53 protein-coding genes and 2 tRNA genes (2 of these 55 only partly in view) are annotated in these 56,007 nt (G+C 71.4%); 24 read left to right on the forward strand and 31 right to left on the reverse strand.

Annotated elements, in window-relative coordinates:
* Positions 1-209 carry the beginning of a peroxiredoxin gene (locus ACFWE1_RS11620; RefSeq protein ID WP_376933597.1) on the reverse strand. Its footprint begins 250 nt before the window's first position, so the window shows 209 of its 459 coding nt (coding positions 1-209); its start codon is at positions 207-209; its stop codon lies beyond the left edge, outside the window.
* Between the two features lie 159 nt (positions 210-368).
* Between ACFWE1_RS11620 and aceE the strand changes: the two genes are divergently transcribed.
* The 6 genes from aceE to ACFWE1_RS11650 all read left to right on the forward strand — a co-directional run bounded on the left by aceE (position 369) and on the right by ACFWE1_RS11650 (position 8,033).
* The gene (gene aceE / locus ACFWE1_RS11625; protein WP_376933598.1) at positions 369-3,095 is read left to right on the forward strand and encodes a pyruvate dehydrogenase (acetyl-transferring), homodimeric type; all 2,727 of its coding nucleotides are present in this window, start codon (positions 369-371) and stop codon (positions 3,093-3,095) included.
* Positions 3,096-3,108: 13 nt separating this feature from the next.
* Complete coding sequence (locus ACFWE1_RS11630; protein WP_376933599.1) at positions 3,109-4,326, forward strand: PucR family transcriptional regulator; 1,218 nt, start codon at positions 3,109-3,111, stop codon at positions 4,324-4,326.
* Positions 4,327-4,435: 109 nt separating this feature from the next.
* Positions 4,436-5,359, forward strand: coding sequence for an ACP S-malonyltransferase (locus ACFWE1_RS11635; protein WP_376933600.1), 924 nt, complete (start codon positions 4,436-4,438; stop codon positions 5,357-5,359).
* A gap of 41 nt (positions 5,360-5,400) precedes the next feature.
* On the forward strand, positions 5,401-6,405 hold the full coding sequence (locus ACFWE1_RS11640; protein ID WP_376933601.1) for a beta-ketoacyl-ACP synthase III: 1,005 nt from the start codon (positions 5,401-5,403) through the stop codon (positions 6,403-6,405).
* A 67-nt stretch (positions 6,406-6,472) separates the two neighbouring features.
* The gene (locus ACFWE1_RS11645) at positions 6,473-6,721 is read left to right on the forward strand and encodes an acyl carrier protein (protein ID WP_189086421.1); all 249 of its coding nucleotides are present in this window, start codon (positions 6,473-6,475) and stop codon (positions 6,719-6,721) included.
* A 76-nt stretch (positions 6,722-6,797) separates the two neighbouring features.
* Complete coding sequence (locus ACFWE1_RS11650) at positions 6,798-8,033, forward strand: beta-ketoacyl-[acyl-carrier-protein] synthase family protein (protein WP_376933602.1); 1,236 nt, start codon at positions 6,798-6,800, stop codon at positions 8,031-8,033.
* 148 nt (positions 8,034-8,181) lie between these two features.
* On the opposite strand, the gene ACFWE1_RS11655 is transcribed toward ACFWE1_RS11650, so the two are convergent.
* Positions 8,182-8,703: a DUF3145 domain-containing protein gene (locus ACFWE1_RS11655; RefSeq protein WP_376933603.1), complete on the reverse strand. Its 522-nt coding sequence runs from the start codon at positions 8,701-8,703 to the stop codon at positions 8,182-8,184.
* Between the two features lie 219 nt (positions 8,704-8,922).
* Between ACFWE1_RS11655 and ACFWE1_RS11660 the strand changes: the two genes are divergently transcribed.
* A complete protein-coding gene (locus tag ACFWE1_RS11660) occupies positions 8,923-9,540 on the forward strand; it encodes a PadR family transcriptional regulator (RefSeq protein ID WP_376933604.1) in 618 nt (205 codons plus the stop codon).
* Here the strand turns inward: ACFWE1_RS11660 and ACFWE1_RS11665 are convergent.
* A complete protein-coding gene (locus ACFWE1_RS11665; RefSeq protein ID WP_376933605.1) occupies positions 9,519-11,321 on the reverse strand; it encodes a bifunctional 3'-5' exonuclease/DNA polymerase in 1,803 nt (600 codons plus the stop codon). The genes ACFWE1_RS11660 and ACFWE1_RS11665 overlap by 22 nt on opposite strands.
* Positions 11,322-11,358: 37 nt before the next feature.
* Here ACFWE1_RS11665 and ACFWE1_RS11670 point away from each other — a divergent pair, with 37 nt between their 5' ends.
* The 3 genes from ACFWE1_RS11670 to ACFWE1_RS11680 all read left to right on the forward strand — a co-directional run bounded on the left by ACFWE1_RS11670 (position 11,359) and on the right by ACFWE1_RS11680 (position 14,260).
* Complete coding sequence (locus ACFWE1_RS11670; RefSeq protein WP_376933606.1) at positions 11,359-12,111, forward strand: hypothetical protein; 753 nt, start codon at positions 11,359-11,361, stop codon at positions 12,109-12,111.
* Positions 12,112-12,241: 130 nt separating this feature from the next.
* Complete coding sequence (locus ACFWE1_RS11675) at positions 12,242-12,712, forward strand: NfeD family protein (RefSeq protein ID WP_376933607.1); 471 nt, start codon at positions 12,242-12,244, stop codon at positions 12,710-12,712.
* An 84-nt stretch (positions 12,713-12,796) separates the two neighbouring features.
* The gene (locus ACFWE1_RS11680; RefSeq protein WP_376933608.1) at positions 12,797-14,260 is read left to right on the forward strand and encodes a flotillin family protein; all 1,464 of its coding nucleotides are present in this window, start codon (positions 12,797-12,799) and stop codon (positions 14,258-14,260) included.
* 81 nt (positions 14,261-14,341) lie between these two features.
* Here ACFWE1_RS11680 and ACFWE1_RS11685 read toward each other — a convergent pair whose 3' ends face one another.
* Positions 14,342-14,692 (reverse strand): metallopeptidase family protein, encoded by a 351-nt coding sequence (locus ACFWE1_RS11685; protein ID WP_376933609.1) that lies wholly within the window; start codon positions 14,690-14,692, stop codon positions 14,342-14,344.
* A 385-nt stretch (positions 14,693-15,077) separates the two neighbouring features.
* On the opposite strand from ACFWE1_RS11685, the gene ACFWE1_RS11690 reads away from it, so the two are divergent.
* The 4 genes from ACFWE1_RS11690 to ACFWE1_RS11705 all read left to right on the forward strand — a co-directional run bounded on the left by ACFWE1_RS11690 (position 15,078) and on the right by ACFWE1_RS11705 (position 18,498).
* Entirely contained in the window at positions 15,078-15,665 is a 588-nt protein-coding gene (locus ACFWE1_RS11690) for a hypothetical protein (protein ID WP_376933610.1), read from the forward strand.
* A gap of 37 nt (positions 15,666-15,702) precedes the next feature.
* Complete coding sequence (locus ACFWE1_RS11695; protein WP_376933611.1) at positions 15,703-16,464, forward strand: hypothetical protein; 762 nt, start codon at positions 15,703-15,705, stop codon at positions 16,462-16,464.
* Positions 16,465-16,877: 413 nt separating this feature from the next.
* A complete protein-coding gene (locus ACFWE1_RS11700) occupies positions 16,878-17,063 on the forward strand; it encodes a hypothetical protein (protein ID WP_376933612.1) in 186 nt (61 codons plus the stop codon).
* Between the two features lie 178 nt (positions 17,064-17,241).
* Positions 17,242-18,498: a tyrosine-type recombinase/integrase gene (locus ACFWE1_RS11705; RefSeq protein WP_376933613.1), complete on the forward strand. Its 1,257-nt coding sequence runs from the start codon at positions 17,242-17,244 to the stop codon at positions 18,496-18,498.
* Between the two features lie 89 nt (positions 18,499-18,587).
* Here ACFWE1_RS11705 and ACFWE1_RS11710 read toward each other — a convergent pair.
* From ACFWE1_RS11710 to ACFWE1_RS11720, 3 genes are all read right to left on the reverse strand, one after another.
* Positions 18,588-18,661 (reverse strand) — tRNA-Ile (locus tag ACFWE1_RS11710).
* Positions 18,662-18,670: 9 nt separating this feature from the next.
* On the reverse strand, positions 18,671-19,921 hold the full coding sequence (locus tag ACFWE1_RS11715) for a glycosyltransferase (protein WP_376933614.1): 1,251 nt from the start codon (positions 19,919-19,921) through the stop codon (positions 18,671-18,673).
* 159 nt (positions 19,922-20,080) lie between these two features.
* Positions 20,081-20,998, reverse strand: a complete 918-nt coding sequence (locus ACFWE1_RS11720) for a DMT family transporter (RefSeq protein ID WP_376933615.1) — start codon at positions 20,996-20,998, stop codon at positions 20,081-20,083.
* A 41-nt stretch (positions 20,999-21,039) separates the two neighbouring features.
* On the opposite strand from ACFWE1_RS11720, the gene def reads away from it, so the two are divergent.
* On the forward strand, positions 21,040-21,606 hold the full coding sequence (gene def / locus ACFWE1_RS11725) for a peptide deformylase (protein WP_285463742.1): 567 nt from the start codon (positions 21,040-21,042) through the stop codon (positions 21,604-21,606).
* Between the two features lie 3 nt (positions 21,607-21,609).
* Here the strand turns inward: def and ACFWE1_RS11730 are convergent, their stop codons facing one another.
* From ACFWE1_RS11730 to ACFWE1_RS11790, 13 genes are all read right to left on the reverse strand, one after another.
* Positions 21,610-21,915: an AzlD domain-containing protein gene (locus ACFWE1_RS11730; protein WP_376933616.1), complete on the reverse strand. Its 306-nt coding sequence runs from the start codon at positions 21,913-21,915 to the stop codon at positions 21,610-21,612.
* Positions 21,912-22,658 (reverse strand): AzlC family ABC transporter permease, encoded by a 747-nt coding sequence (locus ACFWE1_RS11735; RefSeq protein WP_376933617.1) that lies wholly within the window; start codon positions 22,656-22,658, stop codon positions 21,912-21,914. Before ACFWE1_RS11735 ends, ACFWE1_RS11730 begins: the two co-directional genes overlap by 4 nt.
* Positions 22,659-22,734: 76 nt before the next feature.
* Positions 22,735-23,616, reverse strand: a complete 882-nt coding sequence (locus tag ACFWE1_RS11740) for a DUF1684 domain-containing protein (protein WP_376933618.1) — start codon at positions 23,614-23,616, stop codon at positions 22,735-22,737.
* 61 nt (positions 23,617-23,677) lie between these two features.
* Positions 23,678-25,009 (reverse strand): acyl-CoA thioester hydrolase/BAAT C-terminal domain-containing protein, encoded by a 1,332-nt coding sequence (locus ACFWE1_RS11745; protein WP_376933619.1) that lies wholly within the window; start codon positions 25,007-25,009, stop codon positions 23,678-23,680.
* Positions 25,006-25,989: an Ldh family oxidoreductase gene (locus ACFWE1_RS11750; RefSeq protein ID WP_376933620.1), complete on the reverse strand. Its 984-nt coding sequence runs from the start codon at positions 25,987-25,989 to the stop codon at positions 25,006-25,008. The genes ACFWE1_RS11745 and ACFWE1_RS11750 overlap by 4 nt, the downstream gene beginning before the upstream one ends.
* A gap of 11 nt (positions 25,990-26,000) precedes the next feature.
* Entirely contained in the window at positions 26,001-26,879 is an 879-nt protein-coding gene (locus tag ACFWE1_RS11755) for an ABC transporter permease (RefSeq protein WP_376933621.1), read from the reverse strand.
* Entirely contained in the window at positions 26,876-27,646 is a 771-nt protein-coding gene (locus tag ACFWE1_RS11760) for an ABC transporter ATP-binding protein (RefSeq protein ID WP_376933622.1), read from the reverse strand. Before ACFWE1_RS11760 ends, ACFWE1_RS11755 begins: the two co-directional genes overlap by 4 nt.
* The gene (locus tag ACFWE1_RS11765; RefSeq protein ID WP_376933623.1) at positions 27,643-28,689 is read right to left on the reverse strand and encodes an ABC transporter substrate-binding protein; all 1,047 of its coding nucleotides are present in this window, start codon (positions 28,687-28,689) and stop codon (positions 27,643-27,645) included. The genes ACFWE1_RS11760 and ACFWE1_RS11765 overlap by 4 nt, the downstream gene beginning before the upstream one ends.
* Before the next feature lie 194 nt (positions 28,690-28,883).
* Complete coding sequence (locus tag ACFWE1_RS11770) at positions 28,884-29,432, reverse strand: hypothetical protein (RefSeq protein ID WP_376933624.1); 549 nt, start codon at positions 29,430-29,432, stop codon at positions 28,884-28,886.
* Positions 29,433-29,553: 121 nt separating this feature from the next.
* Complete coding sequence (locus ACFWE1_RS11775; RefSeq protein WP_376933625.1) at positions 29,554-30,318, reverse strand: amino acid ABC transporter ATP-binding protein; 765 nt, start codon at positions 30,316-30,318, stop codon at positions 29,554-29,556.
* Entirely contained in the window at positions 30,315-31,319 is a 1,005-nt protein-coding gene (locus ACFWE1_RS11780; protein ID WP_376933626.1) for an amino acid ABC transporter permease, read from the reverse strand. The genes ACFWE1_RS11775 and ACFWE1_RS11780 overlap by 4 nt, the downstream gene beginning before the upstream one ends.
* 5 nt (positions 31,320-31,324) lie before the next feature.
* The gene (locus tag ACFWE1_RS11785; RefSeq protein ID WP_376933627.1) at positions 31,325-32,239 is read right to left on the reverse strand and encodes an ABC transporter substrate-binding protein; all 915 of its coding nucleotides are present in this window, start codon (positions 32,237-32,239) and stop codon (positions 31,325-31,327) included.
* 58 nt (positions 32,240-32,297) lie between these two features.
* Positions 32,298-33,971 carry an amidohydrolase gene (locus tag ACFWE1_RS11790; protein WP_376933628.1) on the reverse strand — a complete coding sequence of 558 codons (1,674 nt, stop codon included), beginning with the start codon at positions 33,969-33,971 and terminating at the stop codon, positions 32,298-32,300.
* A gap of 157 nt (positions 33,972-34,128) precedes the next feature.
* On the opposite strand from ACFWE1_RS11790, the gene ACFWE1_RS11795 reads away from it, so the two are divergent.
* Complete coding sequence (locus ACFWE1_RS11795; protein WP_376933629.1) at positions 34,129-35,118, forward strand: LacI family DNA-binding transcriptional regulator; 990 nt, start codon at positions 34,129-34,131, stop codon at positions 35,116-35,118.
* A gap of 28 nt (positions 35,119-35,146) precedes the next feature.
* Here the strand turns inward: ACFWE1_RS11795 and ACFWE1_RS11800 are convergent, their stop codons facing one another.
* On the reverse strand, positions 35,147-35,875 hold the full coding sequence (locus tag ACFWE1_RS11800; protein WP_376933630.1) for a FadR/GntR family transcriptional regulator: 729 nt from the start codon (positions 35,873-35,875) through the stop codon (positions 35,147-35,149).
* Positions 35,876-36,039: 164 nt separating this feature from the next.
* On the opposite strand from ACFWE1_RS11800, the gene ACFWE1_RS11805 reads away from it, so the two are divergent.
* The 6 genes from ACFWE1_RS11805 (at position 36,040) to ACFWE1_RS11830 (ending at position 42,400) form a co-directional block, all read left to right on the forward strand.
* Positions 36,040-37,131: an ABC transporter ATP-binding protein gene (locus tag ACFWE1_RS11805; RefSeq protein WP_376933631.1), complete on the forward strand. Its 1,092-nt coding sequence runs from the start codon at positions 36,040-36,042 to the stop codon at positions 37,129-37,131.
* 20 nt (positions 37,132-37,151) lie between these two features.
* Positions 37,152-38,303, forward strand: coding sequence for a spermidine/putrescine ABC transporter substrate-binding protein (locus ACFWE1_RS11810; RefSeq protein WP_376933632.1), 1,152 nt, complete (start codon positions 37,152-37,154; stop codon positions 38,301-38,303).
* 5 nt (positions 38,304-38,308) lie between these two features.
* Positions 38,309-39,265 (forward strand): ABC transporter permease, encoded by a 957-nt coding sequence (locus ACFWE1_RS11815; RefSeq protein ID WP_376933633.1) that lies wholly within the window; start codon positions 38,309-38,311, stop codon positions 39,263-39,265.
* Entirely contained in the window at positions 39,262-40,113 is an 852-nt protein-coding gene (locus ACFWE1_RS11820; RefSeq protein WP_376933634.1) for an ABC transporter permease, read from the forward strand. Before ACFWE1_RS11815 ends, ACFWE1_RS11820 begins: the two co-directional genes overlap by 4 nt.
* Before the next feature lie 22 nt (positions 40,114-40,135).
* Positions 40,136-41,776 (forward strand): amidohydrolase, encoded by a 1,641-nt coding sequence (locus ACFWE1_RS11825; protein WP_376933635.1) that lies wholly within the window; start codon positions 40,136-40,138, stop codon positions 41,774-41,776.
* 138 nt (positions 41,777-41,914) lie between these two features.
* Complete coding sequence (locus ACFWE1_RS11830) at positions 41,915-42,400, forward strand: gluconokinase (RefSeq protein WP_376933636.1); 486 nt, start codon at positions 41,915-41,917, stop codon at positions 42,398-42,400.
* A gap of 171 nt (positions 42,401-42,571) precedes the next feature.
* On the opposite strand, the gene ACFWE1_RS11835 is transcribed toward ACFWE1_RS11830, so the two are convergent.
* The 10 genes from ACFWE1_RS11835 to dusB form a co-directional block, all read right to left on the reverse strand.
* Positions 42,572-42,644 (reverse strand) — tRNA-Asn (locus ACFWE1_RS11835).
* Between the two features lie 69 nt (positions 42,645-42,713).
* Complete coding sequence (locus tag ACFWE1_RS11840) at positions 42,714-43,733, reverse strand: NAD(P)-dependent oxidoreductase (RefSeq protein ID WP_376933637.1); 1,020 nt, start codon at positions 43,731-43,733, stop codon at positions 42,714-42,716.
* Positions 43,730-44,584 (reverse strand): ATP-binding cassette domain-containing protein, encoded by an 855-nt coding sequence (locus tag ACFWE1_RS11845; RefSeq protein ID WP_376933638.1) that lies wholly within the window; start codon positions 44,582-44,584, stop codon positions 43,730-43,732. Before ACFWE1_RS11845 ends, ACFWE1_RS11840 begins: the two co-directional genes overlap by 4 nt.
* A 2-nt stretch (positions 44,585-44,586) precedes the next feature.
* Positions 44,587-46,275 (reverse strand): ABC transporter ATP-binding protein, encoded by a 1,689-nt coding sequence (locus tag ACFWE1_RS11850; RefSeq protein ID WP_376933639.1) that lies wholly within the window; start codon positions 46,273-46,275, stop codon positions 44,587-44,589.
* On the reverse strand, positions 46,272-47,360 hold the full coding sequence (locus ACFWE1_RS11855; RefSeq protein WP_376933640.1) for an ABC transporter permease: 1,089 nt from the start codon (positions 47,358-47,360) through the stop codon (positions 46,272-46,274). The genes ACFWE1_RS11850 and ACFWE1_RS11855 overlap by 4 nt, the downstream gene beginning before the upstream one ends.
* A gap of 1 nt (position 47,361) precedes the next feature.
* Positions 47,362-48,453 (reverse strand): ABC transporter permease, encoded by a 1,092-nt coding sequence (locus ACFWE1_RS11860; RefSeq protein ID WP_376933641.1) that lies wholly within the window; start codon positions 48,451-48,453, stop codon positions 47,362-47,364.
* Between the two features lie 96 nt (positions 48,454-48,549).
* A complete protein-coding gene (locus ACFWE1_RS11865; RefSeq protein WP_376933642.1) occupies positions 48,550-50,181 on the reverse strand; it encodes an ABC transporter substrate-binding protein in 1,632 nt (543 codons plus the stop codon).
* A gap of 201 nt (positions 50,182-50,382) precedes the next feature.
* On the reverse strand, positions 50,383-52,272 hold the full coding sequence (gene dnaG / locus ACFWE1_RS11870; protein WP_376933643.1) for a DNA primase: 1,890 nt from the start codon (positions 52,270-52,272) through the stop codon (positions 50,383-50,385).
* Positions 52,273-52,334: 62 nt separating this feature from the next.
* The gene (locus tag ACFWE1_RS11875; RefSeq protein WP_285465314.1) at positions 52,335-53,597 is read right to left on the reverse strand and encodes a deoxyguanosinetriphosphate triphosphohydrolase; all 1,263 of its coding nucleotides are present in this window, start codon (positions 53,595-53,597) and stop codon (positions 52,335-52,337) included.
* Positions 53,598-53,644: 47 nt separating this feature from the next.
* Positions 53,645-54,814, reverse strand: a complete 1,170-nt coding sequence (gene dusB, locus ACFWE1_RS11880; RefSeq protein WP_376933644.1) for a tRNA dihydrouridine synthase DusB — start codon at positions 54,812-54,814, stop codon at positions 53,645-53,647.
* A 91-nt stretch (positions 54,815-54,905) separates the two neighbouring features.
* Here dusB and ACFWE1_RS11885 point away from each other — a divergent pair, with 91 nt between their 5' ends.
* On the forward strand, positions 54,906-55,388 hold the full coding sequence (locus tag ACFWE1_RS11885; RefSeq protein WP_376933645.1) for an aminoacyl-tRNA deacylase: 483 nt from the start codon (positions 54,906-54,908) through the stop codon (positions 55,386-55,388).
* A 50-nt stretch (positions 55,389-55,438) separates the two neighbouring features.
* A protein-coding gene (locus tag ACFWE1_RS11890) for a DsbA family protein (RefSeq protein WP_376933646.1) crosses the window boundary here: on the forward strand, positions 55,439-56,007 show its 5' portion. The gene runs 97 nt beyond the window's last position; 569 of the gene's 666 nt are visible here — the first part of the coding sequence; the start codon lies at positions 55,439-55,441; the stop codon falls past the right edge of the window.

The following is a 56,007-nucleotide window of genomic DNA, read 5'->3' on the forward strand; positions in this document are numbered from 1 at the left end:
ACGCCGACGAGCTGCACGGCGGCGTCCTGGAAGAGCGGCAGATGGTCGCGAAGTTCGCACAGCTCGCCGTGGCAGATGCCCGAGAACGCGAGCGGGAAGAAGACCAACGCGAGCGGCGAGCGAGCGGTGAGGGCGGCCAGGGAGGTCGGCGCGCCGTGCTGATCGGGGAGGGTGAAGTCGGGCGCGTGGGCCCCTGACGGCAGGATCATTGATAGCGTCGCTTTCGGTGATGGCGCCCGAGCCATGGCCGGTCGGACCGGTGGGCTGCGGGCATAGAATCACTAGGATGGCGTGGTGCCGCTCGGGCGAGGAGTCCGCTCGGCGCGCACACGCACGAACCGCTTCGAGACTACTGAAAGAGGTCGAGTGTGACTGTCAACGACCAGGACCCTTACTCGGTCGACGCCATGGACTCCGATCCCGACGAAACGGGTGAATGGGCCGAATCCCTCGACGCTCTCGTCGCGGAGAAGGGCCACCAGCGGGCCCGCGAGATCATGCTGAGCCTGCTCAAGCGCTCCAAGGAGCTGCACCTCGGCGTGCCGATGGTGCCCACCACCGACTACCTCAACACGATCGCCCCCGAGAACGAGCCCGAGTTCCCGGGCGACGAGGAGATCGAGCGCCGCTACCGCGCCTGGATCCGCTGGAACGCCGCCGTGCTCGTGCACCGCGCCCAGCGCCCGGACATCGCCGTCGGCGGCCACATCTCGACCTACGCGTCGAGCGCCGCCCTGTACGAGGTCGGCTTCAACCACTTCTTCCGCGGCCAGGACCACCCCGGCGGCGGCGACCAGGTCTTCTACCAGGGCCACGCCTCCCCCGGCATGTACGCCCGCGCGTTCCTCGAGGGCCGGCTCAGCGCCGACCAGCTCGACGGCTTCCGCCAGGAGAAGTCGCACGCCCCGAACGGCCTCTCCAGCTACCCGCACCCGCGGCTCATGCCCGAGTTCTGGCAGTTCCCGACCGTGTCGATGGGCCTCGGTCCGATCAACGCGATCTACCAGGCGCAGCTCAACAAGTACCTCACCAACCGCGGCATCAAGGACGCCTCCGACCAGCACGTCTGGGCCTTCCTCGGCGACGGCGAGATGGACGAGGTCGAGAGCCGCGGGCAGCTCCAGGTCGCCGCGAACGAGGGGCTCGACAACCTCACCTTCGTGATCAACTGCAACCTGCAGCGCCTGGACGGCCCGGTGCGCGGCAACGGCAAGATCATCCAGGAGCTCGAGAGCTTCTTCCGCGGCGCCGGCTGGAACGTCATCAAGGTCATCTGGGGCCGCGAGTGGGACGAGCTGCTCGCCCGCGACCACGAGGGCGCCCTGCGCAACCTCATGAACGTCACCCCCGACGGCGACTACCAGACCTACAAGGCCGAGTCGGGCGCCTACGTGCGCGAGAACTTCTTCGGCCGCGACCCGCGCGCCCTCGACCTCGTCACGCACCTGAGCGACGACGAGATCTGGGGCCTGAAGCGCGGCGGCCACGACTATCGCAAGGTCTACGCGGCGTTCAAGGCTGCGACCGAGCACAAGGGCCAGCCGACCGTCATCCTCGCGAAGACGATCAAGGGCTACGGACTCGGGCCGGCGTTCGAGGGCCGCAACGCGACCCACCAGATGAAGAAGATGACCCTCGACAACCTGAAGACCTTCAGGGACTCGATGCGCATCCCGATCAGCGACGCCCAGCTCGAAGAGAACCCCTACCTCCCGCCGTACTACCACCCGGGCGGCGAGGACCAGGCCATCCAGTACCTGCACGAGCGCCGGCGCGCGCTCGGCGGCTACACCCCCGAGCGGCGCACCTCGCACACCGCGATCTCGCTGCCGGACGACTCCGCCTACGCGATCGCCAAGAAGGGCTCCGGCACGCAGGAGATCGCCACGACCATGGCGTTCGTGCGGCTCCTGAAGGACCTCATGCGCTCGAAGGACTTCGGCCACCGCATCGTGCCGATCATCCCCGACGAGGCGCGCACCTTCGGCATGGACGCGTTCTTCCCGAACGCGAAGATCTACAACCCGAACGGCCAGCACTACACTTCGGTCGACCGCGAGCTGCTCCTCGCCTACAAGGAGAGCCCGCAGGGCCAGATCATCCACGTCGGCATCAACGAGGCCGGCGCGCTCGCCGCGTTCACCAACGTCGGCACCTCGTACTCGACGCAGGGCGAGCCGCTGATCCCGATCTACGTGTTCTACTCGATGTTCGGGTTCCAGCGCACGGGCGACGCGATCTGGGCGGCCGGCGACCAGATGGCGCGCGGCTTCATGATCGGCGCGACCGCGGGCCGCACCACGCTCACCGGCGAGGGCCTGCAGCACGCCGACGGCCACTCGCTGCTGCTCGCGTCGACGAACCCGGCGGTCGTCTCCTACGACCCGGCGTACGGCTACGAGATCGGGCACATCGTGCGCTCCGGCCTCGAGCGCATGTACGGCGGCGCGCACCCCGACCCGAACGTCATGTACTACCTCACGGTGTACAACGAGCCGATCGTCCAGCCGGCCGAGCCGGAGGGCGTCGACGTCGACGGCATCGTCCGAGGCATCCACCGCATCTCGCAGTCGCCGGTGCAGGGGCCCAAGGCGCAGCTGCTCGCGTCCGGCGTCGCCGTGCCGTGGATCCTCGAGGCGCAGCAGCTCCTCGCCGAGGACTGGGGCGTCTCGGCCGACGTGTGGAGCGTCACCAGCTGGTCGGAGCTCAACCGCGACGGTCTCGCCGCCGACGAGCACAACTTCCTGAACCCCGACGCCGAGCGCCGCGTGCCGTACCTCACGCAGAAGCTGTCCGGCGCGGCCGGTCCGTTCGTGGCGGTCTCCGACTTCATGCACGGCGTGCAGGAGCAGATCCGCCCCTACGTGCCGGGTCAGTACGCCACGCTCGGCGCCGACGGCTTCGGCTTCTCGGACACGCGCCCGGCGGCCCGTCGCTTCTTCAAGATCGACGGCCCCTCGGTCGTGGTCCGCACGCTCGAGCTCCTCGCGGAGCGCGGCGAGGTCGACCGCTCGCTCGCCGGCCAGGCGATCGCCAAGTACCGTCTGCACGACGTCAACGCCGGCACCACGGGGTCGGCCGGCGGCGAGAGCTGACGGGCGACCGGCATTGGCGACGAGGCCCCGGACGAAAGCGGAAACGCTCGCGTGGTTGCGCACCATCTCGGGCGAGCTGTCCACTCAGACGCTGAAGCGGCTGGAGGACACGCTCCCCTGGTACGGTGACATGCCGCCGAGCCGACGCTCGGCCGTGGGCCTCGTCGCGCAGGCGGGCATCACCTCCTTCATCTCCTGGTTCGACGACCCGCGCTCCACGCCGTGGATCGCCGCCGACGTGTTCGGCGCGGCGCCCCGGGAGCTGCTGCGCTCGGTGAGCCTGCAGCAGACACTGCAGCTCATCCGGGTCGTCGTCGAGGTCGTCGAGGAGCGGGTGAAGGACGGCGGCGAGCCGCTGCGCGAGGCGATCCTGCTCTACTCGCGGGAGATCGCCTTCGCCGCGGCCGACGTCTACGCGCGCGCCGCCGAGGCGCGCGGCCTCTGGGACGCGCGGCTCGAAGCGCTCGTCGTCGACTCGATCCTCTCCGGCGAGTACGACGACGAGCTGCCGAGCCGCATCGCGGCACTCGGCTGGCACGGCCACGGCGAGGTCGCGGTGCTCGTCGGCACGGCGCCGAAGCAGTTCGACGTCGACCAGGTGCGCCGCGCCGCGCGGCACATGCACGCCGACGTGCTCATCGGCGTGCAGGGCAACCGGCTCGTCGTCGTCATCGGGCGCGCCGACCCGCAGGCGCGCGAAGGCGGCGAGGAGACGATCGGCACCGCCCCGGCGCTCAGCTTCCTCGAGATCGCGACCCAGCTCGAACCGCACTTCGGCGCGGGGCATCTCGTGCTCGGACACGAGGTGCCGAACCTGGTGGATGCCTCGAAGAGCGCGAAGGCCGCCCTCGCGGGCTTCGCCGTCGCGAGATCCTGGCGGCACGCCCCGCGGCCGGTGCACGCCGACGACCTGCTGCCGGAGCGGGCGCTCGCGGGCGACCCGCTCGCTCGAGCGACGCTCGTGCACCGCATCTACCGGCCGCTCCAGGCGCACTCCACCGAGCTGCTGACCACCCTGTGGAGCTACCTCGACAACGGCCGCTCGCTCGAGGCCACGGCGCGGGAGCTCTTCGTGCACCCGAACACGGTGCGCTACCGGCTGAAGCGGGTCTCCGATGTGATCGGGTATGACGCGACGGGGGCGCGCGAGGCGCTGATCCTGCAGTCGGCGCTGATCGTCGGGTCGATGAGCGATCACGAGGCGCAGCCCCGTCGTCGCAGCGCGAGCTGACGGTCGCGCGCCGACCGCCGCGGCTTCTGTGCCCCGCGCACAAGGGATCTTTCCAGACCTTGTGGCGTGTGCACACCCACGACCGTCCGGGCGTTGGCAGACTAGTCGGGTGATCGTCGTCGTCTGCCCTGGACAGGGCTCGCAGACCCCCGGATTCCTCACCCCGTGGCTGGAGGACCCGGCGCGCGCCGCGCGCCTGGCCGAACTCTCCGCCGCGGCCGAGCTCGACCTCGCCGAGCACGGCACCGTGAGCGACGCGGAGACCATCCGCGACACCAAGGTGGCGCAGCCGCTGATCGTCGCGGCCGGCATCCTGACGCTGGAGGCGCTCTTCGCGGACGGCCGGGCCGCCGGGGTCGGCGGCATCGCCGGACACTCCGTCGGCGAGATCACCGCGGCGGCCGGCAGCGGCGTGCTCGACGCGAACGAGGCGATGCGCTTCGTCGCGGCCCGCGGTCGGGCGATGGCGGATGCCGCGGCCGAGGTCGCGACCGGCATGAGCGCCGTCCTCGGCGGCGACGAGCAGGAGCTCCTCGCCCGCCTCGCCGAGCTGGGCCTCGAGCCCGCCAACTACAACGGCGGCGGCCAGATCGTCGTCGCCGGGGCCCTCGACGCCCTCGAGCAGCTGAAGGCCGAGCCGCCCGCCGGCACCCGGGTCGTCCCGCTGCAGGTCGCCGGCGCCTTCCACACCCGCTACATGCGGCCGGCCGTGGACCGGCTCGCCGAGGTCGCCGCGACGCTCTCCCCCGCCGACCCCGCGCTCCCGCTCTGGACGAACCGCGACGGCAGCCGGGTGGAGTCGGGCGCGGCGTTCGTCGAGCTCCTCGTCGGCCAGGTCTCCTCGCCCGTGCGCTGGGACCTCGACATGGCCGCCTTCGCCGAGGCCGGCGTCACCGGCATCATCGAGCTCGCGCCGGCCGGTGCGCTCGTCGGGCTCGCCAAGCGCGGCCTCAAGGGCGTGCCGACCGTCGCCGTGAAGACGCCCGACGACCTGGCGGCCGCCGCCGAACTGATCGCCACCCAGGCCGCCTGAGCCCGCTCCCCCCGAGAAGAAGCAGAGAAGAGTCGAAGCGCATGACCAAGCCGACCCTGCAGCAGTCGCACGGCCCCGCCTACACGCGGATCTACGCGATGGGCGCCGCCCGCGGCGAGCACGCAGTGCCGAACGAGGAGCTGATCGGGCCGATCGACTCCTCCGACGAGTGGATCCAGCAGCGCACCGGCATCGTCACCCGCACCCGCGCGAGCGCCGCCGTGAGCGCGCTCGACCTCGCGACGGAGGCGTCGCAGGAGGCGATCGCGAAGTCCGGGATCTCCCCCGAGCTCATCGACCTCGTCATCGTGGCCACGATCTCGAACGTGCAGCAGACGCCGTCGATGGCCGCCGTGCTGGCCGACCGCGTGGGCGCGAACCCCGCGGCCGCCTACGACGCCAACGCCGCCTGCGCGGGCTACGCCTACGCGGTCGCCCAGGCCGACGCACTCATCCGCACCGGCGTCGCGCACTACGCGCTCGTCGTCGGCGCCGAGAAACTCTCCGACGTCGTGGACCCGACCGACCGCAGCATCTCCTTCCTGCTCGGCGACGGCGCGGGCGCCGCGGTGATCGGGCCGAGCGACTTCCCCGGCATCGCCCGCACCGTCTGGGGCTCCGACGGCTCGAAGGCCGGCGCCGTCGGAATGAACCGCACGCTCGTCGAGTACCGCGACGGCGAGGGCGAGTGGCCGACCCTCCGCCAGGAGGGCCAGACCGTCTTCCGCTGGGCCGTGTGGGACATGGCGAAGGTCGCGAAGCAGGCCCTCGACGCCGCGGGCATCACGAGCGCCGACCTCGCGGCGTTCATCCCGCACCAGGCGAACATGCGCATCATCGACGAATTCGCCAAGCAGCTGAAGCTGCCCGAGTCGGTCGTGATCGCCCGCGACATCGCGACGACGGGCAACACCTCGGCCGCCTCCATTCCGCTCGCCACGCACCGCCTGCTCGAGGAGCACCCCGAGCTCTCCGGCGGCCTCGCGCTGCAGATCGGCTTCGGCGCCGGACTCGTGTTCGGCGCCCAAGTGGTGGTTCTTCCCTGAACCATCGGTCCCCGTCCCCCTAGACTGTGTCTCGGTCAAACGAGACACCCCTGCAAGGAGAAGAACCATGGCATTGTCCAACGAAGAAGTGCTGGCCGGCCTGGCCGAGCTCATCAACGACGAGACCGGCATCGCGACCGACACGGTTGAGCTGGACAAGTCGTTCACCGATGACCTCGACATCGACTCGATCTCGATGATGACGATCGTCGTCAACGCCGAGGAGAAGTTCGATGTCAAGATCCCCGACGAAGAGGTGAAGAACCTCAAGACCGTCGGCGACGCCGTCAGCTTCATCGTCAAGGCCCAGGCCTAGGCATCGCGACGAGCGGGCCGCCCAGGCGGCCCGCTCGTACGGTCCTCGTCCCGTTTCCTCCCGGAGTGTTTTCGTCATGACCAAGAACATCGTCGTCACCGGCATCGGTGCGAGTTCGCCGCTCGGTGGAACCGCCCCCGAGAGCTGGGACGCCCTGCGCGCCGGCGTGTCCGGCGCCCGCACCCTCGAGCACGACTGGGTCGAGAAGTACGAGCTTCCCGTCACCTTCGCGGCCGAGGCCATCGTGCGCCCCGAGGCCGTCCTCGAGCGCCCCGTCGCCAAGCGTCTCGACCCCGCCTCCCAGTTCGCGCTCATCGCCGCGAAGGAGGCCTGGGCCGACGCCGGCGCCCCCGAGGTCGACCCCGAGCGTCTCGGCGTCGACTTCGCCACCGGCATCGGCGGCGTCTGGACGCTGCTCGACGCCTGGGACACGCTTCGCGAGCGCGGCCCCCGCCGTGTGCTGCCCATGACCGTGCCGATGCTCATGCCGAACGCGGCCGCGGGCAACCTCTCGCTGCACTTCGGCGCCCGCGCCTATGCGAGCACCTACGCGAGCGCCTGCGCCTCGAGCACCGAGTCGCTCGTGAACGCCGTCAAGCACCTGCAGGACGGCCTCGCCGACATCGTCATCGCGGGCGGCACGGAGTCGGCCATCCACCCCATCACGATCGCGTCCTTCGCCTCGATGCAGGCGCTCTCGCGGCGCAACGACGACCCGGCGCACGCCTCGCGTCCGACGAGCATCGACCGTGACGGCTTCGTCATGGGCGAGGGCGCCGGCGCGCTCATCCTCGAGACCGAGGAGCACGCCAAGGCCCGCGGCGCCAAGATCTACGCCTACGTGGTCGGTGGCGGCGTCACGGCCGACTCGTACCACATCACCGCCAACGACCCCGAGGGCCGCGGCGCGTCCCGCGCGGTCGAGCTCGCGCTCGCCCAGGCCGGCGCCTCGGCCGACGAGGTGACGCACATCAACGCGCACGCGACGTCGACGCCGGTGGGCGACCCGAACGAGTACCAGGCGCTGAAGACGGTGTTCGGCAGCCGCATCGACGACATCCCGGTGTCGGCGACCAAGGCGTCGACGGGCCATCTGCTCGGTGGCACCGGCGCGCTGGAGGCGATCTTCACGATCTTCGCGATCCGCGACCGCCAGGCACCTCCGACGATCAACCTCACCGAGCAGGACCCCGAGGTCCCGTTCCGCGTCTCCGGCGAGTCGCAGGACCTGGGCTCCGGTGACCAGCTGGCGATCTCGAACTCCTTCGGCTTCGGCGGCCACAACGCGGTCATCGCGTTCCGCTCCGCATGATCCGACGCCGTTCGCACGGCGCATGACGACGGCCCCGGTGGGATTCCTACCGGGGCCGTCGTCATCGGGCCGCCCGCTTCGCTCGTACGGTCGCCGGGATTCCTCGTCCGACCTCCGCGTCGCGCCGCAGGCGACCCGCGGCATCCGCTCAGCCCACCTGGTGCAACCAGACGACTGGAGCGAAGTCGCTCGCCTGACGGAAGGGTTCGAGTTCGTCGTCCCACGCCTGGCCGAGCGCGAGGCGCAGCTCGCGGTGCAGCTCGACCGGGTCGTGCCCGGCGAGTTCGAGGGCGTAGCGCACGCGGTCCTCCGGGATCACCGCGTTCCCGGCGCTGTCGGTCTGCGCGAAGTGGATGCCGAGGTCCGGCGTGTGCATCCAGCGTGCGCCGTCGCTGCCGGCTCCGGGGTCCTCGCTCACCTCGAAGCGCACGTGGTCCCAGCCGCGCAGCGCTGAGGCCAGCCGGGCGCCGTCGCCCTGCGCACCCTCCCAGTAGTACTCCGCGCGCATGCTGCCGCGGAGCACCGGCTGCTCCTGCCAGTCGAAATTCACGGGCACGCCGAGCGTGCGTCCCGCCGCCCACTCGAGGTGGGGGCAGATCGCTCGTGGCGAGGAGTGCACGAACAGCACTCCTCGCGCGGCGCGCGTGGCCCGCGTGAGCTGCTCCGCCATCTCTACTCCGTTCTCTGAGGTGCGTCTTCCCCTACGACCTCGGAACGAACGGGCGGATATTCGATTGCCGACGGCACAGCCGTCACCCGCGATTATGCCTCGCATCAGGCGGAATGACAAGAATTCCCGGCGCGTCGCGGCCGATGACGGCATGGCGCGCGACTCCCCGGCAATACTATGCTCGGTGAGGAGTTCTTAGCTCAGGATCGGAGACGCACCGTGGCCGTTCGCGAAGCCCTGCTCACCCTGCTCGGCATGGGCCCGGCCTACGGCTTCGCCCTGCACGGCGGCCTCGCCGAACGCACGGGCGGCCGGCGGGCGGTCAACGTGGGTCAGAGCTACGCCACGCTCGAACGGGCGACCAAGGCGGGGCTCATCGCGCCGGCGGGCGCGACCGAGGACGGGCTGCCGCTGCACGGGCTCACCGACAACGGCGAGACGGTGGTCGCGGGCTGGCTCTCGGGCGCGGATGCCCCGGGCGCCGACCCGTGGGACGAGAGCCTCGACCGCGTGCTCATCGCCGCCTCGCTGCCCGCTGTGCCGCTCTCCCCCGTGCTCGCGGCGGAACGCGAACGCTGGCTCGCGCGCCTCACCGCTGCGAACGAGCTGGCCGCGAGCGAGAGCGCCGCCGCCGAACCGGCGGAGCCGGATGCCTCGCCGGGCGCCCGCCTCCGCCGTCTGGCGGCTGCCGCCGACGCCGCGCGCGCCCGCGCCGCCCTGACCTGGCTCGACGAGGTCGAGGCGGCGCAGGCGTCCGCCGAGCTCGCGTTCGCCCCCTCGGACGTGCGCCCGAAGCGCGGTCGACGCCGCTCGGCTCAGCCCTCGGCCAGCGCGTAACTGTCGACGACGGCGAGGTCGAGCGGGAAATCGAGGGGGAAGTCACCGAAGAGCAGGCGCCCGGCCTCGGCCGCGCACTCGGCGACGGCCGCCGCGGCCTCGTCGGCGCGCTCGGCCGGGGTGTGCACGATGATCTCGTCGTGGAGGTAGTACACGAGGTGCGGCACCGCCTCGAACACCGGGCCCGACGCCGCCGCTCGGCTGTGCGACGGCTCCATCGCGGCCAGGCGCGAGCGGAGCGCCGCCATCCAGCAGAGCGACCACTCGGCCGCGCTGCCCTGCACGACGAAATTACGCGTGAAGCGGCCCCAGTCGCGAGCCGAGCTGCGCGCCCGGCGTTCGTCGCTCGGACTCGCGTCCGGCTCGCTCGCGCGCTGCTGCACCTCGCGCCAGCTCGCCGGCGGCAGGGGCGAGGATCGGCCCAGGTTGGTGGTCACGCTGCCGCCGCGCTCACCCTGTGCGGCGGCTCGGTCGACCAAGGCCATCGCGCGCGGGAACGCCCGCGCCAGCCGCGGCACGAGCCGGCCGCTGTCGCCCGTCGTCGCACCGTACATGGCGCCGAGCACCGCGATCTTCGCCTGGTCGCGCTCCTCGACGACGCCGGCCTCGACGATGCCGCGGTACACGTCGCGCCCGCGGGCCGCGTCGGCCATCGCCTCGTCGCGGGCGAGCGCGGCGAGCACGCGCGGCTCGAGCTGCGCCGCGTCGGCCACCACGAGCCGCCAGCCGGGATCGGCGACCACCGCGCTGCGCACGAGCTTCGGCAGCTGCAGCGCGCCGCCACCGGAGGTCGCCCAACGCCCGGTCGCGGTGCCGCCGGGGACGTAGTCGGGGCGGAACCGGCCGTCGACGATCCACTCGTCGAGCCAGGCCCAGCCGTTCGCGTTCGCGAGCCTGGCGAGCTTCTTGTACGAGATCAACGGTTCGATGGCGGGATGCTCGTGCTCGCGCAGCTCCCAGCGACTCGTGGACTCGACCGGGATGCCCGCAGCGCGGAGCGCGCGCAGCACCTCGAGCTGCGAATCGAGGTTCAGCCCCGGCGCCTCGAGCTCACGACGCACCGCAGCGGCGAACCGCTCCATGTGCTCGGGCTTCGCGCCGGGGCGCGGCCTCGGGCCGAGCGTCGTCTCGAGCACCCGCTCGTGCACCTCGCGGCTCCACGGGAGTCCCGCGGCGTGCAGCTCGGCGCCGATCAGCGCCCCCGCGGACTCGGCGGCGAGCAGCAACCGCATGGCCCGCGGCCGGGCACTGCCGGCGGTGAGCGCCCGCTGGCGGGCGTCTTCGGCGAGCACCTCGTCGAGACTCGGCCCGCCGGCGCCGGCGCCGCGATCGCCGCCGTCGAAGTCGTCGAAGTCGAACAGCGCGGTGCCGGCCGCAGCGGGCGTCGGGGCGAGTTGCCCGGCGCGGAGCGTGGCGATCCACGTCGGCGCCGCAGCGGCACCGCGTTCGCGCGCCGCCGCGGTGTCGGTGGAGTGGTCGAGGATCGCGGCGGCGAGCAGCAGGTCGTCGCACCGCTCGACGCGCACCCCAGCGGCGAGCAGCTTCGGGTACCACTGCCGGGTGTCGCTCCAGACCCAACGAGGGGACTCCTCGCGCTCGAAGCGGGCGATCGTCGCCGCGAGCTCGGCGGCGGGGACCGCGGCGAGCGGCTGCGCGGGCGCCTCGGGGTCGACGAGGGCGATCAGGCCGTCGTCGCGGGGACCGATCGCGATGCGCACGCTCCCAGTGTGGCCCACCCCGGTGACATCGCCGGCGCGCGTGTCGGTGGTGCCCGCCAGCATGGCGGCATGACGACGACTGCGAATCCGGCGGCCCGGCATGGCTGAGGTGAGCTTCCGCTGCGGACACGGCGGCGACCCGGAGCGGGGCGCCATCCGCCTCTCCCGCGTCTGCCCGGTGTGCATGCTCATCGCCGAGACCCAGCGCTCGCGCGGCGAACTGCTGCGCCGTGCGAGCCCGCCCGAGCGCGGGCGGCTCGCCCGCGAGACCCGCATCGGCGCCGAATACGAGTGGCGCTGCGAACGCGGGCACGACCGCTACCGGGCGAGCGTGCGCGAGCAGCTCACCGGCACCGCATGCGCGAAGTGCCGCACGGGCGCGGGCGCCCCGGCCGCACGGCGCGAGGCGGGCGTCGCGTTCATGAACCCCGGCCTGCGCACCCGCACCTCGATGACCGAGCAGCGACTCAAGGGGCTCCTCGGCGAACGCATCCGGCTGCACCACCGGGTGAACGCCGTGCGCGTCGCACGCACCTTCTTCGGTCGCACCGAGGTCTGGCCCGACATCCTGGTCCCGCAGCTGCGCATCGCGATCGAGTACGACGATCCCGGCCGCTCACGGCGGGCCCACCTCGGGCTCAAGGAGGCGTCCGACCGCGAGAAGGACGAAGCGCTCGCCGAGGTCGGCTGGGACGTCATCCGGGTCCGCGGCGGCGGGCTCGACGCGATCGGCCCGAACGACGTCGTGTGCCGTACCGTCGACGCCCGCGTCGCCGACGAGATCGTCGAGCGCATGGTGCGGCTGCGCGGCGCCGAGGCCGTCCGGGCGCTCGCCGTCGTCGCGCCCGCCTAGGGGGCCGCGCCGAGTGCGCGTGCCGCTGCACGTGCTCCGGCACCGCCGGCCCGATCAACGATGCGGGGCCGGGAGCTCTGCCGATAGGGTGAACGCACTCCACTTTCCACGACCAGAGAGGCTCGGCGACGTGCTCCTCCCCTTCCTCATCGTCGGAGGCGTCGGCCTCGCCCTGCTCCTCGTCTCGCTGATCCTCGGCGACATCCTCGACCACTTCGAGATCGGCGACGGCGCGATCTCGGGCACGGCGCTCGCCGTCGGCCTCGTCGTGTTCGGCGCCGCGGGCACCCTCACCGCCTCGCTCGGGCTCGAACTCGTCTGGGCCTATGTGCTCGCCGCCGTCCTCGCCGTGGTCGCCTACGCGCTGAGCGTGCTCGTGGTGCGAAACCTCACCCGCAGCTCCGACGGCGCCCCGATCTCCGCCGTCGGCCTCAGCGGCGTCGCCCGCTCGGACATCTCCCCCGCCGGGGGCGAGGTCAGCCTCGACGGGCCCGGCGAGCTCGAGCGCCGCATGGCGTACTCCGCCGACCCCATCGCCGAGGGCTCGCGCGTGCGCGTCGTCGAGCAGGCCGGCAGCCGGGTGAAGGTCGTCGCCGACTAGCCCCGCGTGCCCGGACGGCACGCCAGAGACTCCCCCGGGCGCCCCAGGCGCCGACCCCCGTCCCGAACCGAGAAGGAAGCCCCCATGCTCGACCCGACCCTCATCCAGGTGATCGCGATCATCGCGCTCGTCATCGCCCTGCTCGGCCTGCTCGTCTTCATCGCCCGGCGCATCCGCCGCGTGCCGCCGAACGAGGCGCTCGTCATCGTCGGCCGCGGCGCCGGCCGCGCCGCACCGGAGCAGGCCAGCGGGCAGCGCGTCGTCATCGGCGGCCGCACCTTCGTCTGGCCGATCCTGCAGCAGGGCTTCTCGATCTCCCTCGAACAGCGCCAGATCGGCATCACCGTCGAGGGCGTCGACAAGAACCGCATCAAGATCGCGATCAAGGCGTCCATCAACTTCAAGGTCTCCGGCAACGAGGACGGCGTGCGCCGCGCAGCCCAGCGCTTCCTCTCGCAGCAGCAGCTGCTCACCGAGATCATCAAGGAATCGCTCGAGGGATCGCTGCGCTCCATTGTCGGCGACATGACGATCGAGCAGATCATCTCCGACCGCAAGAGCCTCTCCGACCGGGTCGTCTCCGAGACGAAGGCCGACCTCGTCGAGCAGGGCCTGCAGGTCGACCTGCTGAACATCTCCGACATCTCGACCCCCGGCAGCGACTACCTCGCGAACCTCGGCCGTGCCGAGGCCGCCCGGGCGCGCCAGGTCGCCGAGATCAGCGAGGCCGAGGCCGCCCGCGCGAGCGAGTTCGCGCGCATCGAGGCCGCCGAGCAGATCGCCGAGCGCCAGAAGGCGCTGAGCCTGCGCCAGGCGTCGATCAAGGCCGAGACCGACCGCGCGAACGCGGAGGCCGAGGCATCCGGCCTCCTGGCGAAGGCCGAGCAGGACAAGCTCGTCGCCACCGAGGAGCGCGAGGCGCTCGCCGAGCAGGCGCTCGTGACCCAGGAGCGCCTCGACATCGACGTCCGCAAGCCCGCCGAGGCGGAGGCGTACGCCGAGGTGCAGCGCGCGAACGCGCAGCGCGACGCCGCGAACGCGGCCACCGAGGCCGACGCCTACAAGCGCACCAAGATCGCCGAGGCGAACAAGGTCGCCGCGGTGCAGGATGCCGAGGCCGCCGCGACCTCGGTGCGCTTCGCCGGTGAGGCCGAGCGCGACCGCCAGGTGGCCCTCGCCGCCGGTATCCGCGCCGACGGCGAGGCGAAGGCCGCCGCCATCCAGGCCGAGGGTCTCGCCGAGGCGGCCGCGACCGACGCGAAGGCGCAGGCGCTGAAGAAGTACGGCGAGGCGGCCCTCGCGCAGGAGATCATCTCGCGCCTGCCCGAGATCGTGCGCGCCGCGGCCGAGCCCATCTCGAACATCGACACCCTCACGGTCGTCTCCACCGACGGCGCGAGCGCGGTCACGAAGACCGTCGGCCAGGTGCTCGGCGAGGGCACCGAGGTCGTGAAGTCGCTCACCGGGCTCGACGTCTCGTCGATCCTCGCCGGGCTCGCCGGCGGCGCGGTCGTCAAGCAGGCCGAGGAGCCCGCGGTCGCGAAGTAGCGCGACGCACGCGCAGCGCGGGCCCCGGTGACGATCGTCGCCGGGGCCCGTTCGCGTCGGCCTGCCGCCGCGGGCGCTCGACTAGGCCCAGCCGAGCTCGCCGAGTCGGGCGTCGTCGAGGCCGAAGTAGTGGCCGATCTCGTGCACGAGGGTGATCCGTACCCGCGCCCGAAGCGCGTCGAGGTCGGCACTGTGCTCCTGCATGGTGTTGCGGAAGAGCGTGATCCGGTCGGGCAGCTCGCCGAAGCCGTAGGCGCCGCGGGTCTTCAGCGGGCGGCCGCTGTAGAGGCCGTAGAGGCGCGGCCGCTCCCCCGGCGGCTGATCCGCGACGAGGATGGCGACGTTCTCGAGCCCGCGCACCATCTCGTCCGGCAGCGAGTCGTAGACCTCGCCCACCATCCGCTCGAAGTCGTCCTCGGAGATCTCGACCATGGCTCGATTCTGCCTCGGCGGGGCTCGAGGGGCGAGCCCCGGCACGATCGGTGCGCACGTCGTAGGGCGGACGGGACTTGAACCCGTGACCGATGGATTATGAGTTCCGAGGGCTGCGTTTGCGGCCGTGATCGGCCGTAGTCCGAGCGTCCCGATTCCCTGATCAGAGGAGGAAACTAACCGGTCCAAAGTGATGGAGCGTGCTGCATGAGTGCTAGGGCGTCCCCTAGCAACGCCCTAGCATCACCCCCTCCCCTGCCCGTTCCGCCGAAGGGCCTCTGCCCCTCGATGACATCCGCCTCTGTATACGACCCCAATTCTCGAAATCGCGACTGTCTGGCGTGGCGCTTTCAAGAGGTGGCCCAGATGCATGTTCAATCACCGCATGCGGAAGAAGAGCGGCAAGCGCGCCGCACGACGATTCGATGCCGAGATAACCGAGGTCGAGCGATTCCTTACGGATGTCACATCCGCAACGCTGGACAAGCGCTCGCTGAGTTGGGCGCATGAGGTCGCGCTACTCAAGCTCACGGTGGCGTTGGAGCGCGTGATGCTCGAATGCCTGGTGGCTGCGATCAACAACAGCACCGGACCACTTTCCGCAAGGACGCAGGTGAAGTTCCCGAAGCACATCACGAATGAGGTCGCGGAGTACCTTGTGGTCGGGAGCAGCTATTTCGACTTCAGGGGCTCACGCGACGGACTCATCAAGAAGATTAGGGAGTTCGTGGACGAATCCCACTGGCTCGTGACCGCCGTGAAGACGACCGACAAGCCCACCCTCGACAAGTTGTTCGCGATTCGCAATTGGGCGGCCCACGAAAGCAAGACGGCGAAGCGTCGCGCGATCGCGCTCGTTGGACCCGGGGCTGGCTCGCCGGGCTCGTGGCTCAAGAAGGGCGGGCGCACGGCGGCGTTCATCCGGGAGCTTCGTGACCTTGCCAACGAAATCGAGTCGGCTGCCCCGTTCTGATCACTCAATTCGAGAACCGCGGCGCTACGCTCGCCGCATGGCAACTCAGGGCATCCCGCCGGCCGCTGACCTCATGGCCTTCGTCGAGCAGATCGGCTCAGAGATCGACGAGCGCGAAGCGTACGAACTCCGCGCCGACCTCGCGAGCAGCTTCGCCGCCCTGTTTGGGGTGAGTGTTCAGGCGATTCGACTCGCGCGAGCATTCGGCGTGCTGCGCGGTTCAGGATTTGGCCGCGAGGGGTTCGTCGCTGCACGCGCCGCGTTCGAGCACGCCGTGATCGCCCAGTGGTGCCTGCACACCGCTGGCGGCCTCGATCGCCTCCGGGTCGAAACACACAGGGACATGCGGAACTACTACGGGGAGATGGGCCGCTGGCTCGGAGACGACGAGCTGCTCGAGCGCGTCGCCGAGGTCGACGAATTCGCTGGCCAGAAGGGGATGAAGAGGTTCAGCCAGATCATGGACGACTTCGAGGAGGGCGACTTCCTCAAGATCAGCTACATGAATCTGTCTCGGGTCACACACGTGACCTCGGAGACGGTCACCGCCTTCCACCTTCCGCAGCCTGATGACGAACGGGCCGTCACCACAAACCCTGCCGCGAAGGTCGACACCCAGGGCGCCTACATCGCGGCCGCCTCCGCCATGCTCGCCGCCGACGTCATTGGCGAGCTTGTCGACGATACCGACCTCCTCGGGCGCCTCGACAAGCTGTCTGACGAGTTGCGGATCCCGATGAGCCTGCGAGAAGCGATCCCGAAGGCAAAGCGAGCGCCTCATCCGCACGGGCGCGACTAACCCTACAATTCTCCGCTCGAGCGATACCCCGGGGGTATAGCCTCAGGGTGTGAATGCCAATCACCGACCAATGCGAGCCGTGAAGGCCGCGACGCAGCGGCCAAGGCCATGAAGGTGTGGACGGCGCGCGTCAACGGGGAGACGTGGGAGTCAGCGGCGGCGCTGGCCGGCTTCTCGGATGCCCCGGGCGCGGTTCGGGCGGTGCGCAACTACTTCGGCGCGCTGCCGCCGTCGCCTACCGCTGAGGATGCCCGCGTCCTCTGGCGTGAGCTTCTCGAGCTGCTCTGGCGTCAGGCGGTCATCGATGTTCGAGGCCAGCGCGCCGGCGCCGTCCGCGCTGGTGTCGCGATCGCGCAGCGCGCGGCCGCCCTCGACGGGCTCGACGCGCCCGTGAAGATTCAGACGACGGGCAGGTGGTCACCGACTGGTCGCAGCTCATCCCCGTGCGGATCCTCGCGATCCTCGCCGACGAGTTCGAACAGGAAAGCGACGACGGCGAGACGTTGGTCAGCTCCGACGGCAACCGAGGCGACCCCGGCGACCGAGTGGCCGGCATACGCCCTCGCCTCGGCTCGTCGGCGCGCTGGCAACCGAGATGATCGCCGAGGGCGTGAATCACCGCGAGGAGCTGGCGCGTCTGTTCCTCGGCGACAGAACACGGGTCTACGCCGTAGACGGCTGGCTCAGGCAGGCGCGCGATGCAGGATTCCTCGCGCCGCGAGGTCGCGGCCGACCCCGCAAGAACTCGACGACGACCACGACGAACGGAGCCTCCGAATGAGCACCCCGAAGCGCTACCCCGGCACCTTCCAGCGGCACGGCAAGAACTGTGCGCGGTCAGCGCCCTGCCGCTGCCCGTGGGCGTACACAGCCGAGGCGACGAAGGCCGGTCGACGCGCGCAGATCACGAAGTCAGGATTCACGAGCGCCCGCGCCGCGGCCACGGCCCGCGCCGAAGCACTCGCCGAGCTACGATCGAACCCGCTGACCAAGCGCGGGCAGACCGTCGAGGCCGCGCTCGAGGCGTGGCTCGATCGCAAGGTCGCCGCCGGGGCGCTGCGCCCGTCGACCGAGCAGGCGTATCGGCATCACGTCCGGGTGTATCTCGTGCCGATCCTCGGCAAGGTCAAGCTCTCCGACTTGCACGTCGGGCACCTCGACCACCTGCAGGCCGAGGTACAGCGGATGCGTCCGAGCATGAGCGCGGCGACCCGCACCCGCAATCACGCGACGCTGCGGAGCGCGCTCCGCGACGCCTACCGGCGCGGCGAGATCGCCGACGCCCCGACCCGCCGCATGGAGCCGATCAGGGCGCCTCGGCCCAAGGTGAAGGTCTGGCAGCCCGAGCAGTTTGGCCGGTTCCTCGACTGGCTCGAGGCTGGCGACGACCGGCTCGCCCCGGCCGTGCACCTCGCAGGCATGACCGGGCTCCGCCGCGGTGAGCTCTGCGGGCTCCGCTGGCTCGACGTCGACCTTGAGCGCGGTCGGCTCGTCGTCGCTCAGCAGGTCGTGCAGCTCGGTCGCGAGCAGCACGTCGGCGCCCCGAAGACAGCAGCCGGCGAGCTGCGCGTCGTGGACCTCGATGCCGAGACCGTGGCCGTGCTGCGGCGGGTGCAGGCGCAGCAGGAACGCGAGCGCGCCGAATGGGGCGAGGCCTACGTCGACTTAGGGCTCGTGCTCACGTGGCAGGACGGCCGGCCGTTCATCCCGGAGGATCTCACCCGCCGGTTCCCCAAGGCCGTGCGCAGGTTCAATGACGAGCTGGCGGCGAAGCTCCGCGGCGAGGCGCACGAGAGCGACCCGACGCTCGTCGGCGCTCCCCTGCCGCTCGTCCGGTTCCATGACCTGCGCCACCTGCAGGCGTCGCTGCTGCTCGCCGCAGGGGTGCCGCTCGCGCTTGTCTCGAAGCGCCTCGGACACTCGTCGGTGCAGGTGACGAGTGACACGTACGCGCACATGCTCGAGGGCGTCGGCACACAGGCCGCAGCCGCTGCAGCGGCGCTCATCCCGAGGCGTTCCGCCGATGTTCCCTAGCGATTCCCTAGCATCCGGCCCAACCAGGGCCGCGAACCTAACGTGGCGGACTACGCAGAATCGCCGCCTGACCAGCCATTTCGCTTCGGTAGGGCGGACGGGACTTGAACCCGTGACCGATGGATTATGAGTCCACTGCTCTGACCAGCTGAGCTACCGCCCCCTGCGCCGGTCAGTCCTCGCGGGCCGCCGACGCCGGATCGGTGGCCGGGTCGGCCACCGCCTCACCACGATACAGACTCTCGAACGTCGCGAGCGTGCGCTGGATGTCGTGCGCCTCGATGAGCCGCATCGAGCCCTCCTTGAGGCGGCGCAGCTCGTCGGGATCGGCCTCGAGGACGGTGCGCAGCTTCGCCGCGAGGTCCTCGGGGTTCGACGGCTCGAAGAGGTAGCCGTTCTCGCCGTCGTGCACGAGGTGCGGCAGCGCCATCGCATTCGCCGCGACGACGGGCAGCGCGGAGGCCATCGCCTCCATCGTGACGATGGACTGCAGCTCGGCGATCGACGGCATCGCGAGCACGGTCGCCCGGTGGTACGCGTCGCGGAGCTCCTCGTCGGTGACTCGGCCGGTGAAGGTGACGCGATCGGCGATGCCGAGCTCCTCGGCGAGGTGCTGCAGCGCCTTGAGCTGGTCGCCGCCGCCGACGATCTCGATCTTCGCGTCGAGCTCGGGGGGCAGCAGCAACGCGGCGCGCAGCAGCACGTCGATCTGCTTCTCGCCCGTCACCCGACCGACGAAGAGGATGCGGTTCTCGGTGCGCGGCTCCCAGTTCGGGGAGTACTTGTGCGCGTCGATGCCGCAGGAGATCGCGTGCACGCCGCGGAGGCCGGTGTAGCGCTCGAGGAACTCGGCCGCACGACGGGTCGGCGTGGTCACGGCCTCGGCGCGACCGAAGGTGCGCTTCGCCGCCTTCCAGGCGAGGCCGACGGCCCACTCCTGCCAGGCCTTCGGGATGAGCGTGAACTCGAGCATGTTCTCGGGCATGAAGTGGTTCGTGCCGATGATGCGGATGCCGCGCTTCTCGGCCTCGATCGACAGGCCGCGGCCCACCACGATGTGCGACTGGAAGTGCACGACGTCGGGCTGCACCTCGTCGAGGATGCGGGCGGAGTTGCGCTTGATGCGCCACGGCAGGGCGAAGCGCAGCCAGTCGTGCGGGTACCAGCGCCAGCTGTAGAGGCGGTGAGCCACCACCTCCTGCCCCTCGTGCACCTCGTTCCACGTGCCGTGCTTGCGGCTCGCGGCCGGGGCGACGACGTGCACCTCGTGCCCGCGCTCGACGAGGCCGGCGGCCAACCGCTCGGCGAAGCGGGCGGCGCCGTTCACGTCGGGGGCGAAGGTGTCGGCCCCGATCAGGATGCGGAGCGGGCGCTTCGAGGCGGTGCCGAGCTCGGCGGGCGCCGGATCGGAAGAATCTGACACGTGGGAGGTTCCTCACAGTTCGAGCGTCGGGAACGGTTCGTCCCCCAGGTGGGCGCGCGAGGTGGGCGCGGCTGCAACCGACCTTAGTCTACGCAGGGCGCGGCGAACGGCTCGCCGCGCGCATGTCATCCCACGGGATGACGACCCCTCAGCTGCGGCTCAGAGCCGCGTCTGCGGGTGATTGCGGGCGAGCATGAACACGCCGAAGACGGCGATCGCCCCGGCGACGATGAAGACCGGGATGGCCCAGATCGGCGCCTGCGACGCCTCGCCGAGCACGACGATGCCGATCGCGACGGCGACCATCGGGTCGACAACGGTGAGGCCGGCGATGACGAGGTCCGGCGGGCCCGAGGCGTACGCGTTCTGCACGAAGTAGGCGCCGAGGCCCGTCGCCGCAAGCAGCGCGATGACGCAGATCAGCGTGATCCACTCGAAGTCGCCCTGCTGGATGCGGCCGAGCACCACCTTGGCGAGGGTCGCCACGAAGCCGTACACGACGCCCGCCATGATGACGTAGAAGATGGCGCGCACGCGGTGCCGGAAGAAGACGAACGCGAGGCCGGCGAGCACGAGCACGACGGCGAGGATCACGAGGATCGTGATGAGCTGCTGCTCGGTCACGGGCTTGTCGACCGCGGTGAAGGCGGCGACGCCGACGAACAGGAACACGCCCCCGACGCAGAGCGCGATCGCGGTGATCGCCTTGCGGTTCAGCTTCACGTGGTTCACCTTCGAGTTCACGATGGAGGTGATCACGAGGGCGATCGCGCCGAGCGGCTGCACCACGATGAGCGGGGCGAAGTAGAGGCTCGACAGCTGGAAGACGACCGCGAGACCGAGCATGAGCGTGCCGAGCACCCAGGACGGCCGGGCGAGCAGCAGCGCGAGCTGCTTGAGGCTCAGGCCCTTGCCGAGACTGTCGGTGGTGTGCGACTCGACTTTGACGACGCCGCGGTGCTGGAACTGCGCCCCGAGTGACAGGAACACCGCGCCCGCGATCGCGAGCGGGATGCCGATGAACTGCTGCGGGTCGAGGGCGATCTGCTCGGTGAGCTCGCTCAGGTCCGGATCCACGACCTCGACCCTACCCGCTCGCGCCTCGATATCCTTGCCGAATGGCCGTGCTCCCCATTCGAATCACCGGCGACCCGGTGCTGCACTCCCCCGCCCGCCCCGTCGAGACGATCGACGACGAGATCCGCACGCTCGTCGCCGACCTCTTCGAGACGATGGACGCCGCCCCGGGCGTCGGTCTCGCCGCCCCGCAGGTGGGCGTCGACCTCCGGGTCTTCACCTACGGCTGGACCGACGAAGAAGGCGTCCGCTGGCGCGGCGTGGCCATCAACCCCGAACTCCTCATCTCTCCCCCGCCGCCCGGCGAGCCCGACCTCGACGAGGAGTCCGAAGGGTGCCTGTCGTTCCCGGGCGAGCGCTTCGGCCTGCGCCGCGCGGAGCGCGCGGTGCTGCGCGCCACCGACCTCGACGGCGAGCGGTACGAGATCGACGCGCAGGGATGGCTCGCGCGCATCTTCCAGCACGAGTACGACCACCTCGACGGCGTGCTCTACACCGACCGGCTCTCGCACGCCGACCGCAAGATCGTGACGAAGATCACGAAGAAGCTCGGCTGGGGCCGCCCCGGCGTCTCCTGGATGCCGGGCGTCGACGACCTCGAGGGCTGAGCCTCAGCCGAAGGCTCGGATCGCCGCCGCGACGACCGCGGCCGCCGCCACCGCGACGATGAACGGCGCCCGGATGGCGTAGAGCGCAGCGGCGACGATGAGCGCGGGCACGCGCGCGTCGACGACGATCGCCTGCCCGGCGCCGAGCGTCTGCACCACGATGAGCGCCGCGAGCAGCGCCACCGTCAGCAGGTCCGCGATGCGCGCCGGACGCTCGCGCTCGAGGAAGCCGACCGGCACGAGGTACCCGCCGAGCTTCAGCGCCAGCGTCGCGGCGGAGGCGATGAGGATGAGGTGCCAGGTCGTCATGCGCGGCGCCTCCGGTCGAAGAGGTTGAACCAGCCGATGAGCAGGGCCACGAGCGCGGCGATCAGCACGGGCAGTCCGGGCATGACGACGGGCATCACCACCGCCGCGACCACGGCCGCGCCGACGGCCACGGCGCCGGCCTGCACGCGCTTCAGACGCGGCCAGAGGAGGCCGAGGAAGGCCGCTCCGGCGGCGGCATCCAGCCCCCAGGCCCGCGTATCGCCCATCGCGTCGCCGATGAGCGCGCCGGCGAGCGTCGTCAGGTTCCAGCCGACGAACACGATCGCCCCGGTCAGCCAGAAGCCGAGGCGGGCGTTGCGCGGCAGCTTCTGCGCGAGCGCGACGGCGGTGGACTCGTCGATGGTGATCCACGCGGCGAGCACGTTCCGCGCCGGGCTGCCGCCGACGAGCGGCTTCATCCGCATGCCGTAGACGACGTTCCGGATGCCGAGCATCGCCGCCGTCGCGATGGCGGAGCCGCCGGCGGCCGCCCCGCCGGCGGCGAGGACGCCGACGAGGGCGAACTGGGAGCCGCCGGTGAACATGACGAGGCTCAGGAAGACCGTCTGCCACACGTCGAGGCCCGCCGCGACGGAGAGCGCGCCGAACGAGATGCCGTAGATCGCGGTCGCGACGCCGACGGCGACGCTCTCGCGGATCGTGCGTGCGCGTTCGCCCGCCTCGTCGACGGCGTCGTCGGGCGTGAGCTCGGCCGCCTCGTCGCCGGCTGGACGTTCCTCCACTGCACCTCCTCGGGCGCCCGCGCGCCGGTTCGCAGCATACCCGGGGCAGGGCGGCGACCCGGCCCGGCTGCCGGGCTCAGGCGGCCGGTGCCTCGAAGGTGAGCACGCGTGCGATGTCGGTGGCGGGGCGCTGCTCGCCGGCGAGCACCTCGAAGTCGAGGTGGTTCTGCTGCGGCACCACGGGGCAGGTCACGAAGTTCGTGAACGCGCAGGGCAGGGCGTGCAGGTAGTTGAAGTCGATGACGTCGATGCGTTCGCCCGCTTCGTCGGCGAACTGCAGCTCGACGACGCGACCGGCGCCGTAGGTGGTGCGCCCGCTCGTGCGATCGCGGAGGTGGGCGACCGGTTGCACCCCGTGCGCCGTGTCCTTGCCGATGAGCGCGAGCTCGTAGCCGCGCCCCTCGAACTCGAAGCGCAGGGTACCGATGCGCGCGGTCGTCTCGCGCACGCCCGTCTCGACGGTGGGCTGCTCGACCTCCTCACGGGCCGCCGGCGTGAAGCTCGCCGGCAGCCGCCACGCGGGGTCGTAGTCGTACGCGGTCAGGCCGGAGAGGTCGACCCCCGCAGACGCCTGCGGGTCGCGAACGCGGATGGCGTAGAGCGGGTCGCCGCCGTCGCTCGTCCGGACGATCGTCTCGACCTCGCTCCGGCCGAAGTAGACGGGCGCGCTCGTGCCGTGGCCGTAGGTCTGGTTCCGGCCCGGCCGGATCTCGACCGGCGCGCTCGGGTACTCGCCGTCGACGACGAGGTTGGGCCCCTCGACCGACGGGGTGTAGATGATCCGGCCTTCCTCCACCGACCAGGTGCCGGGCAGCAGTTCGAACGTCTCGTCCCGCGAGGCGTCGGTGAGCCAGTACTGGGCGACGAGCGCGGTCCAGCCGTAGGGCCGGCCGAGCTCGGCGACGCGCGCGTGGCGCCACTCGCGCCACTGTCCCTCGAGGTGTTCGATCGCTGGCATCTGGGTGGTTCCTTCTTTCGTGGTGGTGCGTGGGATGCAGACGGGCAGCCGGCGCCGGCCGTCAGGCGGCGGCCGCGCGGTGGATGAAGGCGCAGATCTGCTCGAACGAGTCGGCGCTCGCGCGGGCGTTGCCGCGCGGGGTGCCGCCGTTCGAGTAGCGCACGCCGGAGACCGGGTGCACGCGCTCGATGTCGGTGCTCGGCAGATGCGGCAGTCCGATGCCGTGCCCGGCGTCTTCGTAGTCGAGGTGCAGCCGCTCGGCGCGGTGCCCGTGGCGGGCGAGGCTCGCGAGGACCATCCGTGAGGCGCCGCTCGACGGCCACGCCCGGTCGTCGAGCCCGGACACGCAGGCGACCGGCCCGGCGAAGCGTTCGATGGGGATGCGCGAGGCGAGCGCGAGCCGGCGGTCGCGGAGCCCGTCGACGTAGACGTCGGCGTGTCTCGTGGGCGGCGGCTCGTCGTTCCAGGGCTGCCAGTCGACCTCGGCGTTGTCGTGCCAGAGGTGTTCGAGCGGCTGCCCGCCGCGGGTCCAGCTCGGCCCGTCCCAGCCCTCGGCGGGGTCGGCCGCGCCCTGTGCCCCGAACACGTACGCGCCGGGAACGAAGCCGGCGATCGCGAGGATGCGCTCGGGGAAGGTCGCCGCGAGCAGCAGCGAGAGCTCGCCGCCGCGCGACTGCCCGGTGACGATCGGCGCCCCGCCCGCGGGGGCGAGCTCGTCGCGCACGAAGTCGATCGCGCGCTCGAAGTACTCGAGCGGGGTGCGCGAGAGGAAGTCGGGCAGTCCGGGGCCCCGGAAGTAGCCGAGCGCCAACGCCTGGATGCCGCGCGCGGCATACTGCGCCGCCCTGGCCTCGTTGATGCCGCCGCCGGAGCCGTTCAGCACGAGGGCGGTCGGGAACGGCCCGCACCCCGCAGGCCGGAACAGCGTGCCGACGAGTCCGTCGTGCCGGACTTCACGGCGCTCGACCCCGGGCACGAGGAGCTGCTGCACGAGTTCGGCGTGCGTTTCGGCTCCCCCGGCGCCCGCGTCGCCGAGCTCCGGAAGGCCGGTGCCGGGCTCCTCGCGGGCGTGCAGCCGGGTGACGAGGGGCTCGCCGACGTCGAGCGGCTCCGCGGAGCCGCTCGTGCCTGGCTCCCGACGTTGCGCCCAGCAGAGGCCCATGGCGTCGGCCGTGCGGACGTCGCCCGAGACGGGCGCGTCGCGGTCGAGGCCGATGCGGCCGTCGGCATCGGCGAGGTAGCTCGCCTGCGCCGCCCAGTCGCCGCCGCTGCGCCGGGTCGTCGCCCGGATCGTGACGAGCGCGCCCGGTGCGGCTCCGCGGACGGTGATCGTGCGGCGCTGCCAAAGCGGTCCGACCGGCGGTTCGACCCGCAGCTCGAGCCCCCCGCTCATCGGGCGCCGCCAGTGGAGTCGATGCCGTCGAGCCACGCCGTGGTCGTGCCGTCGAGCGCGATCCGACCGGCGAGGGCGGTCGTCCGCGGCGGCAGCGCGTCGAAGCGCGCGGGCAGGTGCCCGCCCGCCGCTCGCCACTCGTCCGCGAACCGCGCGGCGCCCGCGGCGACGTCGGCCGCACCGGTCCCGCCGGCGTCGACGGCGATCAGGATGGCCCCGCGCGTGCCGTCGGCGGCACCGCGCCCGCCCGTCACGACGCCGGCGAGCAGTTCGACGACGAGCCCCGTGAGCGAGCCGAGCAGGCTCGTCGGTACGAGCGCGGCGAGGCGCGAGGCATCCGTCGTCTCGGCGCCCTCGGCGTCGATCGCGAGTCCGGCCGGCAACGCGCTGCCGTCCGCGCGATGGCGGCGCAGCGCCGCCATCGTCGCGGGCGCGGTGGCGTAATCGACGACGAGCGGCGGCGTGTCCGGCCTCGGCACGGCGATCGCGATCGGGTTGGTGCCGACGACGGGCTGCGTGCCGCCCCAGGGCGCGACGATCGGCGGCGCCTGGGCCGCGATGACGGCGACGAGCCCCTGCTCGGCGAGCCCGCGGGCGGCGAGCCCGAGCACGCCGAGTGCGCCCGCGCCGCGGATGCCGACGACGGCCGAGCCGTTCGCCGCCGCCCGCTGCGCCGCGGACTCGGTCGCGCGGGCCAGTGCGACGATGCCGGGCCGCCCTGTGGCGTCGATGCTCGCCGTCGCCGGGGCGGAGGCGGTCACCGGCGGTTCGGCCCGCTCCGCCGCGCTCGGCCCGGCCGTCAGGCGGTCGAGGTCCCGCCGGAGCATCCCGATGCCGAAGTCCGGCAGCCCGAGCAGCTCGGCCTCGACGAGCCAGCGCGAGGCGAGCTCGAGCTCGGCGAGCGGCGCGTCGGGGGCGGCACCCCGGAGCCGGTCGAGGACGAGCGCCTGCGCGGCGCCGGCGTCGAGAGAACCTGACATGCCGGCCCCCCTCAGTACTTCACCCACGGCACGAGCCGTCGCTCGAGGTAGCCCTCGATCGCGGTCGCGCCGTAGCCGAGCGCCGAGATCGTCACGATCCCGACGTACATCTTCGAGACGGCGAAGGTCGACCAGGAGCTCCAGATGAGGTACCCGAGGCCGCTCTGCGCGCCGACGAACTCGGACGCCGCGATGATCACGAACGCGCCGCCGGTGGCGAGCTTGATGCCCGTGAAGATCGACGGCAAGGCGTAGGGCAGCGAGACGGTGAGCCGGCGCTGGATGCGCGAGGCCCCGTTCGCCCTGGCGACGTCGTCGAACAGCGGCGGCGTCTGCATGACCCCGCTCATCGTGTTGAAGAAGAGGTAGAAGAAGACGCCGATCGCGACGATGACGTACTTGCTCGTCTCGCCGAGGCCGAAGATCAGCAGGAGCAGCGGGTAGATCGCGACCTTCGGGATGGGCAGGAGGCTCGAGAACACCGGCTCGAGCAGCAGCCGCACCGAGCGGACCGAGCCCAGCAGCAGGCCGAGCAGCACGCCGGGGATCGCGCCGAGCACGAAGCCGACCGCGATGCGCGACAGGGTCATCAGGATGTCCGTGACGAGCTGTCCCGAGACGAGCAGGGTCACGAAGGTCTCGACGATCGCCGTCGGCGCGGGGAAGAACCGCGCGTCGAGGATGCCGAGGCGGCTGAGCGCCTCCCAGACCACGAGCAGCAGCAGCGGCGTGTACGGGCCGATGCGACGGATCCACGGCGACCCGCGCTCCGCCTGGACGGCGGCGGCGAGCCGGGTGCGGATCTCCTCGCGATCGGCGGCGGTGATGGCCGGCCCGGGGCTCGCCTGAGCGGACGGCTGGGTGGCGTTCGTGTGGGTCTCGGTGCTCACTGCGGCACCACCTCCTCGGCCGCCGTGTCGCCCTCGAGCAGGTTCCACAGCTGGTAGGTGATCTCCCCGTACCGCGGATCGCGGCGCAGCTCGATGATGTCGCGCGGCCGGCCGAACGGGATCTCCACCTCGGCGATGATGCGGCCCGGCCGGTGCGACATGACCACGACCCGGTCGGCGAGGGTCAGCGCCTCGTCGACGCTGTGGGTGATGAAGAGCACGGACTTCTCCGTCTGCTCCCAGATCCGCAGCAGCTCCTGCTGCAGCGCGACCCTGGTCTGCTCGTCGAGCGCGCCGAAGGGCTCGTCCATGAGAAGCACGTTGCCGTCGTCGGCGAGCGCCCGTGCCACTGAAGTCCGCTGCCGCATCCCGCCCGAGATCTGGGAGGGGTAGTACCCGGCGAACTCCGTCAGCCCGACGAGCTCGAGCAGCTCGGCGACGCGCGCACGGCGCGCGGCGCGGGGCACTCGGCGCAGCCGCAACGGGTAGGCGACGTTCTCGGCGACCGTGAGCCACGGGAAGACCCCGTGCTCCTGGAACACCACCGAGGGGCGGCTCTGCGTCTCGACCGTGCCGAGGCTCGGCTTCTCGAGCCCGGCCGCGATGCGCAGCAGCGTGCTCTTGCCGCATCCGGAGGGCCCGAGCACGCAGACGAACTCGCGTTCGCCGACCTCGAGCGAGACGTCCTCGAGCGCGACGAGCACTTCGTCGCGGTCCTCGGCGCTCGGGTAGGCCTTCCAGAGCCCCTGGACGGAGATGCCGCTCATTTCGCGGCGGCCGCCGAGCTCGCCTCGGCCGAGGCCTCTTCGAGCAGATCGGCGCGGAACACCTGCTCGATGCCGGAGTCGCCCTGGAACTCGAGCGCGCCGCGGTCGCGGAAGAACGCCTCCTGGCGGGCGACGTCCGTCCAGTCGATCGCGCCCTCGGGGTCCTGCACCGTGAGACCGATGGACGTGAGCGTCTCGACGGGGAGGTCGGTGTACTCGGCGATGATCGCCTGGTCGTCGGCGTCCTGCCAGCCGCCGTCGGCGAGCTCCTGCACGGCCTTCAGGTAGGCGGAGGTGAACGCGACGACCGCGGCCGGGTGCTTCTCGACGTAGTCGGTGTTGAACACGAGCGCGCCGAGCTCGACGCCCGCCTGGTAGTCGACGTCGAGGATCTCGTGCCCGAGCCCCTGCGAGATGACCGCGGAGGAGATGGGTTCGATCGACCAGGTGGCGTCGATGGAGCCGTTCGCGAGCGCCGGGGGGATGTCGCCCGGGCTCAGGTTCACGAGCTCGACGTCGTCGAGCGAGAGGCCGGCCGACTCGAGCGCGAGGTGCACCGAGTAGATGCCGAAGCCGCCGTCGCCGGGGATGCCGATCTTCTTTCCCTTGAGCTGCTCCGCCTCGGTGATGCCGGACTGCTCGGAGGCGAGGAGCGGCGAGGGGTTCTTGCCGGACTCGGGGATGCGCGAGACGCTCGCGATGACGGAGAGCGACGCCCCGGCCTTCGTGGCGTTGAACAGGCCCGCACCCCAGGTCGCTCCGCCGGCGACGATGTTGCCGGTGGAGACCTGCTGGTACGTCTCGCCCGAGCTGCCGCTCTTCGAGATGAGCTCGACGTCGACGCCGGCGTCCTCGAAGTAGCCCTTCTCCTCCGCGAGGAAGAACGGCGCGTAGTCCGCATACGGCGAGTAGAGGAAGGTGATCTTCGGGGCGTCCTCGGCGGACTCGCTCGCCGGTTCTCCCCCGCCCGCGCTGCACGCGGTGAGGAGGGCGGCGCTGGCGAGGAGGGCGAGGCCTCCGACGAGACGGCGGCGAGTGCGCATGTGGAGCTCCAGGATTCGGGGGCGACCGCGGGCGGGGGCCCGACGGCGAACCGCTCCAGCGGGGCGGGCCCGGCGCGTGGAGCGGTATTCAGGAATGTACCGAGCGCGCGCGGTGCGGTGCTGGCTCGCGCGTCACATTGGGTCACGCGGTGGAACGTTCCTTCACCGCGGATGCCGGGCCGGGCGCCCGGCGCTCAGCTCTCGGTCAGCGGGCAGAGCACGTCGGCGACCCAGCCGTACTCGAAGCCGTCGTTGCCGAAGACGACGGGGGTCGCCTCGTACGGCACGACGTCGTGCAGCTCGATCGTCGTCGTCTGCTCGGGCGCGTACCCGTCCGGGTCGTTCGAGAAGCCGAGGACGACCGAGACGGTGGCGCAGTCCGACTCGGTGAAGACCGCGCTCTGCCAGCATCCTTCGGCGTACTCGGCGGGGCAGAGCCCGCTGTAGCGCCCGTCGCCGTAGTTCTCGAGCGCGGCCGGGAAGGTGTAGCGCGTCTCGCCGGACTGGAGACGATCGACGAGCTCGGACGCCGAGGCCGCTGAGTCGTCCACCTGCCCGCCGGCCACGACGGCGAACTGCTCGCCGAGGTGCACCGCCGCGAAGCTCACCGGGACGAGCAGCACGAGGAAGAGCGCTGCGGCGCCGCCGGCGATCGCCGCGATCGCCCCGCCGCCCACGCCGCCGTTCCGTGTCGGCGCGGGGCGCTGCGGAGCCGGTCCTGGGAGCGGCGAGTACGGGTCCATCCCGCGATCCTATGGGCACGGGCTGGCCCGGCGCCGTCACCTGAACGCGGGGCGCGCCGGACCTCCGTCGCGGCGGTGCGACCCGGATCGGAGGCACGAGTTCCGATCCGGGCCGCCCCGCTCACAGCACCTTCGAGAGGAAGGCCTTCGTGCGGCCGTGCTGCGGCCGCACGAGCACCTCCCCCGGAGTGCCGTGCTCGACGACGACTCCGCCGTCCATGAACGTCACCGTGTCGGCGACCTCGCGGGCGAAGCCCATCTCGTGGGTCACGACGATCATGGTCATGCCGCTCTCGGCGAGGGACTTCATGACGTCGAGCACCTCCCCCACCAGCTCCGGGTCGAGCGCCGAGGTCGGCTCGTCGAAGAGCATGAGATCGGGCGTCATCGCGAGCGCCCTGGCGATCGCGACGCGCTGCTGCTGCCCTCCGGAGAGCTCGCGCGGGTAGGCGTCCGCCTTGTCGGCGAGCCCCACCCGGTCGAGCAGCTCGAGCGCGCGCTGCCGCGCCTCCGCGCGCTGAGCGCGCTTCACGAAGACCGGCGCGCAGGTGATGTTCTCGAGCGCCGTCATGTGCGGGAACAGGTTGAATCGCTGGAACACCATGCCGATGTTCTCGCGCTGCGCCGCGGCCTCCGCGGGCTTCAGCTCGTGCAGCCGCTCGCCGTGCTCGCGGTAGCCGATGAGCGTGCCGTCGACCTCGATGCGGCCCGAGTCGATCGACTCGAGGTGGTTGATGCAGCGCAGGAACGTCGACTTGCCCGAGCCGGAGGGACCGAGCAGGCAGCTCACCTCGCCGCGACGCACCTCGAGGTCGATGCCCTTCAGCACGTGCGTGTCCCCGAAGGACTTGTGCACCTCCTGCGCGCTGACCTTGATGTCGCTCATCGGGCGCCCCCTTCCGGCATCCCGGCATCCGCGGGCGTCCCGGTATCCACCGGCCTCCCGGCCTCCGGGCTCGCGAGCACCACCGGGCCGCGCTCTGCGGGCTCCTGGCGCCTGCGCCGCTTCGGCGTCGCGCCGTGCCCGAGCTGCCCGCGCGAGAAGTGCTTCTCCAGCCGGCTCTGGCCGATCATCATGATCGAGGTGAAGAAGAGATACCAGACGGAGGCCACGAGCAGCAGCGGGATCGGGTTCAGCGTCGCCGCCGAGATGTCCCGGGTGCGCGTATAGAGGTCCCAGCTGAAGGGCACCGCCGTCACGAGCGACGTCGTCTTCAGCATGGAGATGACCTCGTTGCCCGTCGGCGGGATGATCACCCGCATCGCCTGCGGGATGACGACCTTCCGCATCGTGAGCCACCAGCCCATGCCGAGCGCCGAGGCGGCCTCCGTCTGCCCGGGGTCGATGGAGAGGAGCCCCGCGCGGACGATCTCCGCCATGTACGCGGCCTCGTTCAGGGCGAGCCCGAGCACGGCGATCCAGAACAGCGGGACCACGTCGGCCGTCTCGAGCACGAGCCACGGCTCCATGAACGGCAGGCCCAGGTTGATCGTCTGGTAGATCGAGCTGAGCAGCCCCCAGAACACGAGCTGGACGTACACCGGGGTGCCCCGGAAGAACCAGATGACGCCCCAGGCGATCGCGCGCAGCACGGGATTGTCGGTCTCGCGCATGACCGCGAGCACGATGCCGACGACGACCGCGCCGATCATCGCGAGGAAGGTCAGGGCGAGGGTCACGCCCGCCGCCTGGATGACGCGGACGTCGAACAGGTAGAGCGCGAACGCGGGCCAGTCGTACGCCTCCCGCTGCGCCGCGTCGATGACGAACGCGAGCAGCAGGAAGATCAGCGCGAACGCCAGCAGGTTCCGCCACGGATGCCGCAGCGGCACCGCCTGGATGGGTTTGGGACGCGCCACCGGGACGGCGCGGGTGATCTCGGACACGACGGCTACTCGGTGCCGGCGTTGACCGTGATGGCGTCGAGACGCCCGGCCTCGACGCCCCAGAACTCGAGGATCTCGTCGTAGGTGCCGTCGTCGTGCAGCTCCTGCACCGCGGCCGCGAAGGCGGCGACGAGCTCGTCGTTGCCCTTCTTGAACGGCGCACCGGCCGGCAGCGTCTCGTAGATCTCGGAGCCGACGAGCTTGCCGCCGCTGTTCTTCACGGCGTAGCTCACGACGGGCGAGTCGGCGACGAACGCGAAGGCGCGGCCGAGGGTCACCGCGGCGACCATCTCGTCGGTCGTGTCGTAGCCCATGACCTCGATCGAGCCCTTGCCCTCGGCGGCGCAGCGCTTGTCGACCTCCGGCAGGTAGTAGAGCGGCGCGGAGCCGCCGTTCGGCACCGAGATCTTCTGGCCGCAGATGTCGAGCTCGTCGTCGATCGGGTTCTCCTTCAGCGAGCCGAACTGGTTGCCGGCGAGGAAGAAGTCGACCATGTCGAAGTTCTCCTGGCGCTTCACGGTGTCGTAGTAGCCGGCGATGCCGGAGTCGTACGTGCCGAGCTCGATCTTCGGGATGATGTTCTCGAACTTCGAGATCTCGTTCTTGGGCTCGAGGCCGAGCTTCACGATCGCCGCGTTCATGAGGTCGACCTCCCACCCGATCGGGTTGCCGGCGTCGTCCTTGAACTCGTTCGGCGGGTAGGTCGCGTCGACGGCGAGCACGAAGGTGCCCCGCTCGACGATGTCGGCGGGCAGCAGCTTCGCGGCCGCCTCGCTCTTCTCGATCTTCGACAGGTCGACGGCCGAGTTCGCCGAGGCGGTGCCGCCCTCCGCGGCCTGCTGCTCGGCGTCGGCCGCGGCCGTGCAGCCGCTCAGAGCGAGCGCGGTGAGGGCGGCCGCGGCGATGAGGCGCTTCTTCATTTCGATTCCTTCGGTTGGGGGATGGATGGGGCAGGTGTGTGGTGCGGTGAGACGGAGGTCAGGCGGGGACGGCGTCCGCGGCGTGCACGAGGGCGCCGTCGACGTAGACGAGCGCCGCCCGGGTGAGGTGGAGCTCGGCGGCGGGCGCGGCGAAGGGGTCCCGATCGGCGACGACGAGGTCGGCGAGCTGTCCGGGCGCGATCCGCCCGAGCTCCGCGTCGCGGCCGTTCGCCTCGATCCCGCCGAGCGTGTAGGCCCGCAGGGCGACGTCGAGCTCCAGCCGCTCCTCCTCGAGGAAGACGCGCGGGTCGTAGTCGGGGTGGCCCTCGGGCATGCGGCGGTTGACGGCGACGTGGATGCCGAGCCAGGGGTCGGCCGACGTCACCGGCCAGTCCGAGCCGCCGCAGAGGTGGCTGCCGGCGCGGTGCAGCGAGCCGAACGGGTACTGGTGGCCGACCCGCTCCTCGCCCAGGAAGGGCACGGTGAGCTCGACCATCTGCGGGTCGTAGCTCGCCCAGAGCGGCTGCATGTCCGCCGAGGCGTTGAGCTCGGCGAAGCGCGGCACGTCGGCGGGGTTGATGATCTGGATGTGCGCGAGCAGGTGCATCGTTGTCGAGGCCGGGCCGTTCGCCCGCCGGGCCGCCGCGATCGCGTCGAGCGCGCCGCGCACCGCCTGGTCCCCCAGCGCGTGGAAGTGCACCTGGAAGCCGAGCCGGTCGAGCTCGGTGACGTACTCGGGCAGCTTCGCCGGGTCGACGAAGGCGATGCCGCGGTTGTCGCTGTGGCGGCATTCGCGGCCCGGCACGAGGTAGGGCTCGATCATCGCGGCGGTCTGGTTCTCGGCGACGCCGTCCTGCATGATCTTCACCGTGTCGGCGCGGAAGCGGCCGCCCGCGACGGCCGCGCGCTTCTCGACGAACGCGGGGATCTGCTCGAGTCCGAGCGAACGCTCCCACCACAGCGCCCCGTTCACCCGGCCGATGAGCTCGCCGCGCTCCTCGGCGCGGCGGTAGACGTCGTAGAAGAGCGGGCTGTGGTTGCCGTACTGCCCGATCAGGGCGTCCTGCCAGCTGGTGATGCCGTAGCCGACGAGCTTCTGCTGACCGACGCGGAATCCCGCGTACATGTCGTCGAAGCTCGGCTCCGGGGCGTGCCGGAGCGCCAGCATCCGCGCGCCCTCGTGCAGAGTGCCCGTGGGCTCCCCCGACGCGTCGCGCTCGATGCGGCCGTCGGCCGGGTCCGGCGTGTCACGGTCGATGCCGCAGCGGCGGAGCGCCTCGGCATTCACCCAGGCGCTGTGGTGGTCTCGGTTCGACAGAATGATCGGGCGGTCGGCGCAGATGGCGTCGAGATCGGCGCCGAGCGGCGCGCCGCCCGGGAAGGCGGCCTGCTGCCAACCGGCCCCGACGATCCACTCGACGTCGGGGTTGCGCTCGACGTAGCCGCGGACGAGCTCCAGGTAGTCCTCGCGGGTGTAGCCGCCCGAGAGATCGCAGCCGAGCATCTCCATGCCCGCCTCGACGGGGTGCACGTGCGCGTCGTTCATCCCGGGGTGCAGCAGCCGGCCGTCGAGCTCGACCACCTCGGTACCCGGCCCGATCGCCGCGAGCACCTCCTCGCCCACGAGCACGATGCGGCCCCCCGCGACGCCCACGTGCGTGGGTCCTGCGTGGTAGCGCTCTCCGTCGAACAGCGCGCCGTTCGTGAACGCGAGATCGAGTGCGTCGGTCAACCCTGACTCCTTGGTACTCTGACAACCGTTGGCATTCCGACGAACTTAATCGTTTAAGGAATGACGGGTAGCCTATTGACGGGCACCGGCCTTGTCAACGCGTTCGACGACGCCGTCCGGTCCCCGCAGTTCGACCTCGGCACCCCGGAAGGCAGGCGTGGGAACGACACTCAAGGACCTCGCAGGACACCTCGGCATCTCGGCCGCCGCCGTCTCGATGGCGCTCAACGGCAAGCCCGGCGTGTCGGAGCAGACGCGCGAGGAGGTGCGCCGCGCCGCCGAAGAACTCGGCTACCGGCCGAACCGCACGGGCCAGGCGCTCCGGCTGAGCCGGACCAACACCATCGGCGTCTACTTCCCCTCGACCGTGATGGAGTACTCGCTCTACTTCGCGGAGATCATGCGCGGGATCGTGGCCGGCTTCGCCGACACCGAGCTCTCGCCGTTGCTGCTGCCCTCGGCCGGCGAGACGGGGCTCGTGCGGGACTTCCCCGAGGTCGACGGCTTCGTCGTCGTCGAGCCGCACTCCGACGATCTGGGCATGTTCGAGCTACTCCGCAGCGGTCGGCCGACGGTCTGCATCGATCCCCCGCCGGCCTCGGCCGAGGCGCCGTGGGGCGTCGTCGAAGCGGATGCCCCGGCCGCCACCCGCGACAGCCTGCGTCACCTCGTCGCCCGTGGCGCCGCGCGGCCGGGGCTCCTCACGATCGAGTCGGTGTCCGAGTGGAGCCGCACGATCGAGGCGAGCTACCGCGACTGGTGCGCCGAGCACGGCGTCGACCCGGCGGTCATCGCGATCAGCGCGAGGCAGAGCAACGAGGAGATCCTCGAGCTCCTCGAACGGGAGCTCGGCGCCCCGGTCCCCTGCGACGGCCTCTTCGTCGCGGGCGACGCCGTCGCGCCCCGCATCGCCGGCCTCCTGCGCACCATCGGCCGCTCCCCCGACGGCGGCTTCCCGCTCGTCTCTGGCGTCGACAGCACGATGATGGAGTTCCACACGCCGCCGATCTCGGCGATCGACCTGAACCCCTACGGCTACGGCATGCACGCCGCCCGCATGATGGCGACGCTGCTGCACGAGCCGGGCCGGCCGGCGAAGCCCCGCATCGAGCGGCTCCCGGCGCCGCTCGTCGTGCGCGGCACCTGAGCCGCGCACGCCCGGCGGCGCGAGGTCGTCAGTCCCGGCCGCTCGCGGCCGCGACGACGGTCTGCACGGCTCGGTCCGCCTCGGTCACGATGGCGGCCAGGGCGCGCGAGGCATCCCCCGCGCGCCCCTCGGCGACGGCGAAGGCGACTTCCTGGTGCAGGCGCAGGGCCGCCGGGTTCGCCTCGTGGGGCATGAGGTCGTGGGCGGTGCGGCCGCGGAGCACCTCGCCGATGACCGGCCCGAGCGCGGCGAAGAAGTGGTTGCCCGAGGCATCCAGCACCGCGGCGTGGAAGGCGATGTCGTGATCGAGGTACGGCGCTCCGTCGGCCTCGCGGGACTGCTCAGCCATCCCGGCCACCGCGGCGAAGATCGCGGCGCGCTGCTCGGCCGTGGCGTGCTGGGCCGCGAGGCCGGCCGCGAGCGGCTCCACCCCGCTGCGCAGCTGCGAGAGCGCATGCAGCACGTCGAGGCGCTCCGGGCCGGCGAGGCGCCACCGGATGAGCCGGGGATCGTACGGATTCCAGCGCTCGCTCGGCAGGATCTCGACGCCCGCACGGCGGCGCACCTCGACGAGCCCCATCGACTCGAGCACCCGCACCACCTCGCGGAGCGCCGAGCGCGACGCGCCGAAGCGCTCGGCCACCTCGGTCGTCAGGATGCGCGAGCCCGGCGCGAGTCGTCCGGAGACGATCTCGGCGCCGAGCGTCTCGATCACTCGCTCGTGGAGGGCAGATGACCCGGGCGACGCTGCATCCATCCCCCGATTATCTCGGACTGTCGCTGACGAAGTAATGTCGGACCCGTTTCGATCGGATTTGAAATATGACCTACATATAACCATAATCAGAATCCCCGGACTGATCGCTCCCCCGCAGGACGCTCACGAGGGCCTGAGTTCCAACGACGCAACGGGAGAACGAGATGAGCACGGACGCGAGCGGCGGTTCGACCCTCGAACTGCGAGGCATCACGAAGCGGTTCGGCGGCAGCACCGTCGTGGACTCGCTCGACCTCGTGCTCCGCCCCGGCGAGTTCGTCTCCCTGCTCGGTCCGTCCGGATGCGGCAAGACCACCACCCTGCGCATGATCGCCGGCTTCGAGCAGCCCGACACCGGCAGCATCCTGCTCGACGGCGCGGAGATCGGCGGACTGCCCGCGAACAAGCGCGAGGTCAACACGGTCTTCCAGTCCTACGCGCTCTTCCCGCACCTCACCGTGGCCGGCAACGTCGCCTACGGTCTCCGCCAGCGGCGCGTCGCCAAGGCCGAGATCGCCGAGCGCGTCGCCGAAACCCTCCAGCTCGTGCGCCTGGACCGCTTCGCCGACCGCAAGCCCGCGCAGCTCTCGGGCGGGCAGCAGCAGCGCGTCGCGCTCGCCCGCGCCCTCGTCAACCGCCCGCGCGTGCTGCTGCTCGACGAGCCGCTCGCCGCGCTCGACCGCCAGCTTCGCGAGGAGGTCCAGATCGAGCTCCGGCTCATCCAGACCCGGCTGCGCACGACGTTCCTCTTCGTGACCCACGACCAGGGCGAGGCCCTCGCCATGAGCGACCGCGTCGCCATCATGAACGGCGGGCGCATCGAACAGCTCGACGAGCCCGAGACGGTGTATGAGCGGCCGGCCACCCGGTTCGTCGCCGGCTTCGTCGGGCAGCAGAACTTCTTCGACGACGTGCGCACGGAGGCGGGCGTGCTCGTCGACGGCGACGGCGTGCGGTTCCTGCCGGCGACGCCGCCCCGGCCCGGGACGCCCGCGACCGTCGCAATCCGCCCGGAGGCGATCACGCTCCGCCCCGAGTCGGCGGAGATCCCGGTGAACGCCTGCGCCGGCGTCGTCGAAGCCGTCAACACGCTCGGCGACAGCCGCCAGTACGTCATCCGAGCCGCCTCCGGGCGCACCCTGGTGACCCGCTCCGCCCGAGTGACCGAACCCCAGCGTTTCACCCCCGGCGAGCGGGTCCTCGCCAGCTGGTCCCCCGACCACGTCGCGGTCTTCCCCGCGGCATCCGCAGCCTGATCTCGAAGGAGCGCACGACCATGACCGAGCACCGCATCCCCAAGATCCTCGTCCCGCGCTCCCGCGAGGGCGAGCTCACCCGCCGACTGTTCCTCACTGGCGTCGTCGGCGCCGGCGCGACGCTCGCGCTCGCCGCCTGCGCGCCCGATGGCGCCAACGGCGGCGGCTCCGGCTCGGGCGGCGGCTCCGGCACCATGCGCGTCTACTCGTGGTCGGGCTACGACGCGCCCGAGAACGTGAAGGGCTTCGCGCCGGGCGTCGCGATCGACTCCTACTCCTCGAACGAGGAGATGATCGCCAAGCTCGTCGCCGCGCGCGGCACGAGCGGATACGACATCGTCATCCCGACGGGCGTCTTCGTGCCGCAGATGGCCGAGAACCAGCTGCTCGAGAAGCTCGACCTCAGCCGCCTCAAGAACCTCGGCAACGTCGACGCGGCCTTCCTCGGCCAGGCATGGGACCCGGACAACACGTACACGGTGCCCAAGTACTGGGGCACCACCGGCTTCGCGTACGACACCCGCGTGATCACCCGCGAGCTCGTCTCGTGGGACGACTTCATCGACGCGGCGAAGAACGAGGCCAGCGGCCGCACCTCGCTCGCCGACGACCCCGGCGAGATCTGCGCCATCCTCTGCTTCGCCCGCGGTTGGGACCAGAGCACCCAGGACGAGGGCGAGCTCGCGAAGATCCGCACCTTCCTCGTGGACGAGCTGGCCCAACACATCTCGGCCTTCGACTCGGCGCCCGGCAGCGGCGCGATCCCGCAGGGCTCGCAGGCCCTCGTGCACACCTGGAACGGCGAGGCCCGGCGCGGCATCATGGCGAGCTCCGAGCCCGACCGCTGGAAGTGGGTGCTGCCCACGCCCGACACCAACCTCTGGACCGACAACTGGGCCATCGTCAAGGGCGCGAAGAACATCGACGCGGCCTACGAGTTCATCGACTACTCGCTCGGCCTCGAGCAGGCGGTGCGCAACACCGAGTACGTCGGCTACGGCACCGGCATCGGCGCAGCGGAGAGCCAGCTCGCCGCCGCGGACGCGCCGCTGCTCGGGATGATCTTCCCGAGCGAAGAGGAGAAGCAGCGCATGTACACCGGCCAGATCAACGCCGCGCAGCAGACCCGCATGGAGATCGTCGCCGAGATGAAGGCGCGCGCGGGGGCATGAGCCGGATGGCGAGAACACGGACCTCCGGGCGCGGGCCGCGCGGGTCCTCCACGCTGCTCGCGGTGCCGGGCGGGATCTGGATGCTGGCCTTCTTCATCATCCCGATCCTGGTCGTCGTGTGGTACAGCTTCGGGCAGAAGCCCGGCCTCTACGGCACGCACGACAACTCCGTGCTCTCGCTCGACCGCTACGGCGAGGCGCTCAGCGGGGCGTTCCTGCTCACCTTCGCGAACACCCTGCAGATCGCGGTGATCGGCACGCTCATCTGCGTGCTGATCGCCGTGCCCTTCTCCTACTGGCTCGCGGTCAAGGTGACGCCGAAGTGGCGCTACGTGGTCCTCGCGCTCGTGCTCGTGCCGTACTGGACGAACTTCCTCATCCGCACCCTCGGCTGGCAGATCCTGCTCGCACCGGAGGGCCCCGTGACCGTACTGCTCCGGCAGCTCGGGCTCGTGGACGCCGCGTTCTCGATGCTCTACACGAAGGGCGCGGTGCAGCTCGGCGTGGTCTACAACTACCTGCCGCTCATGATCCTGCCGATCTTCGTCGCCATGGAACGGCTCACGCCGGCCCTGCGCGAGGCCAGCAAGGACCTCGGCGCCGGGCGCTGGGGCACGTTCCGGCAGGTGACCCTGCCGCTCGCGGCCCCCGGCATCGTCGGCGGCGTCGTGCTCGTCTTCATCCCGCTGATGGGCGACTACATCACCGCCCAGGTGCTCGGCGGCGCGAAGGGCAACATGGTCGGGCAGATGATCGCCGGCCAGTTCCAGCAGGGGCAGAACTGGGCGCTCGGTTCCGCGATGAGCGTGACCCTGATCCTAATCACCTTGCTCAGCGTCGTGCTCGTGGGGGCCGTCGGCATCGTCTGCGGCGCGATCCTCCGGGCCCGCCGCCGGCTGCCGATCGAACGAACCGCGACCGCGGCGACCGCCGCCCGCACCGAGACGGAGGTGCCGGCATGACGGGCACGACGCGCGACCGCGCCACGAACCTGTCGCTGCGGATCTTCGGGATCCTGGTGCTGCTCTTCCTCTTCGCGCCCCTCCTCGTGATCCTCGTGTACTCGTTCAACTCGGGACGCCTGCTCGGCGCCTGGGAGGGCTTCGGGGTGAACGCGTACCAGACGGCGTTCAGCTCCCCCGACATCCTGCACGCGGTCGGCGTCTCGCTCCGCTCGAGCGTCGTCGCGACGCTGTTCGCGACGCTGCTCGGCTCGGCGCTCGGCGTCGCCATCGGCGTCCGAACGGGTACCGTCGTGTCGGTGATCGTCGGCGTGCTCGCGCTCGTGCTGGTGACCCCCGAGATCGTGCAGGCCGTCTCGCTGATGCCCTGGCTGACCTCGCTCAGCGTGGACTGGGGCATCGCCCCGCTCAACGACGGCATCCTCCGGCTCGCGATCGGCCACTCGCTCTTCGCCACGGCCGTGGTGTCCTTCCTCGTGCGCGGCCGAGTACGGGCGCTCGACCCGGCGCTCACCGAGGCCGCCGAGGACCTCTACGCCACCCGCTGGAACAGCTTCCGGCAGATCCTGCTGCCGCAGCTCGCCCCTGCGATCGGCGCCGGGGCGCTGATGGCGTTCACACTCAGCCTCGACAACACGATCATCTCCGCGTTCGTGCAGACCACGGGCAACACGCCCTGGCCCGTGTACGTGCTGAGCTCGCTGCGCTCGGGCCTGCGCCCGGAGCTCGCCGCGATGGCCGCCGTGATGCTGATCGCCACCCTCGCGCTGCTCGCCCTGGCGGCAGCCGTCCTCGCCCGAGGAGGATCGGCGTCGAGCACGGCTCGCGCGCTGGTCGGCTCCGAATGACGACGCCTGGAAGGATCATCCGATGACCGCGAAGCTGACGATCGTCGACTGCACCCTGCCGCTCCTCGACGGCGGCGAACGGCGGCACGCCGTCACCGTCGAAGGCGAGCGCATCGCCCAGGTGGTGCCGATGGCGGAGCTCGGCTCCGCGCCCGGCGAGGTGCTCGACGCGGCCGGGCGCAGCCTGCTGCCCGGCTTCACCGACGCCCACGTGCACCTCGTGGAGTCCGGCATCGAGCTGGCCCGCTGCGATCTCTCCTCGAGCCGCTCGCGGGCCCACGCGCTCGAGCTCATCGACGACTACTGCCGGCGGATGCCGAACGAGCCGTGGATCGTCGGCCGGGGCTGGTCGCTCGACCACTTCGCCGACACCGCCACGATGCTCGTCGAACTCGACCGGCTGACCGGCGATCGTCCGGCCTACCTTTCGAACAAGGACGGCCACAGCGCCTGGGTCAACTCCGCCGCGCTGCGTCGGGCCGGCATCACCGCGGGCACCCCGGATCCGGATGGCGGCCGCATCGAGCGCGACGCATCCGGAGCCCCGAGCGGGCTGCTGCACGAGGGCGCCATGCTGCTCGTGGCCGAGCTCATCCCACCGCTCGACGAGGAGACGCGCTTCGCGGGCCTCCTCGCCGGCCAGCAGCGCTTCTTCTCCCTCGGCATCACGGGCTGGCAGGAGGCCATCGTCGGCGACTTCGTGCCGACCACCGACGTCGAGCGCAGCTACCGCCGGGCGATCGACTCGGGCGCCCTGCTCGGGCAGGTGACCGGGAACCTCTGGCTGCCCCGCACCGACCCCGCGGGCGCGCTCGACGAGCTCATCGCCCGCCGTGCGGCCTTCGCCGGCGACGAGCGCTTCCGCGCCAGCGGCGTGAAGATCATGTACGACGGCGTCTGCGAGACCCTCACCGGCGCCGTGTCGGTGCCCTACCTCGACCCCTCGGGCCAGCATGGCGCCTCGGCGGAGCCCAACCGCGGCATCACCTTCTTCGACCCGGCGGAGCTCGCCCCCGTCGTCGTCGAGCTCGATCGGGCCGGCTTCGACCTGCACGCGCACGTCATCGGCGATCGGGCGACGGACGAGGTGCTCGCGATGATCGAGGCCGCGCAGCGGCAGAACCCCGCGCGCGACCGCCGGCATCAGCTCGCGCACCTGCAGCTGCTCAATCCCGGGCTGATCTCGCGCATGGCAGACGCCGGGGTGATCGCGAACGTGCAGCCCTACTGGGCGCAGGCAGACGCGCAGATGGTCGAGATGACGCTGCCGTTCCTCGACGCCTCGCTGCACGAGCACCACTACGCCTTCCGCTCGCTCGAGCTCGCCGGCGTGCCGCTCGCGTTCGGCTCCGACTGGCCCGTGACCACGCCGAGCCCCTTCGACTGGATCCACGTCGCCGTGAACCGCAGCTACCCGGGCGACTCGACCGAGCCGTTCCTGCCGCACGAAGCCCTGTCGCGCGACTCCGCGCTGCGCGCGGCCACGAGCGGCGCGGCGCACGCGGTGCGTCAGGACGAGCTGCGCGGTCGCATCGAACCGGGTCTGCTCGCGGACCTCGTGCTCCTCGACGCCGAGCTGCGCGAGGTGCCGGATGCCGAGCTGCATGCCGTGCAGGCGGACACCACCCTCGCGCGGGGTGCGGTCGTCTTCGAGCGGGAGTAGCGTCGTCGCGCCGCACTCGGTGCCGCGCATCGTCCCACCAGCAGGAGATCCCCGGCCTCACGGCCGGAAGGGAGAATCATCAACCTCGCGCCACACGCTTCGTCCGACGCGGGCTCCGCCCGCACCGGGCGCGGTCCCGTGCTCGTCGTCATGGGCGTCTCGGGAAGCGGCAAGACCACGTTCGCCGAGCTCATCGCACAGCGGCTGGGCTGGGACTTCCAGGAGGGAGACCGGCTGCATCCGGACGCGAACGTCGCCAAGATGGCGAGCGGAACCCCGCTGAGCGACGACGACCGCGAGCCATGGTTGGACCGGATCGCGGACTGGATCGACGCGCACCTCGACGCCGACCGCCCCGCCGTGATCACCTGCTCGGCGCTCAAGCGCGCCTACCGCGAACGGCTGGCGCGCCCCGACGTCGTCTTCCTGCACCTCACGGGACCCCGCGAGCTCATCGCCGAGCGGCTCGGGCAGCGCACCGGCCACTTCATGCCGTCGACGCTGCTCGACTCCCAGTTCGAGACGCTCGAACCGCTCGGAGCCGGCGAATCCGGCCTCGTGATCGACGTGCAGGGTACGCCCGAGCACGTGGTCGAGCACACGATCGCGCAGCTCGGGCTCTGAGCTCCTGACTCGCCGCCGCTGAGCGCTCTGGCGCGGCGCGGGACCGTTGGCGCTCCGCGCGTTCAGTCCGCGTCGCCCGCGTCGCCGCCCTTGACGGCGGCCGGTCCAGGGCGAACGGGCGCGGCATGGTACGAAAACGGCCCGGCCTCCGAAGAGACCGGGCCGCAGATGCTCCCCCACTTGGACTCGAACCAAGAACCTATCGGTTAACAGCCGATTGCTCTGCCAATTGAGCTATGGAGGATCGCTTGTTCAGCGACGACTACTCTAGCAAAGCCGCGCCCACTCTCCCAATCCGAGCGAAGCTCGCCACTCAGTAGCCGTGCTCGAGGTCGATCCGGCCGACGAACGCCCCGTCGCCGAGGAAGGCGCGCACGTTCTCGGCGACGCGTTCGGCGTAGAGCGGCGCCGTCATCTCCTCGGTATCGGCGACGTGCGGCGTGATCAGGCACTGCTCGAACGCCCAGAGCGGATGCCCCGCCGGCAACGGCTCCGGATCGGTCACGTCGAGCCCGGCACCGCCGAGCGAACCCGACTCGAGCGCGGCGACGAGCGCCGTCGTGTCGATGACCGCCCCGCGACCGACGTTCACCACGACGGCGCCCGGGGCGAGCGCGGCGAGCACCTCGGCATCCACGATCCCCCGCGAATCCTCGGTCAGCGCCGCGGCGACGAACAGCAGCTCCGCACCCCGCGCGGCCTCGGCGAGCCGCGCCACCGGCATGGTGCGCGCCGCACCTGGCACCGCGCCGTCGCGGCGGCGCACGACCGTGGCGCGCACCCGGAACGGCTCCAGCAGCCGCAGCAGCTCGACGGCGACGCCGCCGGCGCCGAGCACCACGACCTCCGCGCCGTAGAGGCTGCGTCCGCGTTCGTCGGGCTCCCACGAGCTCGCCGCAGCGCGCCGCGGCAGCTCCCGGAGCAGAGCGAGCGCGAGGGCGAGCGCATGCTCGGCGACGGGCTGCGCGTAGGCGCCCTTGCCGCTCGTCCACGTGCGGCCGTCGCCACGGGCACCGGCGAGCAGCTCGGCGAAGGCGTCGACGCCCGCCCACGGCAGCTGGACCCAGCCGATGCCGGGCCGTTCGCGCAGGATCGCCGCGAGTTCGGCCGCACCGTCGTTCGCGGTCCACACGAGACCCCGGGTGTCGTCGCCGAGCGGCGCGAGCCGCCCGCCGGCGGACTCGACCGCGGCGCGAAGCCCCGCCGAGGCATCCGGCAACACCGCGATCGGGCCTGACGCGGGACGCTCCCCCGCCTCGGCCGCCTGCTGCGGCAGCGCATCGGCGGCCCCGCGCACCGGACGGTGCCGCGCGCCATCCCCGAGCACACTCATGCGAGCGGCGGCTCGAGGTCTTCGATGACGGCGTGCCCGCCGTCCAGCGCGCCCGCGAGCGCGCGGACGTACGGATGCCGCGGATCGGAGAGCACCTCGTCGATCGTGCCGAGGGCGACGAGCGCGCCGTGGTCGAGCACGGCGATCCGGTCGGCGATGCGCCGCAGCACCGGCAGATCATGGGTGATCACGATCGCCGAGAAGGTGTGCCCCTGCCGGAGCTCGTTCACGAGCTGCGCCACGGAGTCGCGCACCGTCAGGTCGATGCCGGCGGTGGGCTCGTCGGCGATCAGCAGCGTCGGTTCGAGCACGAGCGCCCTCGCGAGCGCCACCCGCTGGCGCTGCCCGGCGGAGAGCTCGTAGGGGTACTTGTCGAGGAAGCCGAGCGGCAGCCGCACCGAGTCGACCATCGTCGCCACCCGCGTCGCGAGCGCCCGCGCGTTGTAGTGCTGGTCCCGCTCCAGGATGGGCTCCGCCACGATCTCGCGAACCGAGCGGTCGGCCGGCAGCGCGTCGGCGGCGCCCTGGGCGAGATAGCCGACGTGCAGCGAGAACGCCGACTGCTTGCGCCTGGGGAGCTTGCGCAGCCCGTGACCGAGCACCGTCGCGTCGCCGCCCGTGATCACCGGCTGGCCGTCGCCGGCCCGCGGATCGAGGAACGACCCCGACAGAACGCGCGCGAGCGTGGACTTGCCGCTGCCGGCGCTGCCGAGGATCCCGAGCACCTCACCCGGGGCGAGCGAGAAGGAGAGCCCGTGCACCGCGACGTGCGCGGGACTCGGACCCTTCGCCGGGTACTCGACCGAGAGGTCGCTCAGGACGACGGGGTTCGTGTGTGCCGCGTTGCGCATCCTCAGCGGGCCTCCCGGAGACGACGGAGCTCGGCCCGGCGCTCGGCCTGCTCGACCGGGTCGGGCACGGGCAACGAGGCGAGCAGGCGCTTGGTGTACGGGTCGCTCGGCGCGCCGAGCACCTCGGCGCCGGTGCCCTCCTCGACGAGCTCGCCGTGGTAGAGCACCGCGATGCGGTCGGCGAGCAGATCGACGACGGCGAGGTCGTGGCTGATGAACAGCGACGCGAAGCCGAACTCCTGCTGCAGCTCCCGGAACAGCTCGAGCACGCGCGCCTGCACCGACACGTCGAGCGCGCTCGTCGGTTCGTCGGCGATCAGCAGCTCGGGCTCGAGGGCGAGCGAGCGGGCGAGGCTCGCACGCTGGCGCTGGCCGCCGGAGAGCTCGTGCGGGTAGCGGTCGCCGTACGCGCGCGGCAGCTGCACCGCCTCGAGCAGCTCGTCGACGCGCCCGCGGGCCTCCGCGGCGTCCGCCGCGCGCCCGTGGATCACGAGCGGCTCCGCGACGCACTCGGCGATGGTGAGCAGCGGGTTGAAGCTCGACGCCGGGTCCTGGAAGACGAAGCCGATGCGGCTCCGCGTGGGGCGGAAGTCGCGCTCGCGGATGCCGTTCATCTCGTGGCCGAGCACCTGCAGCGATCCGCCGGTCACCTTGGTGAGCCCGGCGATGGCGCGGCCGATCGTCGTCTTGCCCGAGCCGGACTCGCCGACGAGGCCGAGCACCTCCCCCGGGCGGATGACGAGATCGACGCCGTCGACCGCGCGGAAGCCGGGCCGGCCGAACCGGCCGGGGTAGACGATCTCGAGCCCGCGGGCCTCGACGACGGGCGCCGCGCCCGCCCAGCCCTCGGCACGGGCGGCGACGCGCTCGGCGGCGCGCGCCGTGCCGTGGCCCACGTGCGGCACCGCGGCGAGCAGCGCCTTCGTGTAGTCGGCCTGCGGCGCGGCGAACAGCTCGCGCACCGGCGCCTGCTCGACGAGCTTGCCCTGGTACATCACGGCGACGCGGTCGGCGAGATCGGCGACGATGCCCATGTTGTGCGTGATGAGCACGATCGCCGTGCCGAACTCGTCGCGGCAGCGCCGCAGCAGGTCGAGGATCTCGGCCTGCACGGTCACGTCGAGCGCGGTCGTCGGCTCGTCGGCGACGATGAGACCGGGGTCGAGCACGAGCGCCATCGCGATCACGATGCGCTGCTTCTGCCCGCCGGAGAACTGGTGCGGGAAGTGGTCGATGCGCTCCTCGGGGTCGGGGATGCCGACCCGGCCGAGCATCTCGATCGCCCGCCGGCGCGCCTCCTTCTTCGAGACCTCGCCGTGGGCGCGGAGCCCCTCCATGATCTGCCAGCCCACCGTGTACACGGGGTTCAGCGCCGTCGAGGGCTCCTGGAACACCATGGCGACGTCGGTGCCGCGGATGTCGCGCAGCTGCTGCTTGCCGAGCGAGATGACGTCGCTCTCGCGCGTGCCCTCCCGGTTCGACAGGAGCACGGCGCCGCTCGTGGTCGCCGTCTCCGGCAGCAGCCCGAGGATGGTCTTGGCGGTGACGGTCTTGCCGCTGCCGGACTCGCCGACGATGGCGAGCACCTCGCCGCGGGCGACCTCGAGCGAGACGTCGTCGACCGCCTTCACCGCGCCCGCGTCGGTGGCGAACGAGACGCCCAGGTGCTTGATCTCGACGACCGTGCTCATCGCTTGACCTCGATTCCGTGCTCGTCGAACGATTCGCCCGTCTCGAGGCCGTCGAGGCCCCCGGGTCCGGCCGAGAGGGTGCCGCCGGGGACGACCGAGGTCTCGGCGACCTGGCCGGCGGCCTGCGCGACGCGGCGGCGACCGCGCAAGCGCGGGTCGGCCAGGTCGTTCAGGCTCTCGCCGACGAGCGTGATGCCGAGCACCGCGAGGACAATGGCGAGACCCGGGTAGAGCGAGGTCCACCAGATGCCGCTCGTGACGTCCGAGAGCGCCTTGTTGAGGTCGTAGCCCCACTCCGCGGCGGCGGTGGGCTCGATGCCGAAGCCGAGGAAGCCGAGGCCCGCGAGCGTGAGGATCGCCTCCGAGGAGTTCAGCGTGAAGATGAGCGGCAGCGTGCGGGTGGCGTTGCGCAGCACGTGCCGGAACATGATCCGGCCGTTCGACGCGCCGAGCACCTTCGCCGACTCGACGTAGGCCTCCGCCTTGATCCGCACGGTCTCCGCCCGGATCACCCGGAAGTACTGCGGGATGAACACGACGGTGATCGAGAGCGCCGCGGCGAGGATGCCGCCCCACAGGCTCGACTGCCCGCCCGAGATCATGATCGACAGCGCGATCGCGAGCAGCAGCGAGGGGAAGGCGTAGATCGCGTCGCAGACGACGACGAGCACCCGGTCGAACCAGCCGCCGAAGTAGCCGGAGACGAGGCCGAGCAGCACGCCGGCGATGATCGAGGCGATGACGGCGACGATGATCACGAGCAGCGCGGTCTGCGCGCCCCAGATCACCCGGGACAGCACGTCGTAGCCGCCGACGGTGGTGCCGAAGGGGTGCTCGGCGGAGGGGGCCTGCTGGCTGCCGAAGGCGCCGTCCTCGCCGCGGAGCTGCGCGAAGCCGTAGGGCGCGAGCAGCGGCGCGAAGATCGCCGTCAGGATGAACAGCCCCGTGATGACGAGACCGGCGACGAGCATGCCGCGCTGCAGGCCGACGCTCTGGCGCAGCTGGTGCACGACCGGCAGGCGGTCGCGCAGCCGGTGCTTCGGCACGGCGACGGCGGTCGCGGAGGTGGCGGTGGTGGCGGTCATCTCAGTACCTCACCCTCGGGTCGATGAGCGCCGCGATGATGTCGACGACGAAGTTGGTGAGCGCGACGATGACGGCGAGCATGGCGACGATGCCCTGCACGGCCGCGAAGTCGCGGGCTTTCAGGAACTCGGCGAGCATGAAGCCGAGCCCCTTCCACTCGAAGGTTGTCTCGGTCAGCACCGCCCCGCCGAGCAGCAGCGCGATCTGCAGGCCGATGACCGTGACGATCGGGATGAGCGCGGGCCGGTAGGCGTGCTTCGTCACGAGCCGGCGCTCGGCGACGCCCCGCGAGCGGGCCGCGTCGACGTAGTCGGTCGACAGCGTGCCGATCACGTTCGTGCGCACGAGCCGCAGGAAGACGCCCGCGGTGAGCAGGCCGAGCGCGATCGCCGGGAGGATCGCGTGCCGGAGCACGTCCCCGATGACGGCCGGATCGCCCGTCAGGAACGCGTCGATGGTGTAGATGCCGGTGCTGAAGGGCAGGAACTGCATCTCGAGCTCCGAGCCGGTGGACGCGCGACCGGCGACCGGCAGCACGCCGAGCCAGACCGAGAAGACGAGCTTCAGGAGCATGCCGGCGAAGAACACCGGGGTGGCGTAGCAGAGGATGGCGAAGACGCGCAGTACCGCGTCGCCCCAGCGGTCGCGCACGTAGGCGGCGACCATGCCGAGCGGGATGCCGACGATGAAGGCCACGACGAGCGCGTAGAACGCGAGCTCGAGCGTGGCGGTGCCGTAGGTCACGAGAATCTCGACGACCGGCCGGTTGTCGCCGGTGGTGCCGAAGTTGCCGGTGAAGATCTGGCCGAGGTACTCCACGTACTGCACGATCCAGGGCCGGTCGTAGCCGGCGTTGTGGATCGCCTCGGCGAGCTGCGCGGGCGGCAGCTTGTCGCCGAGCTTCGCGGTGATCGGGTCGCCAGTCGCCCGCATGACGATGAAGACCACCGTCACGAGGATGAAGACCGTCGGGATGATCAGCAGGGCGCGCATCGCGATGTACCTGCCGAGGCTGCTTCCGCCGGAGGATCTCTCCTGGCGTCGGGGGGCGCCACCCGGGGTGGTCGGCGGCGCGGTCGTCGTTGAGCTCATGTTCGCCTATCGTCGGGACGGAACGAAAGGCGGCCCGCCCTCGAAAGAGGCGGGCCGCCCGTTCGGTTCTTCGGAAACCTTACCGGCTGTCGGGGATCAGCCCTTGGCCAGCGCGGCGTAGCGGAACTTGAACGACGCGTCGAGGGTGTCCTCGGCGCCCGTCACGTCGGCTCCGACGACCGCGACCTGCGCGCCCTGGAGGTACGGCACGGTCGACAGGTCGGCCGCCACCTTCTCCTGGATCTGCTCGATGAGCGCGGTGCGCTCGGCCGGGTCGGCCGTGACCGCCTGCTGCAGGATGAGGTCGTTGACCTCCTGGTTGTTGTAGTGGTTCGCCAGGAAGTTCTCGATCAGGAAGAACGGCGTGAGGTAGTTGTCCGCGTCCGAGTAGTCCGGGAACCAGCCGAGCTGGTAGGCCGGGTACACGTCCGAGCTGCGGTCCTTCGAGTACTGCACCCACTCGGTGGTCTGCAGGTTCACCTTGAAGAGGCCGGATGCCTCGAGCTGGTCCTTGATGAGCGCGTACTCGTCACCCGAGGACGGGCCGTAGTGGTCGTTCGAGTACTGCAGGTTCAGCTCGACCGGGACGGTCACGCCGGCGGCCTCGAGGCTCGCCTTCGCCTTGTCCGCGTCGGGGCCGCCGTTGCCGTCGCCGTAGAGCGGCTTCAGCGCGTCGACCTGGCCGGTGAGGCCCGCCGGGACATAGGAATACAGCGGGGTGTAGGTGCCCTTGTAGACCTGCGTGGCGATCTCGTCGCGGTCGATGAGGTCCGCGACCGCCTGGCGGACGGCGAGCGCCTTGGCCGGGTCGGCCTCGGGCGTCGTCGCGCCGTACGGCTGGGTGTTGAAGTTGAAGACGATGTAGCGGATCTCGCCGCCGGGGCCGTCGACGACCTTCACCTTGTCGTTCTTCTTGAGGTCGTCGATGTCGGTCGCGGAGAGGCTCCGGAACGCGACGTCGATGTTGCCCTCCTGCACGTCGAGCTTGAGGTTCGACGAGTCGGCGTAGTACTTGACGTTGACCTTGTCGGTCTTCGGCGCGCCGAGGATGCCCTCGTAGTCGGGGTTCGCCGCGTACGAGATGAGCTCGTTCATCTTGTAGCTCGTGATGACGTACTGGCCGGCGAAGGCCTCGCCCTTGACGATCTCGTCGTCGGAGGTGAGCGAGTCGGCCGAGAAGACGTCCTCGTCGACGATCGGGCCCACCGGGCTCGAGAGGATCTGCGGGAAGATCTGGTCGTTCTCGCTCTTCAGGTGGAAGACGACGGTCGTGTCGTCGACGGCCTCGACGGAGTCGAGGTTGTAGAGCAGCGACGACGGGCCGTTCTCGTCGGCGATCTTCAGCTGGCGGTCGAAGGAGAACTTCACGTCCGAGGAGGTGAGGTCGTTGCCGTTGGCCCACTTGAGGCCCGGCTTCAGCTTCACGGTGTACTCGGTCGGCGCGGTGAACTCCGCGGACTCCGCGATGTCGGGCTCGACGTCGGGGCTGCCGTAGGGGGTGTTCATGAGGAACGGGAACACCTGGTTCATCACGGCGAACGAGCCGTTGTCGTACGAACCGGCCGGGTCGAGCGTCGTGATCTTGTCGGTCGTACCGATGGTGATCGAGTCACCGCCGCCCGAGCCGTTCGAACCGCCGGCCGAGCAGCCCGCGAGCGCGAGCGCCGCGATCGAGAGTCCGGCGACGGCGACGATGCCGCGACGCGCGGTGGTGGATGCGGATGTCATATCCGGGTCCCTCTTCCTGTCAGAGTTCATCGCGGACCAGCGCCCGGTCCGACGCCTGCCCGCGATTCGATATCCCCAACACCTAGCACACGGGGGATGGAAACGTGCACGGCGGGAAGCTGCGACGGAGGAATGTTTACCGATCTGCAACCAAGCGCGCAAGGGATGCGCGTCAGTGCACGGACGGACGGATGGCCCGCCTCACTCGGCGCGGAGGGCCACCCGTTCGCGGTCGATCTCGACGATGGCGCGCTGCAGCATCTCGTAGCTCGCCCGGTCCTCCGCGGCGAGCCGGGTCAGCCGGCCCATCAGCTCGACCTTCTGGCGCAGCAGCTCCCGATCGACGAGCGAGGAGAGCACCCCGCGCACCCAGCCGGCGATCGCCGCCTCGTTGCGCTGCGGCACGGGCAGCACCGCGAGCTGCTGCACGATGCTCGCGAAGGGGGCCGGAACCTGGCCGATGACGCGGTCGACCGTGATCGCCTCGACGCCGCCCGCGAGCGCCGCGGCGATGCCGTCGCGCACGACCGCGAGCGAGGGATTCTCGAAGCGCGCCTCCGCGGCGTGCGCGAGCAGGGCGGGATCGGCGGAGCCCGGGTACTGCAGCATCGCCTGGAGCGCCTCGCGCTCGAGGCGCGTCGAGGGGTCGTTGGGCAGCTCGGAGATCGAGAACGGGCGCGCCGAGGCATCCGGCTGCGACGCTGCCTGCGCGCCGTCGTTCGCGCCCGGGGCGCGCCGCTCGCCCTGGCCGCGCTCGCGCTCCCCCGAACGGCCGCGGCTCGTCGCCGCCTTGACCGCGCGACCGACCTCGCCGAGGTCCATGCCGAGCATGCGCGCGAGCTCGCGCGAGTAGCCGGGGCGCAGCGCCGGATCGCGGATCTCGGCGACGACCGGCGCAGCCTGGCGCAGCGCCGACACCCGGCCCTCGACGGTGTCGAGGTCGTAACGGCCGACGATCTGGCGCAGCACGAACTCGAACATCGGCACCTTGGTGTCGACGAGGGTGCGCACGGCGTGGTCGCCGCGGGCGAGCCGCAGATCACACGGGTCGAGCCCGTCGGGCGCGACCGCGACGAACGTCTGCGCGGCGAAGCGCTGCTCCTCGGCGAAGGCGCGCATCGCGGCCTTCTGCCCGGCCTCGTCGCCGTCGAAGGTGAACACGACCTCGCCCACGCCGGAGTCGTCGCCGAGCACCCGCCGGAGCACCTTGATGTGGTCGACGCCGAACGCGGTGCCGCAGGTCGCGATCGCGGTCGTCACCCCGGCCAGATGGCAGGCCATGACGTCGGTGTAGCCCTCGACGACGACGACGCGCTGGGAGCGGGAGATGTCGCGCTTGGCGAGATCGAGCCCGTACAGCACCTGCGCCTTGTGGTAGATCGCGGTCTCGGGCGTGTTCAGGTACTTCGGGCCGTTGTCGTCCTCGAGGAGCCGCCGGGCGCCGAAGCCCACGGTCTGCCCGGTGACGTCACGGATCGGCCAGACGAGGCGGCCCCGGAAGCGGTCGTAGACGCCGCGGTCGCCCTGCGAGACGAGCCCGGCCGCCGCGAGTTCCTCGGTCGAGAAGCCGCGCCCCCGCAGGTGCTTCGTGAGAGCGTCCCAGCTCTTCGGCGCGAAGCCCACGCCGAAGCGCTTGGCCGCCTCGGCGTCGAATCCGCGCTCGCCGAGGAACCGGCGGCCCACCTCGGCGATGGGCTGCAGCAGCTGCTCGGCGAAGAACTCCGCCGCCGCCTGGTTCGCCGCGAGGAGCCGGGCCCGGTTGCCGTGATCGCTCGCCTGGCCGCCGTCCTCGTAGTGCAGCTCGTAGCCGATGCGTCCCGCGAGGCGCTCGACGGCCTCGGTGAACGAGACGTGGTCCATCTTCTGCAGGAAGCTGTAGACGTCACCCGATTCGCCGCAGCCGAAGCAATGGTAGAAGCCGACGCCGGGGCGCACGTTGAAGCTCGGGCTGCGCTCGTCGTGGAAGGGGCAGAGGCCCTTCATCGAGCCGACGCCGGCGGACTTCAGGCTCACGTACTCGCCGATGATGTCGGCGATGTTCGTGCGGGATTTCACCTCTTCGACATCGCTCTGTCGAATTCGGCCCGCCATGCTCACATCCTATGTCCAGCCGGACCCTCCGGGGCCCGTTCCCACCGCCTCGTCGTGCCCGCTCAGCGCTGCACGAGCCGCTCGTGCCAGGCGAGCGCCGACTGGTCGGTGAGACTCTGCACCTGATCGACGACGACGCGCTTGCGCGCGGCGTCGTCGCCCGCGGCCCGCCAGTCCTCGGCGAGGCCCGGGTCGAGGTGCTGCTCCCCCGTCTCGAGGAGGACGTCGGCCAGCGAGGTCAGCACCTCGCGCTGCTGCCGGTAGATCGGCTGCCGGGTGTTGCGGGACATCACGAAGGCCGCGACGATGCCCTTCAGCACCGCGATCTCAGCTTGGATCTCGCGGGGCACGACGACGTCGCCGTCGAAGCGGATGAGGCTCGCCACCGGGAAGGCCGCCCGGGTGGCCTCGGTCGCGGCGTGCGCGAACCTGCCGATGAGCTGGCTCGTGAGGTTCTTGAGCCGCGCCTGGTCGAGCCGGCTGCCGCTCCACGTGTCGAGCCAGACGTCGAGCGAGTCGAGCCGGTCGAACGCCGCCATCAGCTCGTCGTGCGAGTGCTGCCCGCCGATCCACTCGTACATCGAGGCGACGAGCTCGTCGTGGTCGACGCGGCGGCCGAGCGCCTCGACGTCGAGGTAGCCGTTGACGACGGCGTCCTCGAAGTCGTGCACCGAGTAGGCGATGTCGTCGGAGAGGTCCATCACCTGCGCCTCGATGCAGAGCCGCCGCTCCGGCGCCCCGGCCCGCAGCCACTCGAACACCGCGACGTCGTCGTGGTAGAAGCCGAACTTCTGCCGGCCGGACGGGTCGGCGACGCCCTGCTCCTCGGGCCAGGGGTACTTGCAGCTGGCGTCGAGGCTCGCCCGGGTGAGATTCAGGCCGTAGCTGCGGCCGTCGGCGTCGAACACCTTCGGCTCGAGCCGGGTCAGGATGCGCAGCGTCTGCGCGTTGCCCTCGAAGCCGCCGATGTCGGCCGACCAGGCGTTGAGCGCCTTCTCGCCGTTGTGCCCGAAGGGCGGATGCCCGAGGTCGTGCGCGAGGCACGCCGTGTCGACGACGTCGGGATCGAGGGCGAGGTTGGCGGCGAGCTCGCGACCGATCTGGGCGACCTCGAGCGAGTGGGTCAGCCGGTTGCGGGCGAAGTCGAGGCCCGCGGTGGGGCTCAGCACCTGGGTCTTCGCCGCGAGCCGGCGCAGCGCGCTCGAGTGCAGCAGCCGCGCCCGGTCGCGGGCGAAGTCGCTGCGGCGAGAGGAGTGCTGCTCGGGCAGCAGCCGCTCGGCGTCGGCCTCGCCATAGCCGCCGAAGAGCCTGGCGTCGCCGAGCAGCTCTGCGCCGCCGAACAGGCGGTCGCCGAAGGCCGGGATCGTCACGCTCAGCCGCCGCTCGTGTCGAGCTCGGCGTCGACGAGCGTCACGCGGTCGTGCCCGGCGAGCTCCTGCGAGTCGAGCCAGCCGCCGGGCAGGGCGGGGTTCTTCGGGGTGCCGGCGCGACCGCGGGGGCCCTCCGCCCCCTCGCCCGGGTACGGCATCGACCAGTCGAGGGTGCCGAGCAGGTCGTCGAGCATCTGCAGCGACTCGACCGTGGCGAGCCGGGCGCGCAGCTCGCCGCCGACCGGGTAGCCCTTGAAGTACCAGGCGACGTGCTTGCGGATGTCGCGGCAGCCGCGCTCCTCGCTGTCGAAGAACTCGGCGAGCAGCTCCGCGTGCCGCCGGAAGGTCTGCGCGACCTGGCCGAGGCTCGGCTGGAAGAGGCTGGCGCTGCCGTCGGCCAGCTGTCCGCGGAAGCCCGCCGCGAGATCGCCGAACAGCCAGGGGCGGCCGAGGCATCCCCGACCGACGACGACGCCGTCGCACCCGGTCTCGGCGACCATGCGCAGCGCATCGTCGGCCGACCAGATGTCGCCGTTGCCGAGCACGGGCACCGAGGTGACTGTTTCTTTCAGCTTCGTGATCGCCGACCAGTCGGCGTGCCCCGAGTAGAACTCGGCGGCGGTGCGCGCGTGCAGCGCGATCGAGGCGACGCCGGCGCCCTCGGCGATGCGGCCCGCCTCGAGGTAGGTCAGGTGATCGGCGTCGATGCCCTTGCGCATCTTGATCGTGAGCGGGATGTCGCCCGCGGCCCGCACCGCGCCCTCGACGATGTCGCGGAACAGCCCGTTCTTCCACGGCAGGGCGGCGCCGCCGCCCTTGCGCGTGACCTTCGGGACCGGGCAGCCGAAGTTCAGGTCGATGTGGTCGGCGCGGTCTTCGGCGACGAGCATCGTCACCGCCTCGGACACGGTCTTCGGGTCGACCCCGTAGAGCTGGATGGACCGCGGCGTCTCGGACTCGTGGTGGGTGATGAGCCGCATCGACTCGGGCGTGCGCTCGACGAGCGCGCGGCTCGTGATCATCTCGGAGACGTAGAGGCCGGCACCGAACTCGCGGCAGAGCCGGCGGAACGCGGTGTTCGTGATGCCCGCCATCGGGGCGAGCACCACGGGCACGTCGAGCTCGAGCGCGCCGATCGTGAGCGGCGTGACGGTGGCGGGGATCGTTGACATCCCTTCGATTCTTCCAGATCCCGGCCCGCAGGCCGCCCGTTCCCGCGCGGCGCGTAGGATTCGAACCGGATCGAGCGATGTGGAGGACGAGATGACGGACGCGCCCCTTTCCGGCGTCGAGCGGGTGCGGGCCGACGCGGCCGCCCGCGGACTCGAGATCGAGATCATCGCTCGCCCCGCCGCTCGGAGCCTCGAGGAGGCGGCCGAGCTGCTCGGCATCTCCCCCGGCGACATCGTGAAGTCGCTCGTCGTGAAGCGCAGCGACGGCAGCTACCTCTTCGCCCTCGTACCCGGCGGCCGCAAGATCAGCTGGCCCAAGCTGCGGGCCCTCGTCGGCGTCAACAAGCTGCAGCTGCCCGACGCCTCCCTCGCGCTCGCGGCGACCGGCTACGAGCGCGGCACGATCACGCCGCTCGGATCGACGACCGCCTGGCCGGTGTACGCGGACGAGACCATCGTCGGCCGACGCGTCTCGATGGGGGCCGGCGAGCACGGCCGCAGCCTCTTCGTCGACGCCGACGCCCTCATCGCGGCGTACGGCGCGACCGTCGCGGACCTCAGCGACCCGGAGTAGCTCGTCCGGCGGGCGGGAATGCCGCGCACGGTCCGTGCGTTCGCATCGATGTGAGCACTCCCATCAAGATCGACATCTGGTCCGACATCGCCTGCCCCTGGTGCTACATCGGCAAGCGCCACTTCGAAGCGGGCGTCGCCGCCCTGGGCGAGGACGCCCCCGAGATCGAGGTGGAGTACCACTCCTTCGAGCTCGCCCCCGACACGCCCGTCGACTTCGAGGGCAGCGAGATCGACTTCCTCGCGAAGCACAAGGGCATGCCGGCCGAGCGGGTGCAGCAGATGCTGCAGCACGTCACCGGCGTCGCGGCGAACGCGGGCCTCGACTACGACTTCGACGCCCTCCAGCACACCAAGACGCTGAAGGCGCACGAGCTGCTGCACTTCGCGAAGTCCGAGGGCCGCCAGCTCGAGCTCGCGGAGCGGCTGTTCCGCGCCTACTTCACCGAGGGCCGGCACGTCGGCCGCGTCGACGAGCTCGTCGCGCTCGCCGCCGACGCGGGGCTCGACGCCGACGCCGCGCGCGAGGCGCTCGAGTCCGGTCGCTTCGCCGCGGCCGTCCAGGCCGACATCGCCCAGGCCGGCGCGTACGGCATCAACGGCGTGCCCTTCTTCGTCAT

Origin of the sequence: Agromyces sp. NPDC060279 (assembly GCF_042726785.1) — a bacterium.
Taxonomy (GTDB): domain Bacteria; phylum Actinomycetota; class Actinomycetes; order Actinomycetales; family Microbacteriaceae; genus Agromyces.

What these genes read in the sequence shown, in the direction of transcription:
- ACFWE1_RS11640 (WP_376933601.1), top strand. Translation starts at nt 5,401, where the DNA reads ATGACCAAGCCGACCCTGCAGCAGTCGCACGGCCCCGCCTACACGCGG.
- ACFWE1_RS11645 (WP_189086421.1), top strand. Translation starts at nt 6,473, where the DNA reads ATGGCATTGTCCAACGAAGAAGTGCTGGCCGGCCTGGCCGAGCTCATC.
- ACFWE1_RS11650 (WP_376933602.1), top strand. Translation starts at nt 6,798, where the DNA reads ATGACCAAGAACATCGTCGTCACCGGCATCGGTGCGAGTTCGCCGCTC.
- ACFWE1_RS11655 (WP_376933603.1), bottom strand. Translation starts at nt 8,703, where the DNA reads ATGGCGGAGCAGCTCACGCGGGCCACGCGCGCCGCGCGAGGAGTGCTG.
- ACFWE1_RS11665 (WP_376933605.1), bottom strand. Translation starts at nt 11,321, where the DNA reads ATGCTGGCGGGCACCACCGACACGCGCGCCGGCGATGTCACCGGGGTG.
- ACFWE1_RS11670 (WP_376933606.1), top strand. Translation starts at nt 11,359, where the DNA reads ATGGCTGAGGTGAGCTTCCGCTGCGGACACGGCGGCGACCCGGAGCGG.
- ACFWE1_RS11680 (WP_376933608.1), top strand. Translation starts at nt 12,797, where the DNA reads ATGCTCGACCCGACCCTCATCCAGGTGATCGCGATCATCGCGCTCGTC.
- ACFWE1_RS11685 (WP_376933609.1), bottom strand. Translation starts at nt 14,692, where the DNA reads ATGGTCGAGATCTCCGAGGACGACTTCGAGCGGATGGTGGGCGAGGTC.
- ACFWE1_RS11690 (WP_376933610.1), top strand. Translation starts at nt 15,078, where the DNA reads ATGCGGAAGAAGAGCGGCAAGCGCGCCGCACGACGATTCGATGCCGAG.
- ACFWE1_RS11695 (WP_376933611.1), top strand. Translation starts at nt 15,703, where the DNA reads ATGGCAACTCAGGGCATCCCGCCGGCCGCTGACCTCATGGCCTTCGTC.
- ACFWE1_RS11705 (WP_376933613.1), top strand. Translation starts at nt 17,242, where the DNA reads ATGAGCACCCCGAAGCGCTACCCCGGCACCTTCCAGCGGCACGGCAAG.
- def (WP_285463742.1), top strand. Translation starts at nt 21,040, where the DNA reads ATGGCCGTGCTCCCCATTCGAATCACCGGCGACCCGGTGCTGCACTCC.
- ACFWE1_RS11730 (WP_376933616.1), bottom strand. Translation starts at nt 21,915, where the DNA reads ATGACGACCTGGCACCTCATCCTCATCGCCTCCGCCGCGACGCTGGCG.
- ACFWE1_RS11740 (WP_376933618.1), bottom strand. Translation starts at nt 23,616, where the DNA reads ATGCCAGCGATCGAACACCTCGAGGGACAGTGGCGCGAGTGGCGCCAC.
- ACFWE1_RS11745 (WP_376933619.1), bottom strand. Translation starts at nt 25,009, where the DNA reads ATGAGCGGGGGGCTCGAGCTGCGGGTCGAACCGCCGGTCGGACCGCTT.
- ACFWE1_RS11750 (WP_376933620.1), bottom strand. Translation starts at nt 25,989, where the DNA reads ATGTCAGGTTCTCTCGACGCCGGCGCCGCGCAGGCGCTCGTCCTCGAC.
- ACFWE1_RS11760 (WP_376933622.1), bottom strand. Translation starts at nt 27,646, where the DNA reads ATGAGCGGCATCTCCGTCCAGGGGCTCTGGAAGGCCTACCCGAGCGCC.
- ACFWE1_RS11765 (WP_376933623.1), bottom strand. Translation starts at nt 28,689, where the DNA reads ATGCGCACTCGCCGCCGTCTCGTCGGAGGCCTCGCCCTCCTCGCCAGC.
- ACFWE1_RS11770 (WP_376933624.1), bottom strand. Translation starts at nt 29,432, where the DNA reads ATGGACCCGTACTCGCCGCTCCCAGGACCGGCTCCGCAGCGCCCCGCG.
- ACFWE1_RS11775 (WP_376933625.1), bottom strand. Translation starts at nt 30,318, where the DNA reads ATGAGCGACATCAAGGTCAGCGCGCAGGAGGTGCACAAGTCCTTCGGG.
- ACFWE1_RS11785 (WP_376933627.1), bottom strand. Translation starts at nt 32,239, where the DNA reads ATGAAGAAGCGCCTCATCGCCGCGGCCGCCCTCACCGCGCTCGCTCTG.
- ACFWE1_RS11800 (WP_376933630.1), bottom strand. Translation starts at nt 35,875, where the DNA reads ATGGATGCAGCGTCGCCCGGGTCATCTGCCCTCCACGAGCGAGTGATC.
- ACFWE1_RS11805 (WP_376933631.1), top strand. Translation starts at nt 36,040, where the DNA reads ATGAGCACGGACGCGAGCGGCGGTTCGACCCTCGAACTGCGAGGCATC.
- ACFWE1_RS11810 (WP_376933632.1), top strand. Translation starts at nt 37,152, where the DNA reads ATGACCGAGCACCGCATCCCCAAGATCCTCGTCCCGCGCTCCCGCGAG.
- ACFWE1_RS11815 (WP_376933633.1), top strand. Translation starts at nt 38,309, where the DNA reads ATGGCGAGAACACGGACCTCCGGGCGCGGGCCGCGCGGGTCCTCCACG.
- ACFWE1_RS11820 (WP_376933634.1), top strand. Translation starts at nt 39,262, where the DNA reads ATGACGGGCACGACGCGCGACCGCGCCACGAACCTGTCGCTGCGGATC.
- ACFWE1_RS11825 (WP_376933635.1), top strand. Translation starts at nt 40,136, where the DNA reads ATGACCGCGAAGCTGACGATCGTCGACTGCACCCTGCCGCTCCTCGAC.
- ACFWE1_RS11840 (WP_376933637.1), bottom strand. Translation starts at nt 43,733, where the DNA reads ATGAGTGTGCTCGGGGATGGCGCGCGGCACCGTCCGGTGCGCGGGGCC.
- ACFWE1_RS11845 (WP_376933638.1), bottom strand. Translation starts at nt 44,584, where the DNA reads ATGCGCAACGCGGCACACACGAACCCCGTCGTCCTGAGCGACCTCTCG.
- ACFWE1_RS11850 (WP_376933639.1), bottom strand. Translation starts at nt 46,275, where the DNA reads ATGAGCACGGTCGTCGAGATCAAGCACCTGGGCGTCTCGTTCGCCACC.
- ACFWE1_RS11855 (WP_376933640.1), bottom strand. Translation starts at nt 47,360, where the DNA reads ATGACCGCCACCACCGCCACCTCCGCGACCGCCGTCGCCGTGCCGAAG.
- ACFWE1_RS11860 (WP_376933641.1), bottom strand. Translation starts at nt 48,453, where the DNA reads ATGAGCTCAACGACGACCGCGCCGCCGACCACCCCGGGTGGCGCCCCC.
- ACFWE1_RS11865 (WP_376933642.1), bottom strand. Translation starts at nt 50,181, where the DNA reads ATGACATCCGCATCCACCACCGCGCGTCGCGGCATCGTCGCCGTCGCC.
- dnaG (WP_376933643.1), bottom strand. Translation starts at nt 52,272, where the DNA reads ATGGCGGGCCGAATTCGACAGAGCGATGTCGAAGAGGTGAAATCCCGC.
- dusB (WP_376933644.1), bottom strand. Translation starts at nt 54,814, where the DNA reads ATGTCAACGATCCCCGCCACCGTCACGCCGCTCACGATCGGCGCGCTC.
- ACFWE1_RS11885 (WP_376933645.1), top strand. Translation starts at nt 54,906, where the DNA reads ATGACGGACGCGCCCCTTTCCGGCGTCGAGCGGGTGCGGGCCGACGCG.